The sequence below is a fragment of the Nitratireductor lacus genome (assembly GCF_056431025.1).
Genome location: NZ_JBWKMB010000024.1, coordinates 1 through 55252 on the forward strand (window position 1 = coordinate 1; position 55252 = coordinate 55252).

At 60.9% G+C, this 55252-nt stretch carries 57 protein-coding genes and 1 pseudogene (1 of these 58 cut by a window edge); 28 read left to right on the forward strand and 30 right to left on the reverse strand.

What is annotated here, in order from left to right; genetic code table 11:
- Nucleotides 1-340: 340 nt before the first annotated feature.
- The 4 genes from rpsP to ffh are packed head-to-tail and all read right to left on the reverse strand — an operon-like array spanning nt 341 to nt 3193.
- The gene (rpsP, locus tag AC07E3_RS17870) at nt 341-751 is read right to left on the reverse strand and encodes a 30S ribosomal protein S16 (protein WP_478363773.1); all 411 of its coding nucleotides are present in this window, start codon (nt 749-751) and stop codon (nt 341-343) included.
- Nucleotides 752-776: 25 nt separating this feature from the next.
- Nucleotides 777-1280, reverse strand: a complete 504-nt coding sequence (locus tag AC07E3_RS17875; protein WP_478363775.1) for a GNAT family N-acetyltransferase — start codon at nt 1278-1280, stop codon at nt 777-779.
- A gap of 2 nt (nt 1281-1282) precedes the next feature.
- Nucleotides 1283-1615: a chorismate mutase gene (locus AC07E3_RS17880; RefSeq protein ID WP_478363777.1), complete on the reverse strand. Its 333-nt coding sequence runs from the start codon at nt 1613-1615 to the stop codon at nt 1283-1285.
- A 9-nt stretch (nt 1616-1624) separates the two neighbouring features.
- A complete protein-coding gene (gene ffh, locus AC07E3_RS17885; protein WP_478363779.1) occupies nt 1625-3193 on the reverse strand; it encodes a signal recognition particle protein in 1569 nt (522 codons plus the stop codon).
- Nucleotides 3194-3238: 45 nt separating this feature from the next.
- On the opposite strand from ffh, the gene AC07E3_RS17890 reads away from it, so the two are divergent.
- Nucleotides 3239-3400 carry a hypothetical protein gene (locus tag AC07E3_RS17890; protein ID WP_478363781.1) on the forward strand — a complete coding sequence of 54 codons (162 nt, stop codon included), beginning with the start codon at nt 3239-3241 and terminating at the stop codon, nt 3398-3400.
- Between the two features lie 111 nt (nt 3401-3511).
- Here the strand turns inward: AC07E3_RS17890 and AC07E3_RS17895 are convergent, their stop codons facing one another.
- Both AC07E3_RS17895 and AC07E3_RS17900 read right to left on the reverse strand, forming a co-directional pair.
- Entirely contained in the window at nt 3512-3679 is a 168-nt protein-coding gene (locus AC07E3_RS17895) for a hypothetical protein (protein WP_478363783.1), read from the reverse strand.
- A 613-nt stretch (nt 3680-4292) separates the two neighbouring features.
- Entirely contained in the window at nt 4293-4916 is a 624-nt protein-coding gene (locus AC07E3_RS17900; RefSeq protein WP_336070933.1) for a DUF1236 domain-containing protein, read from the reverse strand.
- Nucleotides 4917-5129: 213 nt separating this feature from the next.
- On the opposite strand from AC07E3_RS17900, the gene AC07E3_RS17905 reads away from it, so the two are divergent.
- On the forward strand, nt 5130-5945 hold the full coding sequence (locus tag AC07E3_RS17905; protein ID WP_336070931.1) for a lytic murein transglycosylase: 816 nt from the start codon (nt 5130-5132) through the stop codon (nt 5943-5945).
- 168 nt (nt 5946-6113) lie between these two features.
- Here the strand turns inward: AC07E3_RS17905 and AC07E3_RS17910 are convergent, their stop codons facing one another.
- From AC07E3_RS17910 to AC07E3_RS17930, 5 genes are all read right to left on the reverse strand, one after another.
- Complete coding sequence (locus AC07E3_RS17910) at nt 6114-7337, reverse strand: argininosuccinate synthase (protein ID WP_336070929.1); 1224 nt, start codon at nt 7335-7337, stop codon at nt 6114-6116.
- A gap of 200 nt (nt 7338-7537) precedes the next feature.
- Nucleotides 7538-9067 (reverse strand): indolepyruvate oxidoreductase subunit beta family protein, encoded by a 1530-nt coding sequence (locus AC07E3_RS17915; RefSeq protein WP_478363786.1) that lies wholly within the window; start codon nt 9065-9067, stop codon nt 7538-7540.
- 22 nt (nt 9068-9089) lie between these two features.
- The gene (locus AC07E3_RS17920; protein ID WP_478363788.1) at nt 9090-11243 is read right to left on the reverse strand and encodes a thiamine pyrophosphate-dependent enzyme; all 2154 of its coding nucleotides are present in this window, start codon (nt 11241-11243) and stop codon (nt 9090-9092) included.
- 51 nt (nt 11244-11294) lie between these two features.
- Nucleotides 11295-11777 carry a MarR family winged helix-turn-helix transcriptional regulator gene (locus AC07E3_RS17925; RefSeq protein ID WP_065816769.1) on the reverse strand — a complete coding sequence of 161 codons (483 nt, stop codon included), beginning with the start codon at nt 11775-11777 and terminating at the stop codon, nt 11295-11297.
- Nucleotides 11778-11938: 161 nt separating this feature from the next.
- The gene (locus AC07E3_RS17930) at nt 11939-12727 is read right to left on the reverse strand and encodes a cyclase family protein (RefSeq protein WP_336070921.1); all 789 of its coding nucleotides are present in this window, start codon (nt 12725-12727) and stop codon (nt 11939-11941) included.
- A 414-nt stretch (nt 12728-13141) separates the two neighbouring features.
- Between AC07E3_RS17930 and holA the strand changes: the two genes are divergently transcribed.
- Entirely contained in the window at nt 13142-14182 is a 1041-nt protein-coding gene (gene holA, locus AC07E3_RS17935) for a DNA polymerase III subunit delta (protein ID WP_065817091.1), read from the forward strand.
- Nucleotides 14183-14315: 133 nt separating this feature from the next.
- Here the strand turns inward: holA and AC07E3_RS17940 are convergent, their stop codons facing one another.
- From AC07E3_RS17940 to mnmE, 5 genes are all read right to left on the reverse strand, one after another.
- The gene (locus AC07E3_RS17940) at nt 14316-15185 is read right to left on the reverse strand and encodes a ParB/RepB/Spo0J family partition protein (protein WP_478363791.1); all 870 of its coding nucleotides are present in this window, start codon (nt 15183-15185) and stop codon (nt 14316-14318) included.
- A gap of 57 nt (nt 15186-15242) precedes the next feature.
- Nucleotides 15243-16031 (reverse strand): ParA family protein, encoded by a 789-nt coding sequence (locus AC07E3_RS17945; RefSeq protein ID WP_336070918.1) that lies wholly within the window; start codon nt 16029-16031, stop codon nt 15243-15245.
- Between the two features lie 51 nt (nt 16032-16082).
- Nucleotides 16083-16715 (reverse strand): 16S rRNA (guanine(527)-N(7))-methyltransferase RsmG, encoded by a 633-nt coding sequence (gene rsmG, locus AC07E3_RS17950; RefSeq protein ID WP_223005646.1) that lies wholly within the window; start codon nt 16713-16715, stop codon nt 16083-16085.
- The gene (gene mnmG / locus AC07E3_RS17955) at nt 16715-18586 is read right to left on the reverse strand and encodes a tRNA uridine-5-carboxymethylaminomethyl(34) synthesis enzyme MnmG (RefSeq protein WP_478363794.1); all 1872 of its coding nucleotides are present in this window, start codon (nt 18584-18586) and stop codon (nt 16715-16717) included. The genes rsmG and mnmG overlap by 1 nt, the downstream gene beginning before the upstream one ends.
- A 262-nt stretch (nt 18587-18848) precedes the next feature.
- Nucleotides 18849-20162: a tRNA uridine-5-carboxymethylaminomethyl(34) synthesis GTPase MnmE gene (mnmE, locus tag AC07E3_RS17960; RefSeq protein WP_478363796.1), complete on the reverse strand. Its 1314-nt coding sequence runs from the start codon at nt 20160-20162 to the stop codon at nt 18849-18851.
- Nucleotides 20163-20253: 91 nt separating this feature from the next.
- Here mnmE and AC07E3_RS17965 point away from each other — a divergent pair, with 91 nt between their 5' ends.
- Entirely contained in the window at nt 20254-22278 is a 2025-nt protein-coding gene (locus AC07E3_RS17965) for a thioredoxin domain-containing protein (protein WP_478363798.1), read from the forward strand.
- Between the two features lie 63 nt (nt 22279-22341).
- Here AC07E3_RS17965 and rho read toward each other — a convergent pair whose 3' ends face one another.
- The 3 genes from rho to hemE all read right to left on the reverse strand — a co-directional run bounded on the left by rho (nt 22342) and on the right by hemE (nt 25350).
- The gene (rho, locus tag AC07E3_RS17970) at nt 22342-23607 is read right to left on the reverse strand and encodes a transcription termination factor Rho (RefSeq protein ID WP_113153616.1); all 1266 of its coding nucleotides are present in this window, start codon (nt 23605-23607) and stop codon (nt 22342-22344) included.
- A gap of 187 nt (nt 23608-23794) precedes the next feature.
- Complete coding sequence (gene hemJ, locus AC07E3_RS17975) at nt 23795-24325, reverse strand: protoporphyrinogen oxidase HemJ (protein ID WP_336070905.1); 531 nt, start codon at nt 24323-24325, stop codon at nt 23795-23797.
- Nucleotides 24325-25350 (reverse strand): uroporphyrinogen decarboxylase, encoded by a 1026-nt coding sequence (gene hemE, locus AC07E3_RS17980; protein ID WP_478363801.1) that lies wholly within the window; start codon nt 25348-25350, stop codon nt 24325-24327. The genes hemJ and hemE overlap by 1 nt, the downstream gene beginning before the upstream one ends.
- A 399-nt stretch (nt 25351-25749) precedes the next feature.
- On the opposite strand from hemE, the gene AC07E3_RS17985 reads away from it, so the two are divergent.
- The 5 genes from AC07E3_RS17985 (at nt 25750) to dnaQ (ending at nt 29386) form a co-directional block, all read left to right on the forward strand.
- Entirely contained in the window at nt 25750-26583 is an 834-nt protein-coding gene (locus AC07E3_RS17985; RefSeq protein WP_478363803.1) for a pyruvate, water dikinase regulatory protein, read from the forward strand.
- A 4-nt stretch (nt 26584-26587) separates the two neighbouring features.
- Entirely contained in the window at nt 26588-27193 is a 606-nt protein-coding gene (locus AC07E3_RS17990) for a Maf-like protein (RefSeq protein ID WP_478363805.1), read from the forward strand.
- On the forward strand, nt 27186-28019 hold the full coding sequence (locus AC07E3_RS17995; protein ID WP_478363807.1) for a shikimate dehydrogenase: 834 nt from the start codon (nt 27186-27188) through the stop codon (nt 28017-28019). Before AC07E3_RS17990 ends, AC07E3_RS17995 begins: the two co-directional genes overlap by 8 nt.
- Nucleotides 28016-28618: a dephospho-CoA kinase gene (coaE, locus tag AC07E3_RS18000; RefSeq protein ID WP_478363809.1), complete on the forward strand. Its 603-nt coding sequence runs from the start codon at nt 28016-28018 to the stop codon at nt 28616-28618. Before AC07E3_RS17995 ends, coaE begins: the two co-directional genes overlap by 4 nt.
- A 66-nt stretch (nt 28619-28684) precedes the next feature.
- Entirely contained in the window at nt 28685-29386 is a 702-nt protein-coding gene (gene dnaQ / locus AC07E3_RS18005) for a DNA polymerase III subunit epsilon (RefSeq protein ID WP_478363811.1), read from the forward strand.
- Nucleotides 29387-29479: 93 nt separating this feature from the next.
- On the opposite strand, the gene secB is transcribed toward dnaQ, so the two are convergent.
- A complete protein-coding gene (secB, locus tag AC07E3_RS18010) occupies nt 29480-29977 on the reverse strand; it encodes a protein-export chaperone SecB (RefSeq protein ID WP_007009127.1) in 498 nt (165 codons plus the stop codon).
- Between the two features lie 105 nt (nt 29978-30082).
- Entirely contained in the window at nt 30083-30583 is a 501-nt protein-coding gene (locus AC07E3_RS18015; protein WP_478363813.1) for an FxsA family protein, read from the reverse strand.
- Between the two features lie 207 nt (nt 30584-30790).
- Here AC07E3_RS18015 and AC07E3_RS18020 point away from each other — a divergent pair, with 207 nt between their 5' ends.
- The 4 genes from AC07E3_RS18020 to AC07E3_RS18035 are packed head-to-tail and all read left to right on the forward strand — an operon-like array spanning nt 30791 to nt 33582.
- Nucleotides 30791-31498 carry a Tim44/TimA family putative adaptor protein gene (locus AC07E3_RS18020; RefSeq protein ID WP_322340167.1) on the forward strand — a complete coding sequence of 236 codons (708 nt, stop codon included), beginning with the start codon at nt 30791-30793 and terminating at the stop codon, nt 31496-31498.
- Between the two features lie 3 nt (nt 31499-31501).
- On the forward strand, nt 31502-32635 hold the full coding sequence (mltA, locus tag AC07E3_RS18025; protein WP_478363815.1) for a murein transglycosylase A: 1134 nt from the start codon (nt 31502-31504) through the stop codon (nt 32633-32635).
- A gap of 3 nt (nt 32636-32638) precedes the next feature.
- Entirely contained in the window at nt 32639-33205 is a 567-nt protein-coding gene (locus AC07E3_RS18030) for a Smr/MutS family protein (protein WP_478363817.1), read from the forward strand.
- Nucleotides 33202-33582: a helix-turn-helix domain-containing protein gene (locus AC07E3_RS18035; RefSeq protein ID WP_336070887.1), complete on the forward strand. Its 381-nt coding sequence runs from the start codon at nt 33202-33204 to the stop codon at nt 33580-33582. Before AC07E3_RS18030 ends, AC07E3_RS18035 begins: the two co-directional genes overlap by 4 nt.
- A gap of 20 nt (nt 33583-33602) precedes the next feature.
- Here AC07E3_RS18035 and AC07E3_RS18040 read toward each other — a convergent pair whose 3' ends face one another.
- From AC07E3_RS18040 to hslV, 4 genes and pseudogenes are all read right to left on the reverse strand, one after another.
- The gene (locus tag AC07E3_RS18040; RefSeq protein WP_065816752.1) at nt 33603-34580 is read right to left on the reverse strand and encodes a DUF1402 family protein; all 978 of its coding nucleotides are present in this window, start codon (nt 34578-34580) and stop codon (nt 33603-33605) included.
- 211 nt (nt 34581-34791) lie between these two features.
- On the reverse strand, nt 34792-36102 hold the full coding sequence (gene hslU, locus AC07E3_RS18045; RefSeq protein ID WP_336070884.1) for an ATP-dependent protease ATPase subunit HslU: 1311 nt from the start codon (nt 36100-36102) through the stop codon (nt 34792-34794).
- 121 nt (nt 36103-36223) lie between these two features.
- A pseudogene (locus tag AC07E3_RS18050) lies at nt 36224-36664 on the reverse strand (GNAT family N-acetyltransferase); the annotation flags it as partial.
- Nucleotides 36627-37175 carry an ATP-dependent protease subunit HslV gene (gene hslV / locus AC07E3_RS18055; protein WP_065816749.1) on the reverse strand — a complete coding sequence of 183 codons (549 nt, stop codon included), beginning with the start codon at nt 37173-37175 and terminating at the stop codon, nt 36627-36629. The gene hslV and the pseudogene AC07E3_RS18050, both read right to left, overlap by 38 nt.
- 168 nt (nt 37176-37343) lie before the next feature.
- On the opposite strand from hslV, the gene hisB reads away from it, so the two are divergent.
- Genes hisB through hisA form a run of 5 tightly spaced genes read left to right on the forward strand, consistent with a single transcriptional unit; the run spans nt 37344 to nt 40129 of the window.
- Nucleotides 37344-37952 (forward strand): imidazoleglycerol-phosphate dehydratase HisB, encoded by a 609-nt coding sequence (hisB, locus tag AC07E3_RS18060; protein WP_322340163.1) that lies wholly within the window; start codon nt 37344-37346, stop codon nt 37950-37952.
- Nucleotides 37953-37956: 4 nt separating this feature from the next.
- Nucleotides 37957-38442 carry a DUF2628 domain-containing protein gene (locus tag AC07E3_RS18065; protein ID WP_478363821.1) on the forward strand — a complete coding sequence of 162 codons (486 nt, stop codon included), beginning with the start codon at nt 37957-37959 and terminating at the stop codon, nt 38440-38442.
- 2 nt (nt 38443-38444) lie between these two features.
- Nucleotides 38445-39095, forward strand: a complete 651-nt coding sequence (gene hisH / locus AC07E3_RS18070) for an imidazole glycerol phosphate synthase subunit HisH (RefSeq protein ID WP_478363823.1) — start codon at nt 38445-38447, stop codon at nt 39093-39095.
- Nucleotides 39095-39394, forward strand: a complete 300-nt coding sequence (locus tag AC07E3_RS18075) for a DUF1330 domain-containing protein (protein WP_336070875.1) — start codon at nt 39095-39097, stop codon at nt 39392-39394. The genes hisH and AC07E3_RS18075 overlap by 1 nt, the downstream gene beginning before the upstream one ends.
- 3 nt (nt 39395-39397) lie before the next feature.
- Nucleotides 39398-40129 carry a 1-(5-phosphoribosyl)-5-[(5-phosphoribosylamino)methylideneamino]imidazole-4-carboxamide isomerase gene (gene hisA / locus AC07E3_RS18080; protein WP_478363826.1) on the forward strand — a complete coding sequence of 244 codons (732 nt, stop codon included), beginning with the start codon at nt 39398-39400 and terminating at the stop codon, nt 40127-40129.
- Between the two features lie 164 nt (nt 40130-40293).
- On the opposite strand, the gene AC07E3_RS18085 is transcribed toward hisA, so the two are convergent.
- A complete protein-coding gene (locus AC07E3_RS18085; protein WP_478363846.1) occupies nt 40294-41010 on the reverse strand; it encodes a DUF3800 domain-containing protein in 717 nt (238 codons plus the stop codon).
- Between the two features lie 74 nt (nt 41011-41084).
- Between AC07E3_RS18085 and hisF the strand changes: the two genes are divergently transcribed.
- From hisF to coaA, 3 genes are all read left to right on the forward strand, one after another.
- A complete protein-coding gene (hisF, locus tag AC07E3_RS18090; protein ID WP_478363828.1) occupies nt 41085-41885 on the forward strand; it encodes an imidazole glycerol phosphate synthase subunit HisF in 801 nt (266 codons plus the stop codon).
- Nucleotides 41882-42202 carry a phosphoribosyl-ATP diphosphatase gene (locus AC07E3_RS18095; RefSeq protein WP_336070867.1) on the forward strand — a complete coding sequence of 107 codons (321 nt, stop codon included), beginning with the start codon at nt 41882-41884 and terminating at the stop codon, nt 42200-42202. Before hisF ends, AC07E3_RS18095 begins: the two co-directional genes overlap by 4 nt.
- Nucleotides 42203-42288: 86 nt before the next feature.
- Nucleotides 42289-43248: a type I pantothenate kinase gene (gene coaA, locus AC07E3_RS18100; protein WP_336071148.1), complete on the forward strand. Its 960-nt coding sequence runs from the start codon at nt 42289-42291 to the stop codon at nt 43246-43248.
- Here coaA and AC07E3_RS18105 read toward each other — a convergent pair.
- The 4 genes from AC07E3_RS18105 to AC07E3_RS18120 form a co-directional block, all read right to left on the reverse strand.
- Nucleotides 43235-43849, reverse strand: coding sequence for an alpha-ketoglutarate-dependent dioxygenase AlkB family protein (locus AC07E3_RS18105; RefSeq protein ID WP_336071147.1), 615 nt, complete (start codon nt 43847-43849; stop codon nt 43235-43237). The two genes, coaA and AC07E3_RS18105, sit on opposite strands and share 14 nt — an antisense overlap.
- 265 nt (nt 43850-44114) lie before the next feature.
- The gene (lysM, locus tag AC07E3_RS18110) at nt 44115-44570 is read right to left on the reverse strand and encodes a peptidoglycan-binding protein LysM (RefSeq protein ID WP_007009105.1); all 456 of its coding nucleotides are present in this window, start codon (nt 44568-44570) and stop codon (nt 44115-44117) included.
- A 118-nt stretch (nt 44571-44688) separates the two neighbouring features.
- The gene (arfB, locus tag AC07E3_RS18115) at nt 44689-45123 is read right to left on the reverse strand and encodes an alternative ribosome rescue aminoacyl-tRNA hydrolase ArfB (RefSeq protein WP_478363830.1); all 435 of its coding nucleotides are present in this window, start codon (nt 45121-45123) and stop codon (nt 44689-44691) included.
- Nucleotides 45124-45207: 84 nt separating this feature from the next.
- Nucleotides 45208-46818 carry a phosphoenolpyruvate carboxykinase gene (locus AC07E3_RS18120; RefSeq protein WP_478363848.1) on the reverse strand — a complete coding sequence of 537 codons (1611 nt, stop codon included), beginning with the start codon at nt 46816-46818 and terminating at the stop codon, nt 45208-45210.
- Nucleotides 46819-47118: 300 nt separating this feature from the next.
- Between AC07E3_RS18120 and AC07E3_RS18125 the strand changes: the two genes are divergently transcribed.
- From AC07E3_RS18125 to AC07E3_RS18155, 7 genes are all read left to right on the forward strand, one after another.
- A complete protein-coding gene (locus AC07E3_RS18125; RefSeq protein WP_088941548.1) occupies nt 47119-47820 on the forward strand; it encodes a response regulator transcription factor in 702 nt (233 codons plus the stop codon).
- Between the two features lie 162 nt (nt 47821-47982).
- Nucleotides 47983-49755, forward strand: a complete 1773-nt coding sequence (locus tag AC07E3_RS18130; protein WP_478363832.1) for a stimulus-sensing domain-containing protein — start codon at nt 47983-47985, stop codon at nt 49753-49755.
- Nucleotides 49756-49760: 5 nt separating this feature from the next.
- The gene (locus tag AC07E3_RS18135) at nt 49761-50219 is read left to right on the forward strand and encodes an HPr kinase/phosphorylase (protein ID WP_336070860.1); all 459 of its coding nucleotides are present in this window, start codon (nt 49761-49763) and stop codon (nt 50217-50219) included.
- A 247-nt stretch (nt 50220-50466) separates the two neighbouring features.
- Entirely contained in the window at nt 50467-50868 is a 402-nt protein-coding gene (locus tag AC07E3_RS18140) for a PTS sugar transporter subunit IIA (protein WP_007009100.1), read from the forward strand.
- On the forward strand, nt 50865-51185 hold the full coding sequence (locus AC07E3_RS18145; RefSeq protein ID WP_478363835.1) for an HPr family phosphocarrier protein: 321 nt from the start codon (nt 50865-50867) through the stop codon (nt 51183-51185). The genes AC07E3_RS18140 and AC07E3_RS18145 overlap by 4 nt, the downstream gene beginning before the upstream one ends.
- 146 nt (nt 51186-51331) lie before the next feature.
- Nucleotides 51332-52732 carry an adenosylhomocysteinase gene (gene ahcY, locus AC07E3_RS18150; RefSeq protein ID WP_478363837.1) on the forward strand — a complete coding sequence of 467 codons (1401 nt, stop codon included), beginning with the start codon at nt 51332-51334 and terminating at the stop codon, nt 52730-52732.
- Nucleotides 52733-52935: 203 nt separating this feature from the next.
- A protein-coding gene (locus tag AC07E3_RS18155) for a sensor histidine kinase (RefSeq protein WP_478363850.1) crosses the window boundary here: on the forward strand, nt 52936-55252 show its 5' portion. It continues 206 nt past the right edge of the window; the window shows 2317 of its 2523 coding nt (coding positions 1-2317); the start codon lies at nt 52936-52938; the stop codon falls past the right edge of the window.

A 55252-nucleotide genomic window follows, 5' to 3' on the forward strand; every position in this document is an offset into this window, starting at 1 on the left:
GATGACGCCTGTTCCTGACAGGCAAAAACCAGAAACCGCACACACTTGAACAAAACCCCGCCGAAAATCGACGGGGTTTGTCAGTGGTCTGAGCGGGCCTTCGGGTCCGCTTTTTCTTTTGCGCCGTGTTTTGTGTGTCGAAGTTTGCGCTCGCCCCTCATCCCCCCTTCTCCCCGCGCGCGGGGAGAAGGGGGCATAAACGTCGCCGCTTCGTTCTTCTCCCCGTAAACGGGGAGAAGGTGCCGGCAGGCGGATGAGGGGCAGTACCAACCTCAAAAACCCCCAAATAAAAATGGCGGGCCTTTCGACCCGCCATTCTCAATAGACATGCCTGCAAAGCTTACTCGCTTGCAGCGGTCTCTTCAGCCGGTGCCTCGGCGGCAGCGGCTTCCGCTTCGGCTGCGGCAGCCTTTGCCTCTTCCTCGGCCTGCTTGGCAGCGTCGATGCGCTCCTGCGCCTTCTTGCCGGGCTTCGCCTTGTTCGGGTTGCTCCGCGCGTCGCGCTTGGCAATGCCGGCCTCATCGAGGAAACGCAGGACGCGGTCGGTCGGCAGCGCGCCATTGGCGAGCCAATGCTTGATGCGCTCTTCGTTCAGAACGACGCGCTCGCCATCCTTGGGGAGCATGGGGTTCCAGGAGCCGACCTTCTCGATGAAGCGGCCGTCACGCGGGCTGCGCACATCGGCGATCACCACATGGTAGTAAGGACGCTTCTTGGAGCCCGCACGGGCCAGACGGATTTTCAGTGCCATGGTTTCTTCCTTTCGATAATGGCTTTCAAGCCGGCAACACGTGCCGGAATCTCAGGCGCGGCTCGCCGCGCAGTTCTGTGGGAGGCATGGGCTCGGCACCCAGCCTCTTTGCGACGGCCTGTGAGGCCAGATTGTCCGGATGGACGAAGCTCATAAGCGGCGGCAGTTTCAGGTCTTCGGCTGCCCAGACCTGCACGCGGCGTGCTGCCTCCACCGCATATCCCTTGCCCTCGAAGCCCTCATAGAGGCTCCAGGCAAGCTCCGGCTCGTCGATCGCCGGCGGATGCCAGAGGCCAACGAAACCGGCAACTGCATCGGCGTCTTTCGGCTGCACGGCGAACATGCCGTAGCCATTGAGCGCCCATGCGCCAACCATGGACGAGAAAGCGGTCCATGCCTGGAAGGCGTCCTTCGGTCCGCCGGTATGAAGCGTGCGTTTCGCATCCGCGCAAAAGGCTGCATAGGCGGGAAAGTCTTCCCGCTGCCAGCCGCGCAGAATGAGGCGCTCGCTTTCGAGGACCGGTGTCATGCTCAGGCCTTCTCACCGGTCTTGGAGCCATTGCCGTGCTCCTCGGCAATCGCCTCGTGATGACGGATCACTTCGCGGATAATGAAATTGAGAAACGTCTCGGCGAAATCCGGGTCGAGATTTGCATCGTCGGCGAGACGGCGCAGCCGCGCAATCTGGCGCTCCTCGCGCGCAGGATCGGCCGGCGGCAGATCGTGCACGGCCTTGAGATGACCAACCGCCTTCGTGCAGCGGAAACGCTCGGCCAGCATGTGCACGAGTGCCGCATCGATATTGTCGATGGAGGCGCGCAGCTCGAGTAGCTTTGCCGTGACCTGATCCGTGTTGTCGCTCATCGGATTCCCTTACTTCTTCTTCGGCAGTCCGGGCAGACCGCCAGGCAACCCCGGCAAGCCACCACCCGGCATTCCCGGAAGGCCCTTCGGCAAACCGCCCTTGGGCAGACCGCCGCCGAGGCCAGCGGCTTCGGCCTGCTTCTGCAAGGCTTCAAGCTGCTTGGGGTCCATCTTCGACAGGTCGGGCATGCCACCCCCAAGGCCCCCCGGCATACCTCCGAGGCCCATCTTCTGCGCCATGCCGCCCATGAGGCCGCGCATCATGCCGCCCTTGCGGCCCTTGCCGCCCATGGCCTTCATCATGTCGGCCATCTGGCGGTGCATCTTCAGTAGCTTGTTGATCTGCGCCGAATCCGTGCCGGAGCCGGCCGCGATGCGCTTCTTGCGGCTGTGCTTGAGCAGCTCAGGATTGGCGCGCTCCTTTGGCGTCATCGACTGGATGATGGCGATCTGGCGGCCGAACATCTTGTCGTCGAGACCGGCAGCAGCCATCTGGTCCTTCATTTTCCCCATGCCCGGCATCATGCCCATGATGCCGCCCATGCCACCCATGTTCTGCATCTGGCGCAGTTGCTCGGCGAGATCGTTCAGGTCGAATTTGCCGGCCTGCATCTTCTTGGCCATCGCCGCGGCCTTTTCCGCATCGATGGTCTCGGAGGCCTTCTCAACCAGCGAAACGATATCGCCCATGCCCAGAATGCGGTCGGCGATGCGCTTGGGATAGAACTCCTCCAGCGCGTCCATCTTTTCGCCAACACCGATCAGCTTGATCGGCTTGCCGGTGACAGCGCGCATGGAGAGCGCCGCGCCGCCGCGCCCGTCACCGTCCATACGGGTCAGGACGAGGCCGGTGATGCCGACACGGTCGTTAAAGTTGTTGGCGAGATTGACGGCATCCTGACCGGTCAGCGAGTCGGCAACGAGAAGGATCTCGTGCGGGTTCGACGCGCTTTTAATGTCGGCCATCTCGACCATCAGCGGCTCGTCGATATGCGTACGGCCGGCCGTATCGAGGATCACCACGTCATGGCCGCCGAGACGAGCCGCCTGCGTGGCGCGCCTGGCGATCTCGACCGGTGTCTGGCCGGCAATGATCGGCAGCGTAGCGACACCGGTCTGCTCGCCGATTTGCTTGAGCTGTTCCTGAGCGGCGGGGCGGCGCGTGTCGAGCGACGCCATCAGCACCTTCTTGCCCTGCTTCTCGGTCAGGCGCTTGGCGATCTTGCCGGTGGTGGTGGTTTTACCGGACCCCTGAAGACCGACCATCATGATGACAACCGGTGCCGGTGCGTTGAGATCGATGGTCTCGCCTTCCGTGCCGAGCATCTCGATGAGCTCGTCATGGACGATCTTGACGACCATCTGGCCGGGCTTGATCGACTTGAGGACTTCGGCGCCAACGGCCTTTTCGCGCACGCGATCAGTGAAGGAACGCACCACGTCGAGCGCCACATCCGCCTCGATCAGCGCACGGCGCACCTCGCGCAGGGCCGCAGAGACATCCGCCTCCGACAGCGCACCGCGGCCCGTCAGGCCATTCAGGATGGAACCAAGGCGTTCCTGAAGCGATTCAAACATCCGCGTTCCTCATGTCTCGCATTATTCGTGTTCATGCGAGAGGTAATGCATCCGCGCCTGAGCTTCAAACATCGCGCAAAGCCGAAAAGCACCCGGGGGCGCATCGCGCTGCCGGGTGTTGACCTCCAGGATCGTCACTTTCCGCTGAAAGGCGCCCTGGTCGGCTGCTCGGAGTTGTCACTCGTCGCGGAAATTCTGGGCCTGTAGACAGGAAATCGTCTCTGGAGTCAAGGAGAGCATGGCTTCGGCTGCGCAAAGCGCGTCAGATCGTGAGATTGAGGCCAGTCAAAAGAACGCGCCTGCGCAGCACAAAGTGGCTCAGTTTTCGTCTGTCGGCTGCCGGCGTCTTTCCAGTTCCGCCTTTCGCTTTTCTTCGCCGCACATCTCCAGAAGATGCGTTGGCAGGTCTTCGCAGAAGCCGGGATAGTAGCGTGCCGCCAGCCAGATTATCACCCAACTGGATGCGACCTGCTGTCCGGCCGCCACGCCAGGTTCAGACTGTCGGCCAGGTTCAGACTGTCGGTAAGCGTGATGGCGCGGCACAATGTCTTCCGGCGGAAGCGGCATCCGGGCCGACGGCGATCGTTGCATCGCAGCCGATACAGGGCCGACAGGCTGATCATTCAAATGCCGCGCGTCCGCGGAATAGGGAAATGATGAAATGACGAAGGCAGTCGCAACCGCCGCGAATGGATGAGCGCGCGCTCGTCCGGACTGTGGTGTTATCACGGTAGATTCCTGTTTTTGCGATATTACGCATTGGCCTGCACGCACTCTCGGCGCAGGCGAATATCTCTGTCTGAAAATTTTCGGTAGTTCGTCTTCAACAATATATTTAGTCAGCTAATAATATGACAAAAACTGTCTTCTTTATTCGCCCTCGTCAAGCCGTTGCGGAGAGATCGTCTGAAAAATTGACGCTGCGGCGAGACCATCGCCGCAGCGCCCGGTCATCGGTGCTGAACATCGCACCGACAGCTCGATCCCGGTCTAGAGCACTTCCACTTTTCGTTGAATCGCGAAAGCGCTCCAACTTATTGTTTTTCGCAATTCCGGACGGAAAACCGGTTCCCACTTTTCCTGGAATTGCTCTAACCTGTCATCGCAGAACATAAACGATGCGCCGCGTCTCGGGTTCGATCAGAACCGGCTGCTGGTTCACATAGACATAGCGGTAGTCGTAGTCGGGGATCTCGCGGACCTCCACGGTTTCAGGAACCACGGCGCCAACGACGGCTTCACCCTCGAGATAAACGGGTTCCAGCCGGTTTGTCTGGATATAGGTTGTGACCTCCGCGGGCGGAGGAGCAATGGGTTCAACCGTGCCGAGAGCGGTCTTGCGGCCGATCAGCTCGCCACGAACCGGCTCGATTTCGATACTCGACGTGGCTTCATAGGAAACCGGAGGCAGCGCCTCCGCCGGGCGGTCGGTCACCACCACATACTCCCCGGCGCCATCGAAAGGTGCCGTCAGATAGTCCGAATAAGCCCAGCCATTCACGCCCGCATGACTGACAGCGCACCATTTGCTGCCTTCCCGGCAACCTTCTATGGCGGCCTCTTCATCGACCCTGATCACCCCGACGACCGGATACTGCGGACCCGGGCCCGAGCGAATGTTCAGATCTGCGGTCGCCCTTGCAAGCATTTCCGCACCTGCCACACCAGCGAAAGCCAGCAACGCCACACCGGCGGCAGCGCCCTTGAGAAACACCTTGTTCATGACTCATCTCCAGTCGGTTTCAACTGGGGCATCAAACGGGGAGGGCCGCGATCGGTTCCGCAACAAATAACCGGAAATTGAGCAATTCGGCCCGCGAAACGGTTCGGTAATGACCGCTATGCTAGGAAACTCAACGCTTGCGGCCGCCGGTATGTTGTGTAATCGCTGCCAGCATCACATTATCTAGCCATCATTTATCTTAAGGAGAGCAACATGGCTTTCGGGGGAAGAGCGGTGGTCCTGGCCGCTTCGGTGTGCGCCTCACTTCTCATGGCGGGGCAGGCCTCCGCCGCGCAGTGTGGAAACAATGCCGGGGGATTTGAAGCCTGGAAGGCACAGTTCAGCCAGGAAGCGGCATCGCGCGGCATTGGCAAGCGCGGGCTGAACGCCCTGGCCAGAACCAGCTATGCCAGCAAGACGATTGCCGCCGACCGTGGCCAGAAGAGCTTCAAGCTCTCGCTGAACTCGTTCATGCAGAAGCGGGGCTCGAACGCGATCATTTCGCGCGGCAAGGGAATGAAGAAGAAGTATGCAAGTCTCTTCGCAAACATCGAGAAGCGCTACGGTGTGCCTGCCGGCCCATTGATCGCCATCTGGGGCATGGAGACAGGCTTTGGCGGCTTCCTCGGCAATCAGAACATCGTCTCCGCTGTTGCCACGCTCGCCTATGACTGCCGTCGCTCGGAGTTCTTCACCGGCCACCTCTACGGCGCGCTGACAATGGTGGATCGCGGCATGCTTGATCCCAATGCCAGGGGCGCAGCCCATGGCGAGATCGGCCAGACCCAGTTCCTGCCTGGCAACGCTCTGAAATATGGCGTCGATGGCGACGGCAACGGCCGGGTCGACATGATCCGTTCGCAGGCCGATGCGCTTGCCTCGACCGCAAACTTCCTGCGTGCCCATGGCTGGCAGCGCGGTGCCGGCTATCAGCCGGGGCAGCCGAACTTCCGCGCCATTCAGGGCTGGAACGCGGCAAGCGTCTATCAGCAGGCCATCGCCATCATGGCCAGGGAAATCGATGGGTGAGGAGCGTCCCGCAAAGCGGGCAAAAAGCCAAAGATTTGGCTTTTTGAGCGACGAACGCCCGGAGCCATAGCGAAGGGCTGGCAGACGCCAAACCCTGCTTCCTGCTGCTCAACGCACAAAAAAGCCGGCATCACGGCCGGCTTTTTCATTATCCAAATGCTGGAACGATCAACGGCCACGCTTCCTTGCGGCCAGCGTACGCAGGCGCAAGGCATTCAGCTTGATGAAGCCGGCTGCGTCCTTCTGGTCGTAAGCCCCCTGATCGTCCTCGAAGGTGACCAGAGCGTCCGAGTAGAGCGACTTGTCGGACTTGCGGCCGGTCACGATCACATTGCCCTTGTAGAGTTTCAGGCGCACCTCGCCTTCCACATCTTCCTGACTCTTGTCGATGGCGGCCTGCAACATTTCGCGCTCTGGCGAGAACCAGAAGCCATTGTAGATCAGCTCCGCATAACGCGGCATCAGCTCGTCCTTGAGATGCGCTGCACCGCGGTCGAGCGTGACGGACTCCATCGCGCGGTGCGCCGCCAGCAGAATGGTGCCGCCGGGCGTCTCATAGACACCGCGCGACTTCATGCCCACGAAGCGGTTTTCCACGAGATCGATGCGGCCGATGCCATTGTCGCGGCCAAGATCGTTCAGCGCTTTGAGCAGCGTCGCCGGCGAAAGCGCCTCGCCATTGATGGCCACGGCGTCACCCGCCCTGAACGAGATGGTAATCTCGGTCGGCTCGTCGGGCGCATCCATTGGCGAAACGCTGCGCTGATGGACATATTCCGGCGGCTCGACCCACGGATCCTCCAGCACCTTGCCTTCGGAAGAGGAGTGCAACAGGTTCGCATCGACGGAGAAAGGCGCCTCGCCCTGCTTGTCCTTGGGCACCGGGATCTGGTGTGCCTCGGCAAAATTGATCAGGTCGGTGCGGGACTTGAACTCCCAGTCACGCCAGGGTGCGATCACCTTGATGTCGGGATTGAGCGCGTAGGCCGAAAGCTCGAAACGCACCTGGTCGTTGCCCTTGCCGGTCGCGCCGTGGGCTATGGCGTCAGCCCCGGTTTCGGCAGCGATTTCTACCAGACGCTTGGAGATCAGCGGGCGTGCAATCGACGTGCCCAGCAGATAGACGCCCTCATAAACGGCATTGGCACGGAACATCGGGAAGACGAAATCGCGCACGAATTCCTCGCGCACATCCTCAATGTAGATTTCCTTGATGCCGAGCATCTCGGCCTTCTTGCGCGCCGGCTCCAGCTCATCGCCCTGGCCGAGATCGGCGGTGAAGGTCACCACCTCGGCATTGAGCTCCGTCTGCAGCCATTTGAGGATGATCGAGGTATCGAGACCGCCCGAATAGGCAAGCACGACCTTTTTCACGTCTTTGAGTTTCGTCATGGTCTTTCCCGGTATGAGAGGTACGGCATGGCCGGCCGGCTCCGCACGCCGGAGCCTTGGAAGTCGAGGCGACTAATATCAGGAATGGCGGCGCGGGCAAGACCAGTCCCCGCAAATGCCAGTGCCTGCAAATTCCGGTACCTGCAAACGAAAGAGGCCACGCCGTTTCCGGCATGGCCCCGCCCCCACGCAAAATGTGCTCAGGCCGCTTCCAGCGTCGCCACTGTCTTGAGCGCCCCATCGAGCATTTCGCCCTTCTCGTCCTTGAGCGCGGCGTCACGCAGCCGTCGAAGCCAGTCTGCCGCATCCTCACGACCCTCCAGCAGGTTCAGGCCGGAGAGCACCCGGTCGAACTTGGAGTGCGCGCGCACATGCGTGTCGCTGTAGCCCTTGATGAGCCGTCGGCAATTGAGAATTTCCACCGCCAGCGCATAGTCGCGCTGCGCCGTGTCGAGCGCCAGCGCATACCAGCGCTCCAGATGCGCCTCTTCCACCTGATGCCGCAACAGCGACCGGCGCCATGGTCGCAGCGTGCCGATCAGCCACAGCGCGCCAAAGCCGAACAGGCTGTCGGTGCGGATGCGCCGGCCGCGATTGATGCGACGGTCGACCCAGTGGGCAAGGCCCGGCCGGTTTTCGATGAAGCGGCCAAGCCTCGCCGGCAGCGTGCCACAGAATTCTTCCACGCGCGGGTGAAAGAACTCCGTCACCTGCAGGACATGGGCCTCGCCGACCTTCATCTCCTTGCGGATGCGCTCAGCGCGTGCAGTTCGCGTTTTCAGATCGGCAACGCGCAGAATGTCGTCATAGCACATGGCGTTGGCCACATGCTTGGCCGCTGCTTCTCCCAGGGCATGGCCCTTTTCTGCGCTGTCCAGCGCCAGCGCCCTCTCGAGCCGGTCGAGATATTCCACGCCATAGGCAAGGTCCTGATAGTCGACCACCTTGCGCAACCCGGCGAGCGCCATGGCTCTCACAGGTTCGGGATAGGCCCTCGCGCGGGCGGCCAATGCGTTCCACCGCGCCACCAGCCGCTCCGGCCCCTCGACCGCGATCTGCCTTGAAGCCGGCGCAGCATTGGGCCCCTCCTCTTCCACACGCTCACCGGAAACCGTGAGCTCGAACGCCCTGCCGAATGCCGCAAGGCTCGCCTTCACCCCGCGCCCGGAAGCCTCGATGGTTTCCTCGTAGCTTGCGCGCGGGAACGGCAAAGCGCCGGAGCCCGCCAGTGCCCCAAACAGGCTCGATGAGATCACTGAGCCGGCTTCGACAGCCACCTTTTCCATGTCGAAGCAGATGTAGCGGCTCGCCGCTTCGCGCGCATTCCGGTGAACGGTGGGTGAGTCCGCGCGCCCGTCGCCCGGCTCGATTTTTTCGGAAACGGCAGCGATGCGGTGAGCGGAGGCAATCAGCGTCGTACGGTCGGGCGTCACGAAGCCGCGCATCACCGCACGCCCCGCCTCCATCAGCTCGGCAGCAATCAGAATGTCGATGTCGCCCTGCGCCGGCGCCAGCGAGAAAACCGGCCGGCGACCGGTGTCCTGACACATCTCCACATAATAGATCGTCGCGCCGGTGCGCTGAGCCACGCCCGCAACGGATGTTGCCTGCGCAAGGTAGCCGTTGCGCTCGGCCACATCGGTGATCCAGTTGGTGAGAACACCGCCGCCCTGCCCGCCCACGGCGAGGATGGCAAGCTTGATGATCTTGTGCTCTTCTTTTGCTTTCATACGCCTGGCCATAATCGTTCCCTCAAGCGTCTGCGAATGTCAGGCGCCGCTTTTCGCGGCGGGTTTGCAGGAAGCCGGTCACCGTGCTGCGCACCCTGTTGGCAAGGCGGTCCCACCAGCCCGGATTGTGCACCACATCCGCGCGGTAGAAGGACGGGCACAGAACCGCCGCATCGGCCACCTCGCCGCAATTCCCACAGCCCACGCAGGTGTGATCGATCGAGGCCACCGGGTCGTCCCGCAGCGGATCATCCAGCTTCTTGACCGAAAGCGACGGACAGCCCGAAAGCCGCATACAGGCGTGATCGCCGGTGCAGACATCCTCGTCCACACCGAAACGCGGCTTCACCACCCGCTCGCCACCCGAGATCGCTTTTGCCACAAGGGGCTTTTCGCGGCGCTGGCGGTTGAGCATGCATTCGGAGGAGGCGACGATCACCTTCGGCCCCTTCTCCTTTGTCGTCAACGCCTCGCGCAGTGCGGCGCGTACCTTGGTCACGTCATAGGTGCGATCGATATGCCGAACCCATTTCACGCCCATTCCCTTCACCGCATCGGTGATCGGATGTTTCGTCGACTTGGTGGGATTGTCGGCACGCGAGGAGAGAATGTCCTGCCCGCCAGTCGCCGCCGAATAGAAATTGTCGACCACGACAATGACACCGTCATTCTCGTTGAACACCGCATTGCCGATCGAGGAGGTCAGGCCGTTGTGCCAGAAACCGCCATCGCCGACGAAGGAGATCGAGCGCCGCTTCGCGTCCGGTGAATTGAAGGCCGAGGCCGAAGCCGGTCCGAGACCGTAACCCATCGTTGTCGCGCCAAGCTCGAAGGGCGGCATGATCGAGAACAGATGACAGCCGATGTCCGACGAGATGTGGTGCGGTCCCATTTCCTGTTCGATCAGCTTGGTGGCAGCGAAGATCGGTCGCTCGGGACAGCCCGTGCAAAACCCCGGCGGCCGGCCCGGAACCACCTTCGCGAGATCCGCTGCCAGCGTGTTTTCGCCCGGCGCATTGGGGGCCAGAACCTGCGCCGCCAGAAGCTCCGGCGCATTGGCGCGCAGATAGGCGCTGATGCCGTCGAGCATGATCTGGCCGGTATATTCACCCGCCATCGGCAAAACGTCCTTGCCGAGAATGCGTGTGTCGACACCCTTCTTGTGCATCATCGAGGCGATGGCCTGTTCAAGATAGTTGGGCTGCCCCTCCTCCACGATCAGGACGGAGTCCTTGTCCTCGCAGAAGTCGATCACCTCGTCATCGATGAGTGGATAGACGGCGTTGAGCACATAGAGCGGCACATCCGTATCGCCATAGACATCGGCAAGGCCGATGCGCTGCAGCGCCCGGATGACGCTGTTGTACATGCCGCCCTGCAGGATGATGCCGGCCTTGCCCCGCTCTGGCCCGAAAAATTCGTTGATCCTGCGCGAGCGAATAAAATCGACCGCAGCCGGCATGCGCTTCTCCACCTTCTCCTTCTCATGCAGGAAGGAAGCGGGCGGCAAAACGATACGGTTGGTGTCCCGACGCGGATTTTCCAGCGCGTCTGCAACGGTCATTTCCGGGCGCTTGTTGTCTTTCGTCTCGAAGCTGCCGGTCACGTGGCAGCTGCGAATGCGCACCATCAGCATGACCGGGGTGTTGGAGACTTCCGAAAGCTCGAATCCATCTTCCACGGCCTTGACGATGGAAGGCAGGTTGGGTCGCGGATCGAGCAGCCATACCTGGCTCTTCATGGCAAACGGATGGCTGCGCTCCTGCATGATGGAGGAGCCTTCACCGTAATCCTCGCCAACGATGATGAGCGCACCACCGGTCACACCGCCAGAGGCAAGATTGGCCAGCGCATCCGAAGCGACATTGAGACCCACCGCCGATTTGAACGTACAGGCGCCACGAATGGGATAGTGTACGGAAGCTGCCAGCATGGCGGTTGCCGTCGCCTCCGAGGCGCTGGCCTCGAAATGCACGCCGAGCTCGCCCAGAATGTCCTGTGCGTCAGCCAGAACGTCCATAAGATGGCTGATGGGAGCACCCTGATAACCGCCCACATACCCCACGCCGCATTGCAGAAGCGCCTTGGTGATGGCGAGAATCCCTTCGCCGTGGAAGGTCTCGCCGGCCCCGAGCCGCAGCTTCTGGACCTCCTTCACAAACGAACGTTCAGCCATGATGCAGTCTCCCGTCGCTGGCACCGCAGTTCCACACTGCGGGCGGGCTCGCTAAAAATCGTGCTTTCTGATGTTGCCGAGGATTTTCTGAAGCGTGGCGACGAAGGCCGAGTATTCCGCCTCGTCAATACCCCTGAACATTTCGGCAAAGGCTTCGTGCATGGCTGGCCATGCACGGTTGAACTCTTCCCGCCCCTTGTCGGTCAGGAAGATGTTTCGGGTACGGCTGTCATCCTGACAGGCTTCGCGCCGGACCAGGCCCTGGGTCTCCAATGCGTCAAGCGTGCGGCTCATGGTCGATTGCTCGATCACCGTGTAGACGGATAATTCGTTGATCGACATGCCATCCCCGACCGCCAGGACGGCAAGCGCGCGCACCTGCGGTACCGTCAGCCCCTGCCGGCGCAGATCCTGCCGCAGGGTCGCATTGTACCGCCCCATGATGCGGTTCATCAGATAGGGCGCGAATTGCTGAAGCCCCATCTGGCCCAGCGTTTCAATTCTCGAATTCCTGCTATCCAAGCGTTCGTCCATCAAAGCCTCTCACCAGCAGATTGTCTGAACCGCTACCCTACCTTCCATGACACACGAAATGTCAGGCAATTGCGGATGAAAACCCTCTTCTCAGCGGCGGGCAGCGCGTTGAAGCCGCTGCCCGTGATGCTTCTGTCAGGGTTCGGCATGGCGCTGCCGGCTTAATCCCGAGCCACAAGCGCCAGAACGCGGCAGGGGCTGCCCGTGCCATGCTCGATTTTCAGCGGTGCCGCGATCAGGATCGCTCCCTTCGGCGGCAGTTTGTCGAGGTTGGCGAGACTGGCGAGACCGTAGCGATTGGCCTTGTGCAGGAGGTTGTGCGCAGGGAATGGCGGCTCCATTCCACCGGCCTGACCGGCATCGGTGCCGATCGTCTCGCTGCCCCAGCCGACGATCCCCTTGTCGAGCAGATAGGTGATCGCTTCGGCCGTTGGCCCCGGCGAATGCGGACCGGTTTCGTCGGCGTTCAGAAAGCGCTCTTCCGAACCGTTTCGCTTGTACCAGTCGCTGCGCAGAACGACCCATTCGCCTTTCTTTATCTCACCGTGCTCGGCCTCCCAGGCCTTGATGTGGTCGACCGTCAGCAGAAAATCGGGATTCTCTGCCGTTTCCTTCGAACAGTCGATCACATTGACTGGAGCGACAAAATTCCCGGGGTCGATTGTGTCGGTAGAACCATCGGGATGGTCCCGTCCGGTGATCCAGTGGATCGGCGCATCGAAATGGGTGCCGGAATGTTCGCCAAGCTTGAGCCAGTTCCAGGCCCACCACGGCCCATTGTCGTCATAAGCGGAGATCTTGTGAATCTCGATCTTCGGCGTGTCCACGGCAAGCTCCGGCGGTAGCTTGAGAAGCGGGGTGCCGGGACCCAGCACCGCAGACAGGTCGACGACCTCGACCTTACCTGACAGCAACTGGTCCGCAAATTCACGGATAATGGACTGGCTCATAAGTCTCCTCCCAGAAACGTTTGAGGCCGCAGCGAAACACCACAGGCAGCTTGAAACGGTCTAACTGAAAAAGGATGCATATGCAAATATCTTCGCAGGCGGGTAACCCGGCACTCTCGGTCTTTGATGACACTTCCGTTTCGTTCTCTGTCCCTATTGTCCGGCTAAGACTGCCGGCTCAATACAATTGGAACCCTAGGCTGTTTTAGGTCGCAAAAGGTTTCATATGCATATGAATTGAAATCCGCCAGGTTTGCCCGCACAGCCCTTTCTCAGCCGGATACTCCGCGCACACTCTTGCGTCCCTACATGAAAGAGCCCCGGGCAGATCCCGGGGCGAGCGGCCGGCGATCCGAACGCAGCCCGGCCTTTTTCACACGTGCCCTTGGCGATTCGCTGTGGTATCCAGCCGACATGGCACAGAAGAAAGCGCACGAAGTCGACCGTTGGCTTGCAAAGCCGGAGCAGGCATATCGGGTCATCCTGATATATGGGCCTGATCGCGGGCTTGTCAGTGAGCGCGCCAGGCGCTTTGCTGCGGGCACAGGCCTGCCGCTGGATGACCCCTTCACCGTTGTGCGCATCGAGGCCAATGAAGTAGAACAGCAGCCGGGGCGTCTTGCCGACGAGGCGCAGACCGTGCCGATGTTTTCGGATCAGCGCCTCATCTGGGTGAAAGGCGCAGGCAACCAGAAGGCGCTGGTCAGCGATGTCACCGCGCTCATCGCAGAGCCCCCCGCGGACTGCGCAATTCTCATCGAAGGCGGCGACCTTCGCAAAGGCTCTTCCCTGCGTTCGGCGGTCGAGCGTGGCGCAGGCGCCATGGCCCTGCCCTGCTACGCGGATGACGGGCGCGGCATCGATGCGGTTATCGACGAAACCCTTGGCGGCGCGGGCCTGAAAATCTCATTGGAAGCACGCCAGCTTCTCAAAGCCAACCTTGGCGGCGACCGGCTGGCGACACGCGGCGAGCTGGAGAAACTGACCCTCTACTGCGCCGGTGCCAGCGAGGTAACACCGGAGGACATCCGCCTGCTCATTGGAGACGTCGCGGGTCTGAGCAGCGATGAGGCGGTGGACGCGATTATTTCCGGCCGTTTTCAGGCATTCGACAGCGCGTTTCAGCGCTTTCTTGCTGCTGGAAACCCGCCTTTTCTCGTGCTCTCCGCAACGCTCCGTCAGATCCATGCCCTGCAGGTCATGAGGACCGCGATGGAAAGCAAGGGCGTGTCAGCCAGCGCAGCCGTTGCCGGCGCCAGGCCGCCGGTCTTCTTCTCGCGCCGCAAAACCGTTGAAAACGCACTGGGCCGCTGGAGCAGCACGGCACTGCAGAACGCCGCGGAGCGCCTGCAGGCGACGATCCTGCGCACACGCCAGAAGCCGGCGCTGGCCGGCTCGATCGCCCGCCAGGCACTGCTTGCCCTGACGGTCGAGGGTGCCCGCGGGCGCCGTTAAGCTGTCGGAAACCACATAAGACGTTGAATTGCCTACGCATCAGGCCTGCGAGGCTTACCTGCCGCTCAACGAATGCCGGGAACGGGATCGAGGATGATCGGCCCGGCGAAAGAGACCAGGCCGATCCCAGGCACTATTGCTGCAGAAGCCGGCACAGTTCGTCGAGCTGCTCCAGAGAGCGATAGGCGATCTTCATTTCCCCGCCACGCTCCTTGTGATTGATCACGACGTTGAGGCCGGTGCGGTCGCTGAGAAGCTTCTGCAGCGCCAGCGTGTCAGCGTCTTTCTCCTTCTTCGGCTGCCGCGGCGTTTTTTCCTCACTGCGCGGCGCAGCGGCCAGAGCTTCTGCCTGGCGCACCGAAAGTCCATCCTCGACGATACGCTGCGCGAGACCAACGGGATCTTCCGCCGTCACCAGTGTGCGCGCATGACCCGCCGACAGGGAACCGTCAATAATCAGATCGCCAATCGCGTCCGGCAGTTTCAGAAGCCGCAATGTATTGGCCACATGGCTTCGGCTCTTGCCGATAACCTGCCCCAGATCGGCCTGTGTGTAATTGTGCTCATCGATAAGCTGCTGATAGCCGCGCGCTTCTTCGAGCGGGTTGAGATCGGCACGCTGGACGTTCTCGATGATGGCGAGTTCCAGCGCGGCCTTGTCATCCACTTCCCGCAGGATCACCGGCACTTCCGTCAACCCGGCCCGCTGTGCCGCACGCCACCGCCGTTCACCGGCGATGATCTCGAAGCGGCCCGGCGCGTCGCCCGAGCGCACGACCACAGGCTGCACGATTCCATGCTCGCGAATGGACTGCGCCAGATCGCTCAGGTCGCTCTCGACGAACTGCCGACGCGGATTGCGCGGATTGGGAGAAACAAACTCGATTGGAACAGAACGGTCGGCACGCACCGCCTCTTTCTGCTCGGTTTCCGGCTTGTCCATCTCACCGATCAACGCGGCGAGACCGCGCCCCAGGCGCTTGCGTGAGGGATCTTCGTTCATGTCACAACACCATCAACCACAAAACTCAGTCTTCCTGCGAATATCTTCGCATCCATCTCATGCCGCCCGCAGTCGGCGCTCGCGGCGAATCACCTCCGACGCAAGCTGCAGATAGGCCTGGCTGCCGGAGCACTTCAGATCGTAGAGAATCGCCGGTTTTCCGTAGGATGGCGCTTCCGAAACGCGCACATTGCGCGGGATAATCGTTTCATAGACCGTGTCGCCCATATGTGCGCGGACATCCTCGACCACCTGATTGGCCAGATTGTTGCGCCGGTCGAACATGGTCAGCACGATGCCCTGAATGCCCAGATGCGGATTGATCGAACCGCGCACCTGCTCCACCGTTTCCAGAAGCTGACTGAGACCTTCAAGGGCAAAGAATTCGCATTGCAGCGGCACGAGGATCGAATCCGCCGCAGCCATTGCGTTCAAGGTCAGAAGGTTCAGTGAAGGCGGGCAGTCAACCAGCACGTACGAATACGGAATACCGTCTTCATTCAAGGCGTTACGCAATTTTAGAACGCGATCCGGTGCACTCGAAATCTCCATTTCGATGCCGAGAAGATCGAGCGTGGATGCCACGATGGAAAGGCCGGGAACCGCCGTTGCCATGGCCGCCTCCAGAACACCCGCATTGCCCGTTAGAACATCATAGGATGATATAAGCCGCTGCTGACGGTCGATGCCAAGCCCGGTGCTGGCATTGCCCTGCGGATCCAGATCAACCACGAGAACATTCTCGCCAATGGCAGCGAGCGCCGTGGCGAGATTGATGGCCGTTGTCGTTTTGCCGACCCCGCCCTTCTGGTTTGCGACTGTGATGATTCGCGTGCCGCTGTTCATCGCTGCTGCTACCCCGATCTGACCCTACTGGAAGGCTCTGCGGCAAGCCGGCTATCGCCGGAGCGGATTGCTCACTTCAAGAATGATGGCTGCCGCATCAACCTTATCTTCATGTTCTACCAGATCGAATCGCCACGTGTTACCGCTTTCTTCCACTTCCCGGCGGTAATCCCGTCCTTTGTGAAAGAGCGCCCGCGCGCCCTGCGTCAGCCAGGGCTCCGTAAGTTCGATAAGAAGCGGCAGAGGCGCGAGCGCCCGCGCTGTGACGATATCTGGCGCACCAATCGCATCATATGTGTCTTCAATCCGCCTTGCATGAACCCGTGGCGCAACGCCCACTTCATTCAGAGCGGACACCAGGAACGCCGCCTTTTTCCGATTGCTCTCAACGAGATGCACCTCGGCGCCCGGCTTTTCAGCCAGAAGAATCGCCATGACGGCACCGGGAAATCCACCACCAGATCCCACGTCGAGCCACTTCAGCGCATCGGGTGCGAGACGCAGCAATTGGGCGCTGTCAAGAATATGACGCTCCCAGAGATCGTTCAGCGTTGACGGGGCGGCCAGGTTGATTCGCCGTGACCAGCGCCGAAAAATCCCCTCAAATGCAACCAGACGATCAAATGTTTCACGTGAAACTGGCCCTGAAATCTCCAAAAGCCGCGAAAACCGCGCTGAATCCATCAGGCAGCGCCTTTCTGTGTTTCGAACTGGCGCAGACTTGCGATAATCAAAGCCAAAGCGGCAGGCGTCATTCCATCAATCCTTTGAGCATCGGCGATGCTTCGTGGTCTCCGGTCCTTCAGCTTCTGCTTCAATTCGTTTGAAAGTCCGGCGATCCCGTCAAATGTCAATTCAGCGGGAATGAGGCGCGCTTCCTCGCGCCGCAACATGGCTGCGTCATTGCCCTGACGTTCCAGATAAACGGCGTACCGCGCTTCCGTTTCAATCTTTTCCACCAGGCTTGATGGAATCTCGACCAGCTCCGGCCAAATCTTAATAAGCCGGCTTATATCCATATCCGGATAGGATAAGAGCTCGTAAGCAGAACGACGAACCCCATCCCTGTTGAGATTGATGTCATGCCGGGCTGCTTCATTCGGGCTCAAGGACCTGTCCTTTAGAAGCGAACGCGCAGCATCCATCGAACGCTCCATCTCCGTGAACCGCTTCTCCCGCTCCGCCGATGCAATGCCAAGCCGAAGGGCAAGCGGTGTCAGCCTCGTATCAGCGTTATCGGCACGCAGCGAAAGCCGATATTCCGCCCGCGATGTGAACATGCGATACGGCTCGCTCACACCCCGCGTTACCAGATCGTCAATCAAAACGCCGATATAGGCATCGGCACGGCCCAGCGTCACCATCTTGCTACCCGAAGCCGCGCGGGCTGCGTTGATCCCGGCCAACATGCCTTGCGCCGCCGCTTCTTCATATCCGGTCGTTCCGTTGATCTGCCCCGCAAGAAAGAGACCACGAACCTTTCGCGTCTCCAGCGTCGGCTCAAGATCGCGCGGATCGACATGGTCATACTCGATCGCGTAGCCTGGCTGCAGCATTACTGCCCGCTCAAGGCCGGGAATGGTCTTCAGAAGCGCGAGTTGCGCATCTTCGGGAAGCGATGTGGAGATACCGTTCGGATAGACCGTATGATCGTCGAGCCCTTCCGGCTCGAGAAAAATCTGATGGCCCTCGCGATCTCCGAACTTGACGATTTTGTCTTCAATCGAAGGACAATAGCGTGGCCCGATTCCATCTATCGCGCCGGAATACATGGCGGAGCGATGCAGATGCTGGCGGATCACCGCATGCGTTTCGCCGGTGGTGCGTGTGATGCCGCATTCGATCTGGCGGTTGGTGATCCGATCCGTCAACAGGGAAAAGGGTGTCGGGTCGTCGTCCGCCGGCTGCATGTCCAGCGAAGCCCAGTCAATCGTACGGCCGTCGAGACGTGGTGGCGTCCCCGTCTTCAGTCGCCCCAGGCGAAAACCCGCCGCTTCCATTGAAATCGAAAGCCGCTCGGCCGCCTGTTCGTTCATACGGCCCGCCGGGATCGTCTTCTCCCCAATGTGAATGAGGCCGCGCAGAAATGTCCCGGTTGTCAGCACAACGGAGCCGCAGGTCAGATAGCGCTCTCCGGAGACCACAACTCCGGCGATGCGGTCATCGCTGATTCGCAGTTCCAGCGCCTCCCCTTCAATCACTTCGAGGTCGGGCACTGCCCTGATCGCGCTTTGCACCGCATTGCGATAGAGCTTGCGGTCGGCCTGTGTGCGCGGTCCCCGCACAGCTGGACCCTTGCGCCGATTGAGGAGCCGAAACTGAATACCCGCCGCATCGGCAGCGCGGCCCATAATGCCGTCCAGGGCATCCACTTCCCGAACAAGATGTCCCTTGCCCAGCCCTCCGATTGCCGGATTGCAGGACATCGCACCAACGGTATCGAAGCGAAGCGTAACCAGCGCTGTTCTGGCACCAGAACGCGCGGCGGCGGAAGCCGCCTCTGCACCAGCGTGGCCACCGCCGATAACAATTACATCATAGCTGCTGTTCGTCATAATCCGATTCCATCGATGCCTGCACAGCGTGGAGAAATGCTATGGAAGCCCGATACTTCGCGGCGATTGGAGAGCGTCAGACATGTCTTTTTCTGGAGGAGCAGTCAAGGGATTTGCGAAGCTCTTTCGGTTTCACGTGAAACATTGTTGCGTAAGCGTCCGGACCTGACGCGTTTGTTTCACGTGAGTCACGCATCGATCAGGCAGACAGTGTTTCACGTGAGTCACCGATTTAAACTGGCTTTGCGGTGTTTCACGTGAGTCATTTCCCAATACAAAACTGCGAAAAGATGGTGTCCAGAAGATCTTCGACGTCGATTGTGCCGCTTATTCGTCCAAGCGCATCGCCTGCAAGCCGCAGCTCCTCCGCCCGAACTTCAAGCGGGAGGTTTGTTTGTCTCGCTGCCGTATCCACGTGTCCCGCCGCATCCAGGATAAGCTGCACATGCCGCTCCCGGAAAGGGAGTGCTTCACCGGCATTTGATGTCGCTTGCACAGCGAGCTCACGCATCTCGCTTAAAAGGCTATCAATACCCTCACCTGTATGGGCTGAGATGAGAAAGTCATATTGTCCCTGATGGTGTGTCTTGTCTGCCAGGTCCAGCTTGTTGCCTATCCGTCGATGCGGAATACCTTCCGGAAGCCGAACCCTGACCGGCGCATTGCAGTCTTCAAGAAGAAGGATGAGATCAGCCTCCCGGGCGCGATCGATCGCACGGTCAATCCCCAGGGCCTCGACCCTCCCGGGGTTCTCACGAATGCCGGCTGTGTCTGTCACGATCACCTTGACCCCACCTACATCCAGCACAGCCTCGAGAACATCGCGTGTCGTCCCGGGCTCTTCCGTCACGATGGCGATGTCTCGGCGGGCCAGCGTGTTCAAAAGGCTCGACTTGCCGGCGTTGGGCGCCCCAAGGATAACCACGCGAAACCCATCGCGGATGATCTCGGCAGTTCGGTACCCGGCGGCGTGACGTTCGAGCGAGCTCCGTAGCTCGGCGATCTCCTTCCATACACGTTCGGCGACCGAGCCCGGAACGTCTTCTTCATCCGAGAAGTCGAGTTCCGCCTCGATCATTGCCCGCGCATGGATGAGTGTCTTTCGCCATCCGTCATAAAGAGCCCTGTGCCGGCTTTCCGCGTTTGCCAGAGCAAAACGGCGCTGCGCCTCGGTTTCCGCGGAAATGAGGTCGGAGAGCGCTTCGGCCTCCGTGAGATCGAACTTTCCATTCAGAAAGGCGCGCCGTGTGAACTCGCCCGCCTCGGCAAGGCGAAAATCGGGATAGCCCGAAAGCGTCTCCAGAACGGCCTGCACAACAGCCCGCCCGCCATGGAGATGGAGTTCGCCACAGTCTTCCCCCGTAAAGCTCTCTGGGCCTGGAAAGAAGAGGACAAGAGATCGATCGAGAACGGCGCCCTGGCTGTCCCGCAATGTTCGCAGCGTCGCATGGCGCGGTTCCGGGAGTTTTCCTGCCAGAGCTTCGAGCGCTGAGCAGGTGCCGGAGCCCGACAATCGCACAACAGCGACGCCCGACGGCAACGCGCCGCTGGAAAGTGCGAATATGGTTTCTCTCATCTCATTTGCTCTCACGTCCAAAGCGCCCTACCGTGGCGCCAGTGTCAGGGCTAGATATTTTCCATAACGGTTCGATACGCAAGGAGCCCCAATGCCGCTGCCTGCAAAAAATCTTCTGGCTACCGAAGCCAGCCCCTATCTGCTTCAGCACCGGAATAACCCGGTTCACTGGAGGCCGTGGTCGGCAGCGGCCCTAAGCGAGGCGAGAGAAAGCGACAGGCCCATTCTCCTCTCGGTCGGCTACGCAGCCTGCCACTGGTGTCATGTGATGGCTCACGAGTCTTTCGAGAACCCGGAAATCGCCGCAGCGATGAACCGCTATTTCGTCAACATCAAGGTCGACCGGGAAGAGCGGCCGGAAATCGATCAGATCTACATGGCCGCGCTCTCCGCCATGGGCGAACAGGGCGGCTGGCCTCTAACCATGTTTCTCGACTTCGACGGAAAGCCCTTCTGGGGCGGGACCTATTTCCCGCCTGAACAGCGATACGGACGACCAGGATTTCTTCAGGTGCTTGAAGCCGTAAATGCTGCCTGGCAGGGCAAGCGCGCCGAACTTGTGAAAAGCGCGGGCGCGCTTGGCGCCCATGTGCAAGCCCGTCTCGCTCCAGCACCAGGGACGGCAGGATCACCGCAGGAAATCCTGCAAACTCTCGCCGGCAACATCCACGCAATGATCGATCACGAATTTGGCGGTCTGCGCGGGGCGCCCAAGTTTCCCAATATCCCCTTCATGCGCGTCCTCTGGTTGAGCGATGACCCCGCTCACAGGACCGCCGTGGTGGAAAGTCTGACGTCGATGCTCGCAGGCGGCATCTACGATCATGTGGGTGGCGGCCTTGCACGTTACTCCACCGACGACAAATGGCTCGTCCCGCATTTTGAAAAAATGCTGTATGACAACGCCCAGCTTCTGCGCATGTTGTGTTGGGTCTACAGCGATACGCGCAATGCGTTGTTTCGGATACGAATCGAAGAGACGGTGGGTTGGCTTCTCCGCGAAATGAGGGTTGAAGGTGGTGCCTTTGCATCCAGCCTCGATGCCGACACCGCCGGGGTTGAAGGACAGACCTATCTCTGGACGGAAGCACAAATACGCAGCGCGCTCGATAGCAGAGCCGATGGTTTTCTCGAAATCTTCTCACTGGCACAGCCCGAGAACTGGGAAGGAAACCCGATACTTCACCGTCGCGGCCACGCGCGCTATCTCGGCGACCAGAAGGAAGCAGAGCTGCGCGCCATGCTGGACACGCTTCTCTCTATAAGAAACGGGCGGGATCAACCCGGACGGGACGACAAGGTTCTAACAGACTGGAACGGGCTCGCGATTGCGGCGCTCGCCGATGCAGCGCGATTGCTCGATCGGGCCGAGTGGCTGGAGGCAGCGCGCGGGGCTTTTCGTTTCGTATGCGAATCGATGGAGGACGGCCGCCTTTCACACAGTTCCCGTGGCGGCAGAGCGGTGTTCCCTGGTCTTTCGAGCGACTATGCCTGCATGATCTCTGCCGCCGGAGCACTTTATCAGGCGACCGCTGAGCCCGCACTCATGGGTCAGGCACGCGCCTGGGCACGCGAGCTGCAAACCTGGTACTCGGACGATAGCGGAGAAGGATATTATCTGACCGCGAGCGACGCGACTGATGTCCCCATGCGCATACGCGGCGACGTAGACGAGGCCATACCGTCCGCCACGAGCCAGGTCATCGAAGCTCTGCTGGCGCTATCCATTCTTTCCGGCGACGAACCGGACAATCGGGTCGCGAAGGTGGCGCAGGCAGCGCTCGGTCGCGCAACCACGCAGACTTATGGTCAGGCCGGCATTGTCTATGCGGCAACATTGGCTCAGAACGCGGCCAAACTCATAATGGTTGAGCCGAAGAGAGACCCTGTTTTTGTTCCGGTAGCGAATCGAAACCTGGATCCCAGGCGGTTTGATGTTGTGGTGGCTGATGGCAGCGCGCAGAAAATGCCGGGCGATATAGCCATCGATTCTCAGCGGCCGGCTGCGTATCTCTGCATTGGGCAGACATGCCTGCCACCATTCCGCGAGCCAGACAAACTCGAAACCGCCCTGCGCGACGATCACCATCCGGAAATCATGGTAAACAAAAGATAAAGGCGGCACCGGGATGCCGCCTTTCAATTTCAGATATCGACTGACCGGCCGTCAGAACCGCAATCAGGTGTTCATCGAATCGAAGAACTCCGAATTGGTTTTGGTCTGCTTCAGCTTGTCGTTCAGGAACTCGATGGCGTCCGTGGTGCCCATCGGCGCCAGAATGCGGCGCAGAACGAAAATCTTCTGCAGATCCTGGCGCGCGATGAGGAGGTCTTCCTTACGGGTGCCGGACTTGAGAATGTCGATGGCCGGGAAGATGCGCTTGTCGGCGACCTTGCGGTCGAGCACGATTTCCGAATTGCCCGTTCCCTTGAACTCCTCGAAGATCACTTCGTCCATGCGGCTGCCCGTATCGATGAGCGCGGTCGCGATGATCGTCAGAGAACCGCCCTCCTCGATGTTGCGTGCCGCGCCGAAGAAGCGCTTCGGACGCTGCAGCGCGTTGGCATCGACACCGCCGGTCAGAACCTTGCCGGAAGACGGCACCACCGTGTTGTAGGCGCGGCCCAGACGCGTGATCGAATCGAGCAGGATGACCACGTCGCGGCCATGCTCGACCAGACGCTTCGCCTTCTCGATCACCATCTCGGCGACCTGCACGTGGCGAGAAGCCGGCTCGTCGAAGGTGGAGGAAATCACCTCGCCATTCACCGAGCGCTGCATGTCGGTCACTTCTTCCGGACGCTCGTCGATCAGAAGAACGATCAGGAAACATTCCGGGTGATTCGACGTGATCGAATGGGCGATGTTCTGCAGAAGAACCGTCTTACCCGTACGCGGCGGCGCAACGATCAGGCCACGCTGGCCCTTGCCGAGCGGCGCCACGAGGTCGATCACGCGCGCCGACAGGTCTTTCTTCGTCGGATCTTCGATTTCCATGTTCAGCCGCTCATCGGGATAGAGCGGGGTCAGGTTGTCGAAATGGATCTTGTGGCGGATCTTCTCCGGATCCTCGAAATTGATCGTGTTGACCTTGAGAAGGGCGAAGTAGCGCTCGCCTTCCTTGGGGCTGCGGATCGGACCCTCGACCGTATCGCCGGTTTTCAGCGAGAAGCGGCGAATCTGCGAGGGGGAGATGTAGATATCGTCGGGACCCGGCAGATAATTGGCTGTTGCCGAGCGGAGAAAGCCGAAGCCATCCTGCAGCACTTCGACGACACCCTCACCGATGATCTCGATATCCTGGGTGGAGAGCTTCTTTAAGATCGCGAACATCAGCTCCTGCTTGCGCATGATGCTGGCGTTCTCAACCTCAAGCGATTCTGCGAACGCAATGAGATCGGTTGGCGATTTGCTTTTCAGCTCTTGGAGTTTCATTTCCTGCATGTGCGGACTCTGGAAAGGCAACGGAAAAGGTGGAGGTAGGCGTATTTGAAGCCGGCCGGTTTCACTCGAAACGGAAGATATTCGTGGAACCGGACTAAAAGGAAGGAACCATCTCTTACCGCCGTCTCTGCCAAAGGGCAAGACGACTTTCCCGGTTCCATGTCATGGGCGGTCTTCGAAACCCGTATCAGAAGGGTTTGACGATAACAAGGATGACGATGACGATCATCAGAAGCGTCGGCACTTCGTTCATTATACGCCAATGACGCGCCGGCTTCGTGTTCTGGTCGGCGGCAAACCGGCGCACGGCGGCGGAGAAATAGCCGTGCACGCCCGACATCGCCACCACCAGCGCAATCTTGGCATGCAGCCATCCGCCGGAGAAGCCGAAGCCGCTCCACGCAAGCCACAGGCCGAGCACCCATGTGACCATCATCGCCGGGTTGATGATCAGCCGTAAGAGGCGCCCTTCCATGATCTTGAAGGTCTCGGACGTCTCCGATCCCGGCGCGGCATCCGCGTGATAGACGAAGAGACGCGGCAGGTAGAGCATGCCCGCCATCCAGGCGATCACCGCGATCACATGAATGGCCTTGGCCCAGAGATAAAAACCGGACGGATTGTAGAAAAACAGAAGCGCTGTCAGGGCGATAAAGATCGCCAGCGCCGCGAAAGCCCTGCCTGCAGCCTTTTTGCCGCCCGTGTCGCCCGCAGCCATCACTCGGCCTCCCGAATTCGTTTCAGCATCGCTTCCACATGCTCAACCGGCGTCTTTGGCGTGATGCCGTGGCCAAGGTTGAAGATGAACGGCCCATGCCGCAGCGCCTCCACAATGGCGTCCACGCCCTCGTGGAGCGCCTCTCCGCCGGCAATCAGCCTCAGCGGGTCCAGATTGCCCTGCACCGCCCCCTCGGCCTGCAGGCGGCGCGCTGTGCCCAGAGGAACCGTCCAGTCGAGCCCGAGTGCCGTCACGCCCGTCTCCCGGCGATAGCCCGCGTAAAGCGCGCCTGCTCCCTTCGGAAAGCCGATGATCGGTGTGTCGGGGTGCTTTTCCCGCACCTTCGCCACCATCCGCGCCACCGGCTTCACGCACCACCGCTCGAAAGAGAGCTCGTCGAGAACGCCCGCCCAGGAATCGAATATCTGCACGGCATCGGCGCCGGCATCGATCTGGCGGATGAGATAATCGGCGGAACAGTCCGCAAGGCGGTTGATCAGTGCGGAAAAGGCCTCCGGCTGCTCAAGAGCGAACATGCGGGCCGGTGCCTGGTCCGGCGTGCCATGCCCGGCAATCATGTAGGTCGCCACCGTCCAGGGCGCTCCGCAGAACCCGAGCAGTGTCGTTTCATCGGGAAGCTCCCTGCGAAGCCGCCGCACCGTCTCGTAGACCGGAGCCAGATGATCGTGAAAACCCGATGTCTCAAGCTTTGCGATACCGCTCGCATCGATGGGCGTCAGAAGCGGACCCCTGCCCTCCTCGAAGCGCAGATCGCGACCCAGCGCGTGCGGCACGACGAGAATATCGGAAAAGAGGATCGATGCATCAAAGCCGAAACGTCGGATCGGCTGCAATGTCACTTCCACTGCCAGATCGGGGTTGTAGCAGAGATCGAGAAAGCTCCCTGCCTGTTTCCGGATTTCCCGGTATTCCGGCAGATATCGTCCTGCCTGGCGCATCATCCAGACGGGAGGCGGAAACACCGTCTCGCCTCTAAGCACATCAAGGATTTTCCGCTGCCCCATCAGGCTGCTCCACAGTCAGGATTCAAAAGATAATTACAGATCTGAAGATTCTTCTGATTCTTAGACTCTGTTTGTAATGTGGATTCAAATCTGTCCACGGTTTTGCGCATCGCAAGCCCGGTCTTATTGCCGCGCCTCGTGGAAATGCACATCTTCAGAAGAGCGGGGATAATGCGGATTCAGCACGCAGATTCAATAGGCTGTAGCGATTTCGGTTGACCTCGCCCAGTGGACGGTGAAGGAAGGTTCAGGGATTGTCGATTGTTCTCCACATGGGACGATCGCAATTCACACGGGGCCTGTCTGTGGAAGAACGGGTGGAGTTATCAAAGGGTGCGGCCTCGCCATTTTTTCGGGCCCGCGTTATCAACAGGCATCCACATGGCGGGGCAAAAATCCGTGCAACAACCGCAACGCTTCTTCCATCTTCACATGATTTCTGATGCGACCGGTGAGACTCTGCTGGCCGCAGGACGCGCCGCAGCCGCGCAATACAAGGACGCGCGGGCGATCGAGCACATCTACCCGCTGATTCGAAACGAGAAGCAGCTCGCCCGTGTGCTTGACGAGGTGGAGCGCGAGCCCGGCATCGTGCTTTATACGGTGGTGGACCAGAAGCTTGCCCGTCAGGTGGATGAAAGCTGCGCTGCGCTCGGCCTGCCCTGCGTGTCGGTTCTCGAACCCGTTCTGATGGTCTTCCAGTCTTATCTGGGAACCCCCGCCGGCCGTCGGGTCGGCGCGCAGCATGTTCTGGATGCGCAGTATTTTCACCGCATCGAGGCGCTCAATTTCACCATGGAGCATGACGACGGTCAGCTTCCGCTCGATGTCGAGGAAGCGGATGTCATCCTCGTCGGCATATCCCGCACGTCCAAGACGCCGACCAGCATCTATCTGGCCAATCGTGGTGTGAAGACCGCAAACGTGCCCATCGTGCTCGACATAAAACTGCCGGAAGCGCTCGCAGCAGCGAAAAGGCCCCTGATCGTCGGACTGGTCGCCTCTGCCGAACGCATTTCGCAGATCCGCCAGAACCGGATTCTGGGATCGGTGGATGAAAACGCCTTCAACCCCTATACCGACCGCGTGACGATCTCCCGCGAGATCGCCTATGCGCGCCAGCTCTGCACACGCCATGGCTGGCCGGTAATCGATGTAACCCGCCGCTCCATCGAGGAAACCGCAGCGGCCATTCTCGCATTGTATGCGAAGGCACGAGAAAACAGAGGGTGACGACATGACCAACAGGCCCGCCATCGTCCTGGCCTCCGGCAGCGCCTTTCGCCAGAAAATGCTGCGCGATGCCGGTGTTGTCTTCCGCGTTGAACGCTCCGAGATTGACGAGCGCGCCGTGGAAAAAACACTGGAGGGCAGCGGCGCCGATCCTGAAACACTTGCCCAGATTTTGGCGGAGGCCAAGGCCGTTGACGTTTCTGAACGAGAGCCCGGTGCGGTTGTCATTGGTGCGGATCAGACGCTCTCGCTGGGTGATGAGGTGTTCCACAAGCCGGCGGACATGGAGGGTGCGCGCCGCCACCTCCTGAAACTTTCCGGTCGCACGCATCAGCTCAACAGCGCCGTGGTCATCGCCCGTGATGGCGGGGTGATCTGGCGGCATGTGGGCGTTGCCCGCCTCACCATGCGCGATCTCGATCCCGCCTTCGTCGGGCGGCACCTCTCCAATGTGGGCGAAAAGGCACTTGCGAGCGTCGGCGCCTACCAGATCGAGGGCGAAGGCATTCAGCTCTTTGAGAAGATCGAAGGCGATACATTCACCATTGTCGGCCTGCCTCTTCTGCCGCTCCTTGCTGAACTTCGTAGCTTGGGGGCCATCGATGGCTGAGATTCGCGCTTTCGTCTGTGGGCACCCGATCGCCCATTCCCGTTCGCCGCTCATTCACGGGTTTTGGCTTGCCGAGCATGGCATCGACGGCAGCTATGAAAAGCTGGACGTCGCCCCGCTGGATTTCGATGCCTTTCTTGGTGATTTGCCAGCGACTGGGTATGCCGGCGGCAATGTCACTCTGCCCCACAAGGAAGCGGCCTTTGCCGCGGTTCACCGGTGTGACGAAGCGGCGGAGATGATCGGCGCGGTCAACACGCTGTGGTTTGAATCCGGCAAACTGATTGGCGGAAACACGGATGCCTACGGTTTTGCGGCACATCTGAGCGCCGGCGCTCCCAACTGGACGAATGGCGAAACGGCGGTTGTCCTCGGCGCCGGTGGTGCGGCGCGCGCCATCATCCATGCCATTCAAAAAGCCGGCTATAAAAATATATGCGTGGTCAACCGCACGCTTGCGCGCGCGCAGGAACTGGCGGTGCGTTTCGGCACTGGCGTCAGCGCTCATGGCTGGGAAGATCTGCCCGCGCTCCTCGGCAATGCCGATCTTCTGGTCAACACGAGCGCGCTCGGCATGACCGGTCAGCCGCCGCTGGAAATTTCGCTCGATCCCCTGCCTGAACAAGCAATTGTAAGCGACATCGTCTATGCCCCGCTCAAGACAGATCTTCTCGCCGCCGCCGAGGGCCGGGGCCTCGCGTGGGTCGATGGCCTCGGCATGTTGCTGCATCAGGCTGTGCCTGGCTTCGAGCGCTGGTTCGGTGTCCGGCCGGTGGTAACGGGCGCACTGCGGGATCATGTGCTCGCGGGCGGGGATGCATCATGACCACTGTTCTTGGCCTGACCGGCTCTATCGGCATGGGAAAGTCCACCACCGGCAAAATGTTCATGGATGAAGGCGTGCCGGTTCACGATTCCGATGCTGCGGTCCATCGCCTCTATTCGGGTGCCGCCGCTCCATTGATTGCGGCGCGCTTTCCCGGAACGGTGACAGACGGCACGGTGGACAGGGCGCGCCTCGCCGAGGCGGTGCTGGGGAAACCCGAAGCTTTCAGGGCGCTGGAGGAAATTGTCCATCCGCTGGTGCGGCAGGATGCCGACACGTTCGTCGCCGAACACCGGAGAAAAGGCTCCCCCATTGTCGTGCTCGACATCCCGCTTCTTTTTGAGATCGGCGGGGAAGATCGCGTCGATCGCATTGTCGTCGTGACCGCACCGGCGGAAGAGCAGCGCAAACGGGTCCTGTCGCGTCCCGGCATGACGGAGGAGAAGTTCGCCGGGATTCTCGCGCGTCAGGTGCCCGACGCCGAAAAACGCCGGCGCGCGGACTTCATCATCGACACCGGCAAAGGCATGGAGGCTGCGCGAAAGGCGGTGAAAGCCGTGATCGACGAACTTTCCCCAGCCGAAACGGACACGCCCTGACGGTATCCTTGCGTCGCCGATCCCGGGCGCGCATGTTGGATTTGACCCGACCTCCGGAGCGGAAGAATGCGCGAAATCGTTTTTGATACGGAAACCACAGGCCTCGATTCCAACGAAGACCGGGTGATCGAGCTCGGCTGTGTCGAACTGGACAACCGCTTTCCCACCGGCCGCACGCTGCACCATTTCATCAATGCGCAGGGGCGCTCCGTTCACCCCGAAGCCCAGGCGGTTCACGGCATTTCCGATGCCGATCTGGCAGACAAACCGGTGTTTGGAGCAATTCTCGAAGAATTCCTCGAATTCATCGATGGCGCAAAGCTCGTCGCGCACAATGCCAATTTCGACATCGGCTTCATCAACGCCGAATTCGACCGGCTCGGCGTGCCGCCGGTGGACCCGGGTCTGGTCGTCGACACGCTGGCGATTGCCCGACGCAAACACCCGATGGGCCCGAATTCGCTCGATGCACTCTGTCGTCGCTATGGGATCGACAACAGCCACCGCACCAAGCACGGTGCCCTGCTCGATGCAGAACTTCTCGCCGAAGTCTATATCGAACTGATCGGTGGAAAGCAGGCCGCCCTCGGTCTTGAGATTTCCACGAGCGGTGACGATGCGGGAGGCAATACGGACCGGGCCTCGGTGACCGTTTCAGCAAGGCCGGCCCCCCTGCCTCCCCGGATCAGCGAAGCCGAGCGCGCAGCGCATGAAGCGCTGGTGGAGAAGCTTGGCGAAAAGTCACTCTGGCACACTTTTCGCGCCTGAAAACATGGGCGCGGCAGGAAGAACCCGGCTCAAATGAAACAGGGCGGCGCCCGAAAGCACCGCCCCGCCCAAAAATCCTGAAAAATCGCTGGTTCAGGAAACCTGAACCTGACCTTTTGCCTGTTCCTCGGCAACGCGCTGCTGGAACATGCGGGCAAAATCGATCGGATCGATCATCAGCGGAGGGAAGCCGCCGGCACGCGTCGTATCGGCAATGACCTGGCGGGCAAACGGGAAGAGCAGACGCGGGCACTCGATGAAGAGAACCGGCAGCATGTGCTCCTGCGGGAAACCGGCAACGCGGAAAACGCCGCCATAGACCAGCTCGACGTTGAAAAGAACCTTGCCCTCGGCCTCGGCCTTGGCATTGAGCGTCAAAACAACGTCGTAGTCCGTATCGCCGAGCGGGTTGGCGTTGACGTTGACATTGATGTTGATCGCGGGGGCTTCGGAACGGCCGCGCAGCGACTGCGGTGCACCCGGGCTTTCAAAGGAAAGATCCTTCACATACTGGGTCAGCACGTTCAGAGAGGGCTGGGCGCCGTTGCCGGCCTTTGCAGCTTCGGTCTTTTCTTCTGGTTTCTTGGCCATGCGTTTTTCCTCGAGCGTGGTTTGGCAGCCGCGCGGCTCCCCTTTAAGATTTGCCTGCTCGCTAGCATGGGCTTCGGCGCATGACAAGGCGCGGCGGGGTAGCCGCTATTCGCGGTCCGGTTTGCGCCAGGGCGAATTCTCGTCGCCGGATTCGCTGTAATCGTCCGCAGAAAGATCGATGGTCTGCGGCCCGGTATCGCGCCCATGAGGGTTTGCGTGCCGGCTTCCGGCTGATGCCGGGCCGCCCAGGATGACGATCCGGCTGCGAAGAAATTTCCAGCCTGCATCGCGGATGGCCGGCACGAAAAGGAGAAAACCGAGCGTATCGGTGATGAAACCGGGCGTGAGAAGCAGCACGCCGGCCACCATGATCATCATGCCATGCACCAGGTCACGGCCGGGCACGCCGCCCTCATTCATGGTTTCCTGAATGCGGCGTACAACCCCGAACCCCTGGATTCGCAGGAGAATGGAGCCGGCGACGGCGGTCACCAGCACGAGGCCCAGTGTGGGAAACACGCCGATCTGGCTGCCGACCATGACGAACATGGCGATCTCGGCAAGTGGAATTGCGAGAAGCAGGAAGGGAACAATCGAAAAGCGCACGAACCTGTTAGCCTTGTTGCGTGTTTGAGCGGATTCTGGCCGTTCCATGCTGGCCAGTTGGGAAAACATAGGTATTCTGACCGATAATTTGAATGATGGCTCCCTCCGTTCTATATGATTTCCAGTAAGGACGGGGTGCCGTCGCCTCTGCACATGCCCTGAGCCGGCAGGTGTTGCGGAACACAGTGGCTCGTTTGGCTGGACGTTATGGAATTTTTCGATTTCGGCACAATTTTCTTTCTGATTGCCGCTGTGGTGATCTTTTTCCAGTTGCGCAACGTGCTGGGCCGGCGCACGGGCAATGAGCGTCCGCCGTTCGACCCCTATACGGCGGGGCGCAATGCGTCCCGTAAGGAACAGTCCTCCAATGGCGAAAACGTGGTGTCCCTCCCGCGCCGCAAGGGTGCAGCGGAGCCAGACCAGACCTATGTCGATATCGACAAGGCGGCCAAGCCCGGCACCGATCTGAACAAGGGTATGCGCGCCATCCGGGATGCCGACGCATCCTTCGCTCCCAAGAGTTTCGTCGAGGGCGCGAAGATGGCCTACGAGATGATCGTAATGGCCTATGCCGATGGCGACCGCCGCACGCTGAAGAACCTGCTCTCCCGCGAGGTCTATGAGGGTTTCGTCGCTGCCATCGACGAGCGTGAGAAACGCAGCGAAAAGATTGAATCCTCCTTTGTCGGCATTGACGACATGACGATTATTGCCGCCGAGATGAAGGGCTCCGAGGCACATGTCACACTGCGCATCGTCAGTGAGCTGATTTCCGCCACGCGCGACAGCGCCGGCGAGGTGATCGACGGCGATCCGGAAACCGTCGCTGAAGTCAAGGATGTCTGGACTTTCGCGCGCGATACGCGCTCCCGCGATCCCAACTGGAAGCTCGTCGCCACGGAAGCCGAGGATTGATCCTTGTCTGGCGGAGCGTCGTGCACGGCCGCACCGCCTGCGGCGCTTTCGCCAACCCTCGAGCGGGTTTCGTTCGATAAGATTCCGGGCTGGCGGCAGGATTCGGTCCTGTCCGCCTTTCGTGCCTTTGCACGCTCGGCCGAACGAGTCGAGATAAAGCCCTATCGCTCGGGCGCTCTCGGTATCGCCCTTTCCGCATTTACCCCGGCGCACAGGGCAGCCCGCGCCATGCCGGATGCCGATGAGCGGGCGGCCCGCGCCTTCTTCGAAAATCATTTCATCCCCTGCCGCATACGGGCGGAGGATGGCGGGCCCGGCTTCGTAACCGGGTATTATGAACCGGAAGTGGAAGCCTCACGCGTCGAAACGGAGCGATTCTGCGTCCCGCTTTATAAGCGCCCGGACGATCTGGTCGATGTCGACGAGAGCAATCGGCCTCCCGGTCTCGACCCTTATTTCGCCTTCGCCAGAAAGACGGACACCGGCCTTTTGGCGTATCACGACCGCGGCGCTATCGCTCGCGGAGCCCTGGCGGGTCAAGGGCTGGAACTTGTCTGGCTCGACAACAGGGTGGATGCCTATTTCATCCACGTCCAGGGCGCAGCACGGCTGCGGCTTGAAGACGGTTCGACCATGCGTGTGACCTATGCCGCCAAATCGGGTCACCCTTTCACCGGCGCCGGCAGGGTTCTGATCGACCGTGGCGAGCTTTCGCCTGAAACGGTCACAATGCAGAGCATTCGCGCCTGGTTTTCGGAAAATCCGGACCGGATTGACGAGATTCTGTGGCAAAATCGCTCGTTTATCTTTTTTCGGGAGAGCGATGCCGGGGCCCCCGAACTCGGACCCGTGGCCGCCGCCAAGGTGCAGCTTGCACCGGGACGCTCCATAGCGGTCGACCGGCTTTTGCACACATTCGGGACTCCGTTCTTCATCGACGCGCCCGAACTCGATGCGGTCGATGGTCAGCCCTTCCGGCGTCTGATGATCGCACAGGATACGGGCTCGGCGATCACCGGGCCTGCGCGGGCCGATCTCTTCATCGGCAGTGGCGCAGCGGCAGGCGAGATCGCCGGCGTGATCCGCCACAAAGCGGATTTCTATGCTCTGGTTCCACGCGGGCTTCTGGGAGGCTGATCGATGACCAGCCACACACCGAAACGCCTGAGCATGGAAGACCGCATCCTGTGGAACCGGGTGGCGCGCACGACCGAGCCGCTGAAGGGCAAGGTGCTCGAAGACCCGCCGGAACCGACCGATGACACCATGGCCGAGTTGACCCGCCTCGTTGCGCAGGACACCGGCAGCAAGGCTCCGGCAGGCGCTTCGCAGCAGAACAACGCGCCCCCGGCGAAAGCGCATCCGACGCGGCGGATAGACAAACCCACGCACACCAAGCTCGCGCGCGGCCGGCTCGCTCTGGAGGGGCGCGTGGACCTGCACGGGCTGACCCAGTCCGAGGCGCACAGTCTCCTCCTCTCATTCCTGAGCCGCGCCCATGTCGATGGCGTGCGTCATGTGCTCGTGATCACCGGCAAGGGGGCTTCCTTCGGTAGCGATGGCGTGTTGCGGCGCGCCGTTCCGCAATGGCTTGCGACGCCGCCGTTTTCTTCGCTTGTCAGCGGGATCGACCAGGCCAGCCGCCGGCATGGCGGTGGCGGTGCATTCTATATTCGTTTGAAGCGCAGGCACGGGAGCGGGATGTGACACCGCTCGGTGAGAAAATCCGTCAGCTTCGCAGGGAGCGCGGTGTCAGCCAGAAGGAGATGGCGGCGTCCATCGGTGTAAGTGCCGCCTATCTTTCTTCGCTGGAACATGGTCGTGCGAGCCCGCCCAACTGGGCGATGATCCAGAAGATCATCGGTTACTTCAACGTGATCTGGGACGAGGCGGATGAGATGCAGCGCATTGCCGAGCTTTCCCATCCGCGCGTTGTCGTGGACACGGCCAGGCTCGCACCCGAGGCGACCGAACTCGCCAATCTTCTGGCGGCGCATATCGCTTCTATGAAGAACGCCGAGGTGACCCTGCTTCTAAAGCAGCTCCGCACCATAACCGGCGACCGTGCGACCGGGAAAAAGTAGAAAATCCTGCCGGTGTGAGCTCAGGAGTCCTGGAACAGCGCCTTCAGCTCATCCAGTTTGTCGTTCACCAGCCAGCCGTAATAGTTCTCTTCGGGAAGCTTTATCCGCTGGCCCTTTGCCCGAAGAATGCGGTTTTCGGCTGCCAGCCGCGCAGCGCGCGCTTCGGGATTACCGAGATTGTAGAGCGTTGCGGTGATGCCGGGGTTCCCGGAAATGTCAAAATCCGCAATTCGCTTGTAGGCGCTGATCGATTTTTTCACCGTCGCCGCGACATAGGCGAGCGACTTATCCGGGTCCATGATCGTCTGGTAGACTTCCTGCGGATTGTCATGGCTGATCCTTCTGAAGCCGGACACTTTGTGCACCATGTCGGTCATCTTGAGCGCTGTCAGCGGGTTGAGCTGACCGATGCCGAAGGTCTGGCCGGCGTAAAAGGGCTGGAAGAACACGGCACCGAAGCGGTCGTTCGGCCATTTCGTCCCGTCCACACTCTTGCCGCGAAACGCCTTGTCCCAAACCGCTTCACGGCAGGACCACAGGTCGTAGCTGCCCTTCTCCTTCTCGCACTCGGCGAATTCCGGCCGTTCGATGAACTGACCGACGGTCTCACCGGCATGGGAGAAGGAGAAATCGCTCTTCAGGTAGGAGACCGCCTTCACATAATAGGTTTGCAGCCGGTCATAGGCGTCCACATTGTAAGTATGTTCGCCAACAATGGCTCCCACCATATGCACGGGATCGATCTGATAGCTGGCGGAAATGGAACGGATCTTGGAAACCAGCCCGCTGTCGTTCTTCAGAAGCTGATAGACCTTGCCATATTTGGCGTCATAGGTGGTCTGTGCGGATTTGGTGCGCTTGGCTGAAACACCGGGTATGGGCGGCTGCTCGGCGTTGCGATTGCCCTCGGGCACCAGCTTTGCCGCCGCCACGGGCAATGAACCCGCGCCGACCAAGCCGACACAAATGCCGATAACCAATCGAGCCCGTGATGCCATGTCGCGCTGCTTGCGCCCCCGAGTCGTTCTTTTTTTCTGGATTGCGGGCAAATTAGGCAAAGCCTGACACCAAGTCGAGAGACATTCGCGGCCGGAGCGCGATGACGCCGCGACCGCGGCAGAGATGTCACACTTGAAAAGCCGGCTTCATTGCCCTGCCGACGCGGAGATGGCAGGGCAATGAACTCAGTCAGCGGCCGGTACCGCGACCCTAAAGTATGAAACGCGACAGGTCTGTATTCCTGGCCAGGTCGCCGACATTCTTGTCGACATATTCTGCATCTATTTTGAGCGCGCTGCCGGAGCGGTCGGGCGCATCGAACGAGATGTCGTCAAGAACCCGCTCCATCACTGTCTGTAGTCTGCGTGCGCCAATATTCTCGACCGTCGCATTGAGATCGACGGCAATGGCTGCAAGCCGGTCGATGGCGTCATCGGTGAATTCGAGCGTCACGCCCTCCGTCTCCATCAAAGCCACATACTGCTTGATGAGGCTTGCCTCGGTTTCCGTCAGGATGCGGCGGAAATCGTCCTTCTCCAGCGCCCGCAATTCAACGCGGATCGGCAGGCGGCCCTGGAGCTCGGGCAAAAGGTCCGAGGGCTTGGAAACGTGGAACGCACCAGAAGCGATGAACAGAATGTGATCGGTTTTCACCGGCCCGTATTTCGTTGCAACGGTCGTGCCTTCAACCAGCGGAAGCAGGTCGCGCTGCACGCCTTCGCGCGAGACGCCGGCCCCCACGCCGCCCTCGCGGGTGGCGATCTTGTCGATCTCGTCGAGGAAGACGATGCCGTCATTCTGCGCCGATTCCAGTGCCCGGTGGGTCACTTCGTCCTGGTCGAGCAGCTTGTCGGATTCGTCGGCGATCAACAGCTCGTAGGATTCCTTGACCGTCGTCTTGCGCTTTTTGGTCTGCTGGCCGCCCATGGCCTTCTGCAGCATGTCGTTGATGTTCAGAACGCCGATATTGGCGCCGGGCATGCCGGGAAGCTCGAAACCGGGCATGCCGCCTCCTGAATCGGAGACCTCCACCTCGATTTCCTTGTCGTCCAGCTCCCCGTTGCGCAGCTTCTGACGGAAGCTGTCCTTGGTGGCTGGGCTGGCGGTTTTGCCCACCAGCGCTTCAAGCACACGCTCTTCGGCGTTCATGTGGGCGCGGGCTCTGACATCCTCGCGCATCTTCTCGCGGGTCAGGCCGATCGACACCTCGACCAGATCACGGATGATCTGTTCCACGTCGCGGCCCACATAGCCGACCTCGGTAAATTTCGTGGCCTCAACCTTTACGAAGGGCGCGCCGGCAAGCTTGGCCAGACGCCTGGAAATCTCGGTCTTGCCGACGCCGGTGGGGCCGATCATGAGGATGTTTTTGGGCATCACCTCTTCGCGCAACTCCGGCTCGAGCTGCTGGCGGCGCCAGCGGTTGCGCAGCGCAATGGCCACGGCGCGCTTGGCGTCTTTCTGGCCGATGATGTAGCGATCGAGTTCGGAGACGATCTCGCGCGGGGAAAATGTGGTCATGTGTTCGTCTCGTGTTCTTGTCGTATTGCATGATGAGCACGCTCCCGGTGCGGCCTTCAAGATGAGGGATCGGGCGAAAGCCCGCCTTCTCATAGGCGCGCACGGCGCGGCGGTTTTCACGATCCGGGTCGATGATGATGCTGGCGTGGCCTTCATCGAGCAGCCGTTGGACCATCAGCCTGACGGCACGGCTGCCAATGCCCCTGGAAAGAAGCGCCTCTTCGCCGATGGTCAGATCCACACCCACGGCATCCTCCGGCAGTTCGCCCACCCATGGGTCCTTTTCAAGGATATCCGGGCTCCTGTTGTCGGCAACGAACCAGTACTGGATGTAACCGATGGGCTTTCCGTCGAGGCGGATCACGAAAGGCCGTGTCGTGTCCCGCCCTTCCACCATGTCACGGATATGGGCCAGTTCCGTGTCCGGATCGCCCCACCATTCGCGCACATGCGGCTGGTGGAGCCAGTCGAGAAGGAGCGGATAGTGCTCGGCCGTGACCGGGATAATGTCTATCTGGCCCGGTTCACTCGACATCGAGCGTTTCCACCACGACATTGTCATTGGTGTAGATGCAGATGGACGCGGCGATCTCCATCGCTCTGCGGGCGATCTCTTCGGCGTCCTTGTCGGTGTCGGCGAGCGCACGCGCCGCGGCGAGTGCAAAATTGCCGCCGGAACCGATGGCCATGATGCCCCCTTCCGGCTCCAGCACGTCGCCATTGCCCGTCAGCGCCAGGGTGATGTTCTTGTCGGCGACCAGCATCATCGCCTCGAGCCGGCGCAGGTAGCGGTCGGTGCGCCAGTCCTTGGCCAGCTCGACACAGGCGCGCATCAGCTGCTCGGGATACTGTTCCAGCTTGGCCTCCAGCCGCTCCAGAAGGGTGAAGGCATCGGCCGTCGCCCCGGCAAAGCCGGCAATCACATTGCCCTTGCCGATGCGCCGCACCTTGCGTGCATTGCCCTTCATCACGGTATTGCCCAGGCTGACCTGCCCGTCTCCGGCAATCACCACCCTGCCGCCCTTGCGCACAGTGACGATTGTCGTGGCGTGCATGGATTTTTCGTCGCTCATCGCACACTCCTTTTCGCGCCGCCCGATAAGGCACGGCACCGTCAGAGCGAATATGTAAGTTGAACAACGTGGAATGCAAACGCGAGAGACGAGATTGGTGAGAGTGCTTGGCGCTGCCCGAACATGCTGCTAGAAGGCTGGCCTTCACGCAGCGCAAAGGGAAAGACCATGGCTTCCAGCAAGACGCGCACCGCCGAAATCAGCCGCAAGACCAACGAGACGGCCATTGCCGTCAAAGTGGATATCGACGGCGAAGGCCGCTTTGAGATGGCCACCGGCGTGGGCTTTTTCGACCATATGCTGGAACAGCTTTCCCGCCATTCGCTGATCGACATGACGGTAAAGGCCGATGGCGATCTGCACATCGACGATCACCACACGGTCGAGGACTGCGGTATTGCTCTGGGCAAGGCCATCTCGGAGGCGCTGGGCGAGCGGCGCGGCATCACGCGCTATGCCTCGCTCGACCTTGCCATGGATGAATGCCTGACACGCGCCGCAATTGATGTTTCCGGCCGCCCCTTTCTCGTCTGGGACGTGGACTTTCCAACCCAGAAGATCGGCACGTTCGACACCGAGCTGGTGCGCGAATTCTTTCAGGCGCTGGCGCAGAATGCCGGCATCACCCTGCACGTGACCAACCATTACGGTGCCAACAGCCACCACATCGCCGAGACCTGCTTCAAGGCGGTGGCGCGTGTGTTGCGCACGGCCTGCGAGGCCGACCCGCGCCAGGGCAACGCGGTGCCCTCCACCAAGGGCAGCTTGAAGGGATAGGCCGATGGCAAGCTATGTGGTGATGGAGCCGCCCGAGGGTGATGTGGAACAGGCAGTCCTCATACGCGACGGCTTTGCTTTTCTGGCTTTCATCATGCCGTTTCTGTGGTTTCTCTGGCATCGCATGTGGCTGGAGGCGCTGGCCGCCCTTGCCGCTGCGCTCGTCATCGGCGCGCTTGGGACACTGGAAGGCTGGTCCGTAACGGCAACGGTGGCATCGCTCTGTCTGTCGTTCTTCCTCGCGCTGGAGGCACGCAATCTGCGTGTTGCCATGCTTGAGAGGCGCGGCTGGCGCGAATGGGGTGTTGTCGATGCCGCAGGCCGCGACGAGGCCGAAACCCGGTTCATGGCCGGCCTCCTCTCCGACAAGGCGGAAGCCGGGAACGAAACCCCGCTCCCTGCCCTTAACGAAAGACCGGCACCGGCGAGAGGTCCGGGCCGTGCCAGCGAGCCGGCGCTTGGTCTCTTCACATATCCTGGAGCGCGCTGACCATGAAGGTTGCGATCATCGATTACGGTTCGGGCAATCTGCGCTCGGCCGCAAAGGCCTTCGAGCGTGCCGCACGTGAAAACGGCATCGCGGCCGAGATCGCCGTGACGGCGGACGCCGATGCCGTCCGCATCGCCGACCGCATCGTTCTGCCGGGTGTCGGTGCCTATGCCGACTGCCGGCGGGGGCTCGATGCGGTGCCGGGCATGGTCGAGGCGATCACGGATGTCGCCATCCATCAGGCGCGGCCCTTTCTCGGCATCTGCGTCGGTATGCAGCTCATGAGCGAACGCGGGCTGGAGAAGACGGTCACGGAAGGGCTCGGCTGGATTGCCGGAGATGTGGTCGAGATGACCCCGTCCGACCCGAAACTGAAGATCCCGCAGATCGGCTGGAACACGATTCACGTGAAACATTCGCACCCGATCTTCGCGGGGATCCCCACTGGAGCGGACGGTTTGCACGCCTATTTCGTGCATTCCTATCACTTCGCCGCGCGCAACGAGGCCGAGATTCTCGCCACCGCAGACTATGGCGGGCCGATCACCGCAACGGTCGCGCGGGACAATCTGGTGGGCACGCAGTTCCACCCGGAAAAGAGCCAGGCGCTTGGCCTGGCCCTGATCGCCAATTTCCTGCGCTGGAGGCCATGATGAGCGAAGCGGACAAAAAAGGTTACTGGGTCGCGCAGGTCGAGATCGCCGACCTCGAGGGCTACAGGAAATACATCGAAGCCAACGCTGCGGCCTTCGAGAAATACGGCGCAAAATTTCTGGTGCGGGGCGGGCAGTCGGTTGCGCCGGAGGAACCGACGGGCGACCGTCAGGTGGTCATCGAGTTCGCGTCCTATGAGCAGGCGCTCGCCTGCTACCACTCGCCGGAATACCAGCATGCGATCACATTCCGGCAACCCGTTTCGAAAGCCAGGCTCAGCATCATCGAAGGCGTCTGACACATGATCCTTTTTCCCGCCATCGACCTGAAAGACGGCCAGTGCGTTCGGCTCAAACTGGGCGACATGGACGAGGCGACGGTCTACAACACCGACCCCGCCGCGCAGGCCCGCAGCTTTGAAGAGCAGGGCTTCGAATGGCTGCATGTGGTTGACCTGAATGGCGCTTTCGCCGGCGCGAGCGTCAATGGCGATGCCGTCGAGGCGATCCTGAAAGCGACGAAAAACCCGGTACAGCTTGGCGGCGGCATCCGCACGCTCGCCCATATCGAGGCCTGGCTCGACAAGGGCCTGTCGCGCGTGATCCTCGGCACCGTGGCGGTGCGCGATCCCGATCTGGTGAAGGAAGCCTGCAGGGCGTTTCCGGGCAGGATCGCCGTCGGCATTGATGCGCGCGGCGGCAAGGTGGCCGTGGAAGGCTGGGCGGAAACCTCCGATCTTTCAGCCATCGAACTGGCCCGCCGGTTCGAAGGCGCGGGCGTCGCGGCCATCATCTACACTGATATCGACCGCGACGGTGTTCTGACCGGGATCAACTGGGAATCGACCATCGAGCTGGCTGATGCCGTTTCCATCCCCGTAATCGCCTCGGGCGGCCTCGCCTCCCTCGCCGACATTGTGCGCATGACCATGCCCGACGCGACCAAACTGGAAGGCGCAATCTCCGGCCGCGCGCTTTATGACGGGCGGATTGATCCCGCAGAGGCGTTGAGAATTCTGCAGAAGAACGGATAGAAGTCATTTTCTCAGCAAAAAGAATCACTTGCTTTAATTTCCATAAGCGATTGGAATCGCTCCTGTTTTCTTGACATTTTTGGGCGATGCCCTATATTGAGGTTAAATGGATTGGGGTTTCCCGGTCGGCGTCGGGCCTTGGAGTAATCCGAGGCCTTTCGCTTTTATGGCACGATGATGCCCTGGCTCGGTCGACTGTAACGTCGACCTCGATGGAGTTTGCCGCGGATCAATTCAAACGCCCGGTTTTTCTGATTTTTCCGGAAAATGCTTAATCCAATCGGGCGCGCGGTCAGATCGGCGATCTGCATTCCCGTCGAATTGGCCTTCTTGTCGCAGAAGACAATCTCAAATCGGTCCAGTGGAAGGGAAAGATCGTTTTGGCCAGACACGATCCGGCGAAACTCGAGCTCCAGTTCTCCGTCTTCCTTGGCGCCGCGCTTTTCGAAAATGAAGTAGGCTCGCTTGCCAAATTGTCCATTTCGTTTCAGAAAACCGCACACATGCTGGAGACTGATGCGAAGGGAGATGGCGTAGGGATTCTCGGGAAAGAGATCCAGCTTCAGGTCCGGCTTGTAAATCACGGTGCTGAAGATTTTGAACGGCGCATTGGTGAGGCAGTCGGAAAGGTCGTCAAGAAAACTTTCCCTGACAACACGGTCGGTCAATATCCGGAAAGCGCCATTCTGTTTGCGGATGTCGTGCTCGTGAAGAATGATTGCATCGTGTCCGAAATATCGGAATTTCAGGGCCTGAAAACGGGGAACGATGCGGCTGCAATAGGTGGTTTTCTTGAAACCACAAAGAGATAAAGAAAATACGGGATAGGCTGGATCGATGGATCTCAGGGAGTGATCGCCACTCTCATCGGCATAGAATATGTATTCGCTGTCAGCAGATCAAGAATCCATCTGACAAGGCTAATGGAACTTAAAGTTGTGTGTAAAGTGAACAAATGACCCTCAAAGCCCGCGTTATTCCCTGTCTCGATGTGAAGGACGGCCGCGTCGTCAAAGGCGTCAATTTCGTCGATCTGATCGATGCCGGCGATCCGGTGGAAGCGGCGAAGGCCTATGACGCCGCCGGGGCGGACGAGCTCTGCTTCCTCGACATCACCGCCTCCAGCGACAATCGCGACACGATCTTCGACGTCGTGGCGCGCACCGCCGAGCAGTGCTTCATGCCACTCACCGTGGGTGGCGGCGTGCGCGAGGTTTCCGACATCCGCAAACTCCTGCTCGCCGGGGCCGACAAGGTGTCGATCAACACGGCGGCCGTGAAGGACCCGGAACTGGTGGCGCGCGCGGCCGACAAGTTCGGCGATCAGTGCATCGTCGTGGCGATAGACGCCAAGCAGGTGTCGGGCGAAGGCGAACCGCTGCGCTGGGAAATCTTCACCCACGGCGGGCGCACGCCGACCGGCATCGATGCTGTCGAGTTCGCCCGAAAGGTAGTGGATCTCGGTGCCGGCGAAATCCTGCTCACCTCGATGGATCGCGATGGCACGAAGGCGGGCTACAACATCCCGCTGACCCGCGCCGTGGCCGACGCGGTGCGTGCGCCGGTGATCGCTTCCGGCGGCGTCGGTACGCTCGATCACCTCGTCGAAGGCGTGCGCGAGGGCCATGCCAGTGCCGTTCTGGCCGCGTCGATCTTTCATTTCGGCACCTACACGATCGGCGAGGCCAAGGCATATATGGCATCGGCGGGCATTCCCATGCGGCTCGACCCCGCACAGACCCCGGAGCAGGCATGAGCCAGTTCGACCTCACCCGTCTCGAAGCCATCATCGCCGAGCGTGCGCGCTCGGGCGATGAAAACTCCTGGACCGCAAGGCTGTTTGCAAAGGGCACGCCCAAGGCAGCGCAGAAGCTCGGCGAAGAAGCCGTTGAAACGGTGATCGCCGCCGTCTCGCGTGACAGGCAGGAACTGATTTCCGAAAGTGCCGATCTTCTTTATCATTGGCTCGTGGTCCTGGCGCTCGAAGGCATTTCGCTCGACGAGGTGATGGAAGAGCTTGAGCGCCGCACCGCACGTTCGGGCGTTGAGGAGAAGGCATCCCGAAAGGGATAGATCGTTTTTGCGCAGGATGGCATCATCGACGCATGACCGAGATTACAAAGACAACCATGGCGGCAAGGAAGGGGGCCGCGAACTTCATGGACCAGCTTGTCTCAGGGGAGAAGTACTCCCCCTATCGCATTTTCAGCGCCGAGAAATGGGCGAAGTTTCGCGCCGATACGCCGCTCACGCTGACCGAGGACGAGGTTCGGCGGCTGCGTTCGCTGAACGACCCGGTCGATCTGGAGGAGGTGCGCCGGATCTATCTTTCCATGTCGCGCCTGCTCTCGGCCCACGTGGAAGCCACGCAACTCCTGTTCCGGCAGAGGCAGGTGTTTTTCGATTCGGAAGACGTGGTCAAATCCCCCTTCATCATTGGCATCGCCGGTTCGGTGGCCGTCGGCAAATCGACCACGGCGCGCGTTTTGCAGGAACTCCTCACCCGCTGGCCATCCAGCCCCAAGGTCGATCTGGTGACGACCGATGGTTTCCTCTATCCGAACGAGATCCTGCGGCGCGAAAATCTGATGGAACGGAAGGGCTTTCCCGAAAGCTACGATGTCGGGGCCGTCCTGCGGTTTCTTTCGGCCATCAAGGCCGCCGTGCCAAATGTCCAGGCGCCGCTTTATTCTCATTTGACCTACGATGTTCTGCCGGGTGAGTTCCGCACAATCGACCGGCCGGATATTCTGATCTTCGAGGGCATCAACGTCCTGCAGACGCGCGATCTTCCGCAGGATGGGGCAGCCGTCCCCGTGGTGTCGGATTTCTTTGATTTCTCCATCTATATCGACGCGCCGGAAGATCTGATCCATCAATGGTATGTGGACCGTTTCATGCGGCTTCGCGAAACGGCGTTCCAGAATCCGGAATCCTTTTTCCACCGCTATGCCGCACTGAAGCCCAACGCCGCGCTCGCCATTGCCGAGCAGCTCTGGGAGAACATCAATCTGAAGAATCTGCGCGAAAACATTCTGCCGACCAGGCCGCGCGCCGATCTGATCCTGCGCAAGGGTGCCAACCATCTGACAGAAGAGGTCGCGCTCAGGAAGCTGTAACCCGGCGCAGCGTGAGATTGATGCGTCCGGGCGCTGAAAGCAGTGTCGAGGTGCCCGGATAGATGCGGTCGACGCCGTGAAAGGCCAGCCGCCCTGCCCCGCCGAGCACCACCACATCGCCGGACTGAAGTTTGACGGAAACGGTTCTGTCGCCGCGTTTTGTGCCGCCGACGCGAAAGAGGCACGTGTCTCCAAGCGATACGGAAACCACCGGTGCTAAGAAGGCTTCTTCGTCGCGGTCCTGATGAAGGCCCATTTTGGCCGCTTCGGTGTAGTGATTGACAAGGCAGGCTTCGGGCGGAGCGGGAAAATCCGCCACCTCGTCCCAAAGCGCGAGCAGCCGTGCCGGAATGGGCGGCCAGGGTTTTCCGGTCACGGGATGCATCGCCTGATAGCGGTAGCCGCGCTCCTTGTCCGTAACCCAGCCGAGCGCGCCGCAATTGGTCATGCGCACGCTCATCTCCCTGCCGGTGCGGGGCATTGCAGGTACAAACAGCGGTGCCTCGCGCACCACGGCGCGAATGTCCGCCACCAGCGCTTCCTGGGCTGCGCGATCGAGATAACCCGGTAGATGGCGCACGCCTTCGGTCAGGTTCGGCAACAGGGTCTCCTTGCGTCGAACACGGCGCATGATGCGCCGTTGCATTGATGGAGTGCGTGGTTCGACAAGCTCACCATGAGGGGCGGGATTGGCTGCAAACCCCTCCATCATGTTCATGAACAGGCTTGCCCGATACCGCCTTCCTCATGGTGAGCTTGTCGAACCACGCACCACGCAGACAGCCTCGCGCAGAAAGCTTACACCCGCAAAAAAGAGAACGGCGACCCGAAAGCCGCCGTCTCCTGTCAGATCATGACAGTTGCGATCACGCCTCGGCGAGATCGGGAATGCGCAGCACCTGGCCGGGGTAAATCTTGTCCGGATCGTCGAGCATCGGCTTGTTGGCTTCGAAGATCACGGTGTATTTCGCACCCTTGCCCTTGCCGTAATTGGCCTCGGCGATCTTCCAGAGATTGTCGCCCTTTTTCACGGTATAGAAAACCGGCGCCTTCGCTGCCGCCGCCGCGACCTTCAGCTCGCCGGCCTCCACCTTGGAAATGCCGAGCGTGTTGCCGACGGCAACAACGGCCTTTTCGAAAGCCGACTGGTCAGCGACTTCGCCCTTGAGAACGACCTTGTCACCTTCCACGACCACATCAACCTTGTCGGTTCCGAGCTTGTGGGAATCGAGTTCCTTCTTCAGTTCGTCCGCTGCCGGGGGTTCCTCGTCCACCACGCCGAGCTTCTTGCCGACGGATTTGACGAAATCGAAAATGCCCATGGGTAAGGTCTCCAGTTAGAATTGGGATATTTGACGTGTAACGCCTCGGGATTTCAACCGCAAAACAGTTGCTGGGCATAAGTTACCGTAGCGGCGCGTCGCCCTTTCAATGCCCGTCTCAGTCGAAGCTGACCTTGCCGCGCATCTTCTTGACGGATGAGCGGCCGGCCTTTGCCTTCAGCCGCCGCTCAATGGCGGAGCGGGACGGCTTTGTCTTCCTGCGTGGCTTGGGTGGCGGTTCGGCGGCGCGCGAAAGCAGTTCGGCAAGCCGGTCTCGGGCGTCGGCGCGGTTCATCTCCTGAGTGCGGAAACGCCCGGCCTCGATCACGATATCGCCGTCCTTGGTGGCGCGGCTGCCTGCCAGGGCAAGCGCTCTTTCGCGCACACGTTCGGGCAGGCCGCGTGCCGCCCGCGCATTGAACCGCAGTTGCACGGCGGTCGCCACCTTGTTGACGTTCTGCCCGCCGGGACCGGAGGAACGGATGAACTGTTCCTGCAACTCGTCCTCGAAGACGGTAACGCCACTCCTGATGTTGAGGTCGCCCTCGGCCATTGCTCCTGTCCGTTCACATGAAAAGGCCCGGTCGTGAACCGGGCCTGAAAATGCGCATTCAGCGGCAGGGATGCAAGCCTGATGTCATTCGGCCGCTTCCGCCATATGCGGCGCTGCTGCGCGGACGCTGGCATCCACATGCGTTTCGAATTTTTCGAAATTGTCGACGAACATGCCGACGAGGCGGCGGGCCTGAGCGTCATAGGCGGCCTTGTCGGCCCAGGTGGAACGCGGATCAAGCACGCCTGCATCAATGCCCGGCACCGCAACGGGAACGGCAAAGCCGAAATGCGGATCCGTGCGGAACTCCACATCGTTGAGCCCGCCGCTCAGCGCCGCGTTCAGAAGGCCGCGCGTCACCTTGATGGGCATGCGGCTGCCGACACCATAGGCCCCGCCGGTCCAGCCGGTGTTGACCAGCCAGCAGTCGACACCGTGACGGGCGATCAGGTCGCGCAGCAGGTTTCCGTATTCCGAGGGATGGCGCGGCATGAAGGGGGCGCCGAAACAGGTGGAGAAGGTCGCTTCCGGTTCGGTCACGCCCTTTTCCGTGCCGGCCACCTTGGCGGTGTAGCCCGACAGGAAGTGATACATGGCCTGCGCCGGTGTGAGCCTGGCGATGGGCGGCAGAACGCCGAACGCGTCGGCCGTCAGCATGATGATGTTGCTCGGATGGCCGCTACGGCCGGTCTCGCTTGCATTCGGGATGAAGTGCAGGGGATAGGCGCAGCGCGTGTTCTCCGTCAGGCTGCCATCGTCGAAATCCGGCCGGCTCTGGTCATCGAGTACGACGTTCTCGAGAACCGTGCCGAAACGGCGGGTGGTGGCGAAGATTTCCGGCTCGGCCTCTTCGGACAGCCTGATCGTCTTTGCGTAGCAGCCGCCCTCGAAGTTGAAGAGACCGGTCTCGCCCCAGCCATGCTCGTCGTCGCCGATCAGCGTGCGCGACGGATCGGCAGAAAGCGTGGTCTTGCCGGTGCCCGACAGACCGAAGAAGACGGCGGCATCGCCATCCGGTCCGACATTGGCCGAGCAGTGCATCGGCATGACGCCCTTTGCCGGCAGAATGTAGTTGAGCGCGGTGAAGACCGACTTTTTCATCTCGCCCGCATAGGAAGTGCCCCCGATCAGCACGATCCTGCGGGTCAGGTCCACGGCGATGACGGTTTCGGTGCGGCAGCCGTGGCGCTCGGGATCGGCGCGGAAGGACGGCAGGTCGATGATCGTCATCTCCGGCACGAAGGAGGCGAGCGCTTCCACCTCGGGCCGCAGGAGCAGGTTGCGGATGAACAGAGAATGCCATGCATATTCCGTGATGACGCGCACGGACAGGCTGTTTTCGGGATCCGCCCCGCCCACAAGGTCCTGCACGAAAAGATCGCGGTCAGCGGCCTGCCTGACGAAATCTGCGTGAAGCGCGTCGAAATGCTCTGCCGACATGGGCTTGTTGTTGTCCCACCACACGGCATCCTCGGTGTCGGTGGTGCGCACGACGAACTTGTCCCTGGCGGAGCGGCCCGTGTGCTGGCCGGTCTCGGCCACCAGCGCGCCGTCGGCGGTGAGTTTTGCCTCTCCGCGGCGGATCGCCTCCTCATAGAGCGCAGCCGGCTGAAAATTATAAAAGACGGCGCCCGTCGTTTTCAGACCATTGCTGTCGATCCCGCAAGCCGGGTTGCGCATGCCGGTTTCGTTCATCGTAACCACCAGATTTCCCTTGAGATGCCTGTCTCCGCAGGCGATCTCAGCTGAAAACACAAATAAGCGTGGGATTTCAAACCATTAATCGATTTAAATTTTTTAAAATCGTTTAAATCGTTTAAATCGGGTTGGATTCGGCCAATATTTGCACAGCTTCGCAGCGTCGGGAGGTGTCATGAGAAGCACCCGTGTGACACAGGCTGCTTTATATGCCACATTTTGTACCCAATTTGTCCTGCAACTGCGCAACCGATCGATGCAGATAGGGACGATATGCCCATGAGGGAGCCGCTGGATATGGCAACAATCGCGCTTGTCGATGACGACCGCAACATTCTCACCTCCGTTTCCATCGCACTGGAGTCGGAAGGCTATCGGGTCGAGACCTACACCGACGGCGTTTCGGCGCTCGAAGGGCTGGGCGCGCGGCCGCCGAACCTGGCGATCCTGGACATCAAGATGCCGCGCATGGATGGCATGGAACTGCTGCGCCGGCTGCGCCAGAAGAGCGATGTGCCGGTGATCTTCCTGACCTCCAAGGACGACGAGATCGACGAACTCTTCGGCCTCAAGATGGGTGCTGACGATTTTGTGCGCAAACCCTTCTCGCAGCGTCTTCTGGTCGAGCGTGTCCGGGCGGTTCTGCGCCGTGCGAGCAATCGCGAGATCGCTGCCAAGGCGCCGGGCAAGCAGTCGCAGTCGCTGGAGCGCGGGCAGCTTGTGATGGATCAGGAGCGCCACACCTGCACCTGGAAGGGGCAGCCGGTGACGCTCACCGTCACGGAATTCCTGATCCTGCATTCGCTGGCGCAGCGTCCGGGCGTGGTCAAAAGCCGCGATGCGCTGATGGATTCCGCCTATGACGAGCAGGTCTATGTGGACGACCGCACGATCGACAGCCATATCAAGCGCCTGCGCAAGAAGTTCAAGGCGGTTGACGGCGAGTTCGACATGATCGAAACGCTGTATGGCGTCGGCTATCGCTTCCGAGAGATCTAGCATTTTGCAGTCAGGTGGAGTCACCTGACGTCCGCATAAATGCGGAAAGACAGATAGAGCGGAGCGGCGTTTCCATGAAACGGTGAACCGCGCTTGGGTCAGGACCCTGGGGTCGTCCCGGAATTGCAGTAGCCCGGCGCGTGTGCCGGCAAGACAGTAGCGATGAGTGCAGAAACGGAAAAGACGGAGCGGCGGTCCGCGAGGGCCGCGCGTTCAGTGGGCCAGCCCTTTCTGGGCCGGCTTGCCGTGCCCCTGCGCCGTCTTTTCGGCCATTATGTCTTTTCCAGCCTGACGCGGCGCATCCTGTTCCTGAACCTCGCCGGTCTCGGCGTTCTGGTTGTCGGTGTTCTTTATCTGAACGAGTTCCGCGAAGAGCTGATCAGCGCCCGCGTGGAAAGCCTGATGACGCAGGGCGAGATCATTGCCGGCGCCATTGCCAGCTCCGCCGAGGTGGAGACCGACTCCATCCTTGTGGATCCCGACAAGCTGCTCGAGCTGCAGGCGGGACAGAGCCTGCCGCCGCGGGGCGACCAGCTGGAAAGCCTGGACTTTCCGATCAACCCCGAGCGCGTGGCTCCTCTCCTGCGAAGGCTCATACCGCAGACCCGGACACGCGCCCGCATCTATGATCCAGACGCCAATCTTCTGCTTGATTCCCAGTATCTGGGGCAGGTGCTCCGCTATGAACTGCCCTCCATCGAGGATGAAGATGCGAGCCTTTTCGATCAGGTCTGGCAACGGCTGAGGGAAATTTTCCGCCGCCGGGACCTGCCTGTCTACAGGGAGCAGCCGGGAGGCAGCGGTGTGGCCTATCCGGAAGTGATGAAGGCGCTCACCGGCACGACCAACTATGTTGTGCGCATCAGCGAGCAGGGTGAGCAGATCGTTTCCGTCGCCGTGCCTGTCCAGCGCTTCCGCGCCGTGCTCGGCGTGCTTCTCCTGTCGACCCAGGGCGGCGACATCGACAAGATCGTTGCAGCCGAGCGCAAGGCGATTCTGCGCGTGTTTGCCGTCGCAGCGCTGGTGACGGCCATTCTCTCGCTGCTGCTTGCCTCGACAATCGCCAACCCGTTGCGGCGCCTCTCGGCGGCGGCGGTGCGCGTGCGCCGTGGCGCGCGTTCGCGTGAGGAGATCCCCGACTTCTCCCATCGTCAGGACGAGATCGGCAATCTGTCCGCGGCCCTGCGCGACATGACGAAGGCGCTTTATGCACGCATCGACGCCATCGAGAGCTTTGCCGCCGACGTGGCGCATGAGCTGAAGAACCCGCTGACCTCGCTCGGCAGCGCCGTGGAAACGCTGCCGCTCGCCAGGGATGAGCGCTCGCGCGAGCGGCTTCTGGAAATCATCCAGCACGATGTCAGGCGCCTGGACCGCCTGATCACCGACATTTCCGATGCATCGCGCCTCGATGCGGAGCTTTCGCGCGAGGACGCGGGCCGCGTGGAGCTGAAGCAGTTCGTTGGCGATCTGGTGGGTGCGATCCGCGAGGCCGGTTCGTCCAAGAAGCCGGTTGAGATCACGTTCACAGCCGGCGGAAAAGACGAAGCGGTCACGCCCTATTTCATTCAGGGTCATGACCTGCGGCTCGGGCAGGTGATCACCAATCTGATCGAGAACGCCCGCTCCTTCGTGCCGGAGAAGACCGGACGGATCGATGTGCGCCTCGCGCGCGCCGGCAAGCGCATCATCCTCACGGTTGAGGACAATGGGCCTGGAATCCGAGTGGAGAACATCGATCGCATCTTCGAACGGTTCTACACGGATCGTCCGGCAGGTGAGGCGTTCGGCCAGAATTCCGGCCTTGGCCTCTCCATCAGCCGCCAGATCATCGAGGCCCATGGCGGCACGTTGACAGCGGAGAACATCGCCGGGGCGAAGCCCGGTGACCTCAAGGGTGCCCGGTTCATTGTCTCGTTGCCGGCCGAGGCCTGACCGCCATGCACAACCGCCACGCCACTGCCATCGTTGTTGCGGGCACCGGCATTCTGATCGAGGGCGAGTCGGGCACCGGCAAGACGATGCTTGCGTTTGAGGCGCTCGCCTTCTTCCGGGCAGCAGGCGTCTTCGCCGCCTTCGTGTCAGACGATCAGGTATACCTCTCCGCACGCAGCGGGCGCCTGATCGTGCGCACACCCGATCCCATCGCGGGATTGGCCGAAGCGCGCGGTCTGGGGCCGGCGAAGCTCGAACACGTGCCTGCCGCCGTCATCGACCTCGCCATACGTCTGGTCGACGAAGAAGAGGCGCCGCGCTTCTCCGAAGGGGCGGAGATCGAACACGAGGGCATTGCGTTACCGTGCGTGGTATTGCCGCAACGGCAGGCACGAAGGGCGGTCCACGCCATCGCTGCAATCCTTCAATTGCCGCCTTTTGGGCCCGCTCGCACCCCCGTTTGAACTTTATTTAGGCGAATCGCCGCAGTTTTGGGCTTGTCAACGGCCTGTGCGTTGACAAGATAGCGCTCTTGCCGCGAGGCGGGACGGGACTGGGGCGTCTTGGGATCTGTCTCTGCAAGGGTGGACCGGAAAGGTCCGAACGCTAAGTGAAGAAAAACCGGATAAACGGGCAGACCCGTGAAGCCAGTGGATGGAGTGAAAGCGTGACAGGCTCGAGCGAAAAACCAAGCCTTCGGATGATGTGCCGATGATCGGGCTCGTCTTGGTGACGCATGGCCAGCTGGCCGAGGAGTTCCGCCACGCCGTGGAACATGTGGTAGGCCATCAGGAAAACCTGGAAACGGTTTCCATCGGCGCCGAGGACGACATGGAGCAGCGCCGCCGCGATATCGTCGATGCGGTGGCCCGGGCCGACACCGGCGCGGGCGTGATCATTCTCACCGACATGTTCGGTGGCACGCCGTCGAACCTTGCCATCTCGGTGATGGATGCGGGCCGTGTCGAGGTCATTGCGGGGGTCAACCTGCCCATGCTGATCAAGCTTTCTTCCGCACGCGCCAATGACGACATGGCGCAGGCGCTCGAGGAGGCACAGGCGGCCGGCCGCAAATACATCAATGTCGCAAGTCAGGTTCTGAGCGGAAAATGAGTGTGGCCCAGGCAAACGAAGTCTCAAACAGCACACCCGCTCCCGAGAGGCTGAAGCGCGAATTCAGCATCGTCAACCAGCGCGGCCTGCATGCACGCGCCTCTGCAAAGTTTGTGCAGACGGTGGAAAATCACGACGCCGATGTCGAGGTCGAGAAGGATGGCATTACCGTCGGCGGAACCTCCATCATGGGTCTGATGATGCTTGCCGCCAGCCCGGGCTGCAAGATCCGCGTGAGCGCCAGCGGGCGGGAAGCAGAAGCGCTTCTCGATGCGTTGCAGACCCTGATTGCCGATCGCTTCGGCGAAGAGTGCTGAGGCCACCCCGGCTGCTTCACATGCACGAATAAAGATTTCTTTATATCCATTGTGAGCTGCGCCATGATCTGGTAGTCAGATGCCAGCCTTCGCGCCCGGCCTGCTGCCTGTGGCGCCCGAATTCATGAAAATCGGAGAGTACGCCAATGAGCGCTGACAAGGATTTTGTGGTCGCCGACATTTCCCTGGCCGACTGGGGACGCAAGGAAATCGAGATCGCCGAAACGGAAATGCCGGGCCTGATGGCCTGCCGCGAGGAGTTTGGCAAGGAGCAGCCGCTCAAGGGCGCGCGCATCTCCGGCTCGCTGCACATGACGATCCAGACCGCCGTTCTGATCGAAACGCTGAAGGCACTCGGCGCGGATGTGCGCTGGGCCTCCTGCAACATCTTCTCCACGCAGGATCACGCTGCAGCGGCCATCGCCGAGAGCGGCACGCCGGTCTTCGCCGTCAAGGGCGAGACGCTCGAGGAGTACTGGACCTACACGGACCAGATCTTCCAGTGGACGGATGGCGAACCCTCCAACATGATCCTCGACGATGGCGGCGACGCCACCATGTATATCCTCATCGGTGCCCGCGCCGAGGCCGGCGAGGATGTCCTGTCCAACCCGGGCAGCGAGGAAGAGGAAGTCCTGTTTGCGCAGATCAAGAAGCGCATGGCGGCAACGCCGGGCTTCTTCGCGCGCCAGAAGGAAGCCATCAAGGGCGTGACGGAAGAGACAACCACGGGTGTGAACCGTCTTTACCAGCTTCAGAAGAAGGGCCTTCTCCCCTTCCCGGCAATCAACGTCAACGATTCCGTGACCAAGTCGAAGTTCGACAACAAGTATGGCTGCAAGGAATCGCTGGTCGATGGCATCCGCCGCGCCACCGACGTGATGATGGCCGGCAAGGTGGCGGTGGTCTGCGGCTATGGCGATGTGGGCAAGGGCTCGGCCCAGTCGCTCGCCGGTGCCGGTGCCCGCGTTAAGGTGACCGAAGTCGATCCGATCTGCGCCCTGCAGGCCGCCATGGACGGTTTCGAGGTCGTTACGCTGGATGATGCCGCCCCGGCTGCCGACATCGTGATCACCACGACCGGCAACAAGGACGTCATCACTCTCGATCACATGCGCAAGATGAAAGACATGGCGATCGTCGGCAATATCGGTCATTTCGACAATGAGATTCAGGTTGCAGCCCTGCGCAATCTCAAATGGACGAACATCAAGCCGCAGGTGGACATGATCACCTTCCCGGACAACAAGCGGATGATCCTCCTGTCCGAAGGCCGTCTTCTCAATCTCGGCAACGCCACGGGCCACCCGAGCTTCGTCATGTCTGCGTCCTTCACCAACCAGGTTCTGGCGCAGATCGAGCTTTTTGTGCGTGGCGAGCAGTACAAGAACGAGGTCTATGTCCTGCCGAAGCATCTCGACGAGAAGGTCGCGCGCCTGCATCTCGACAAGCTGGGCGCTCAACTGACCACCCTGTCGGAAGAACAGGCCTCCTATATCGGCGTTACGCCGCAGGGGCCGTTCAAGCCGGAACACTACCGCTATTAAGTAGAATTAACCAAGACACAAGATATTGATACCGGGCCATTGACTTTTGGCCCGGTATTATTTTTGTCACGCGTCCTTCTTCACGGCGATTCGCTCACGCGGTACAGTGCTGTGATTCGCGAGGCGGCTGACCTTCCGGGCTATGAGCCTGGCGAAAGGAAGGGGCGGTCTTGCCAGATCATGCGGCGGAGAAGGAACAGGACATGCCGGGGCTGGACCCGCTGAGCGGCGGATCTACGGGCCCTAGGGGCCGACAGCGCAAAGCGGGCATCATGCGGGGACTGGTGCGGTTTCTGACGCTGACGACAAGCGTGGCAGTGCCATCCGTGGCGGCCGCGCAGACCACTGCACAGCTTGCACCGGGCATTTCCGTCACGGCTGTCGATGTCATCCAGCTCGCGGTTTTCGCAGGTGTCATGGGCGCCGCCTTTCTTTCCGCCATCTGGCTGATCCGGCAGCGCGCCCGCATCGCTTCTGAAAATCTCGAACTGCGCGCGCGCATCGCCGAGCTGAGCGGCGCTCTTGGCCGCTCCGAGGCCCTTCTCAATCTCAAGGATCAGCGGGCAGTGGTCTGGGATGGCGGATCGGACAGGCCGGCGATTGTCGGCGATCTTCCGCCCGGCTGCGGCGCCCCGGACGAACGCTCGGCATTTCTCGCCTTTGGGCGCTGGATGATGCCGCGCTCGGCTTCAGCGCTTGACCGCGCACTCGCCACGTTGCGCGAAACCGGCGAGAATTTCGATCTGACCATTGAAACCCGCTCCGGCACAATGCTCGAGGCACAGGGGCGAAAATCCGCCCAGCATACGGTGCTGCGCTTCGTTTCGCTCACCGGCGTGCGTGAAGAGCATGCGCGGCTTCAGCTCGAGCAGGGTAATCTTTTGTCGGAACGCGCGACGCTGCTGGGGTTGATCGACGCGCTCGACATGCCGTTCTGGCTGCGCGACAAGGCCGGCCAGCTCGCATGGGTGAACCGTGCGTTCACGGGCGCGGTGGATGCGCCCACCGGCGATGCGGTTCTGCGCGAACAGCTCGAATTCCTGCCCATGTCGGCGCGCGAGGAAATCACGAACCGGCATCGGGAAGCTAATGAGGTCTTCCGGCAATCGCTTTCGGCGGTCGTTCGGGGCGAGCGGCGGGTTTTTGCGGTCACGGACTATGCGGGCATGCATGGGTCTGCGGGCATCGCGGCGGATGTCAGCGAAGTGGAATCGATCCGCCGGGAGTATCAGAGCACGGTCCAGAGCCACTCCGACACGCTCGACCAGCTTACCACGGCGGTGGCGATCTTCGACGAGAACCAGAAGCTGCGCTTCTTCAACCAGTCGTTCCAGAAGCTGTGGGATCTCGACACCCCTTTCCTCGAAAGCAGACCCGACAACGCCCTGTTGCTCGACCGGCTGCGCAGCGAAGGCACGCTGGCCGAACAGCCCGAGTGGCGGCGCTGGAAGGAAGGGCTCCTGTCCGCCTATCGCAGCATGAAGCCGCAGGAGCACTGGTGGCACCTGCCTGACGGGCGCACCATCCGCGTGATCGCCAATCCGCAGCCCAAGGGCGGTGTGACCTGGGTGTTCGAGAACCTGACGGAAAAATTTGATCTGGAAAGCCGCTACAATGCGGCAATGCGGGTGCAGGGCGAAACGCTCGACAATCTCACCGAAGGTGTTGCGGTGTTCGGCCCGGATGGACGTCTGCGCCTTTCCAACCCCGCCTTCCAGCGCATCTGGAACCTGCCGGACCAGCTCGTCACGCCCGAAGCGCACATCGCCGATATCCGCGCGGTGTGCGATCCGCTCGCCAAGGACAGTCCATGGCGCGGCTTCGTTGCCTCCGTTACGGGTTTCGATGACGAGCGGCGCAGCCAGCATGGCCAGGTGGAACTTTCAAATGGCTCGGTATTGAGCCACGCCACAATCCCGCTGCCCAACGGTCAGGTGATGATCACCTTTGTCGACATGACCGACAGCGTGAACGTGGAACGCGCGCTGAAAGAGAAGAACGACGCGCTGCAGAAGGCCGACAAGCTGAAGAACGATTTTGTTCAGCACGTTTCCTACGAGCTGCGTTCGCCGCTGACCAACATTATCGGCTTTACCGAACTCCTGAACCTTCCGGAGACGGGGCCGCTGAATCAGAAGCAGCGTGAATATGTGGATCACATCGGGTCGTCTTCTTCCGTGCTTCTCACCGTGGTGAACGACATTCTCGATCTGGCGACGGTCGATGCCGGCATCATGGAACTGGAGATCGGCGAGGTGCGGGTCGGCGACATGGTGGAGGCGGCGGCCGGGCTCATCTCGGAACGTCTGCGCGAACACCAGATTCGCCTCGATGTGCAGATGGATGATGCCACGCTCGTTTTCCATGCGGACGAAAACCGCGTGCGGCAGGTTCTGTTCAACCTGCTCTCCAACGCAGCCAATTACGCACCCGAGCATGGCACGATCCGCCTCTCCGCTCGGCAATATAACGATGCGGTCGAATTCCGCGTCCATGATGACGGACCCGGCATGGCGCCTG

Coding starts and splice junctions, on each gene's coding strand:
- hisB (WP_322340163.1), top strand. CDS start 37,344: ATGGCTTCCAGCAAGACGCGCACCGCCGAAATCAGCCGCAAGACCAAC.
- rho (WP_113153616.1), bottom strand. CDS start 23,607: ATGCAGGAAATGAAACTCCAAGAGCTGAAAAGCAAATCGCCAACCGAT.
- AC07E3_RS18075 (WP_336070875.1), top strand. CDS start 39,095: ATGAGCGAAGCGGACAAAAAAGGTTACTGGGTCGCGCAGGTCGAGATC.
- AC07E3_RS17900 (WP_336070933.1), bottom strand. CDS start 4,916: ATGAACAAGGTGTTTCTCAAGGGCGCTGCCGCCGGTGTGGCGTTGCTG.
- AC07E3_RS17880 (WP_478363777.1), bottom strand. CDS start 1,615: ATGAGCGACAACACGGATCAGGTCACGGCAAAGCTACTCGAGCTGCGC.
- AC07E3_RS17875 (WP_478363775.1), bottom strand. CDS start 1,280: ATGACACCGGTCCTCGAAAGCGAGCGCCTCATTCTGCGCGGCTGGCAG.
- AC07E3_RS18130 (WP_478363832.1), top strand. CDS start 47,983: ATGAGTGCAGAAACGGAAAAGACGGAGCGGCGGTCCGCGAGGGCCGCG.
- AC07E3_RS18125 (WP_088941548.1), top strand. CDS start 47,119: ATGGCAACAATCGCGCTTGTCGATGACGACCGCAACATTCTCACCTCC.
- AC07E3_RS18065 (WP_478363821.1), top strand. CDS start 37,957: ATGGCAAGCTATGTGGTGATGGAGCCGCCCGAGGGTGATGTGGAACAG.
- AC07E3_RS18095 (WP_336070867.1), top strand. CDS start 41,882: ATGAGCCAGTTCGACCTCACCCGTCTCGAAGCCATCATCGCCGAGCGT.
- hslV (WP_065816749.1), bottom strand. CDS start 37,175: ATGAGCGACGAAAAATCCATGCACGCCACGACAATCGTCACTGTGCGC.
- holA (WP_065817091.1), top strand. CDS start 13,142: ATGGCACAGAAGAAAGCGCACGAAGTCGACCGTTGGCTTGCAAAGCCG.
- rsmG (WP_223005646.1), bottom strand. CDS start 16,715: ATGGATTCAGCGCGGTTTTCGCGGCTTTTGGAGATTTCAGGGCCAGTT.
- AC07E3_RS18040 (WP_065816752.1), bottom strand. CDS start 34,580: ATGGCATCACGGGCTCGATTGGTTATCGGCATTTGTGTCGGCTTGGTC.
- hisH (WP_478363823.1), top strand. CDS start 38,445: ATGAAGGTTGCGATCATCGATTACGGTTCGGGCAATCTGCGCTCGGCC.
- AC07E3_RS17925 (WP_065816769.1), bottom strand. CDS start 11,777: ATGGACGAACGCTTGGATAGCAGGAATTCGAGAATTGAAACGCTGGGC.
- AC07E3_RS17940 (WP_478363791.1), bottom strand. CDS start 15,185: ATGAACGAAGATCCCTCACGCAAGCGCCTGGGGCGCGGTCTCGCCGCG.
- AC07E3_RS17930 (WP_336070921.1), bottom strand. CDS start 12,727: ATGAGCCAGTCCATTATCCGTGAATTTGCGGACCAGTTGCTGTCAGGT.
- AC07E3_RS18120 (WP_478363848.1), bottom strand. CDS start 46,818: ATGAACGAAACCGGCATGCGCAACCCGGCTTGCGGGATCGACAGCAAT.
- AC07E3_RS17990 (WP_478363805.1), top strand. CDS start 26,588: ATGACCAACAGGCCCGCCATCGTCCTGGCCTCCGGCAGCGCCTTTCGC.
- secB (WP_007009127.1), bottom strand. CDS start 29,977: ATGGCCAAGAAACCAGAAGAAAAGACCGAAGCTGCAAAGGCCGGCAAC.
- dnaQ (WP_478363811.1), top strand. CDS start 28,685: ATGCGCGAAATCGTTTTTGATACGGAAACCACAGGCCTCGATTCCAAC.
- hslU (WP_336070884.1), bottom strand. CDS start 36,102: ATGACCACATTTTCCCCGCGCGAGATCGTCTCCGAACTCGATCGCTAC.
- mnmE (WP_478363796.1), bottom strand. CDS start 20,162: ATGAGAGAAACCATATTCGCACTTTCCAGCGGCGCGTTGCCGTCGGGC.
- AC07E3_RS18030 (WP_478363817.1), top strand. CDS start 32,639: ATGACCAGCCACACACCGAAACGCCTGAGCATGGAAGACCGCATCCTG.
- AC07E3_RS17945 (WP_336070918.1), bottom strand. CDS start 16,031: ATGAACAGCGGCACGCGAATCATCACAGTCGCAAACCAGAAGGGCGGG.
- arfB (WP_478363830.1), bottom strand. CDS start 45,123: ATGGCCGAGGGCGACCTCAACATCAGGAGTGGCGTTACCGTCTTCGAG.
- ffh (WP_478363779.1), bottom strand. CDS start 3,193: ATGTTTGAATCGCTTCAGGAACGCCTTGGTTCCATCCTGAATGGCCTG.
- lysM (WP_007009105.1), bottom strand. CDS start 44,570: ATGGGCATTTTCGATTTCGTCAAATCCGTCGGCAAGAAGCTCGGCGTG.
- rpsP (WP_478363773.1), bottom strand. CDS start 751: ATGGCACTGAAAATCCGTCTGGCCCGTGCGGGCTCCAAGAAGCGTCCT.
- coaE (WP_478363809.1), top strand. CDS start 28,016: ATGACCACTGTTCTTGGCCTGACCGGCTCTATCGGCATGGGAAAGTCC.
- AC07E3_RS17890 (WP_478363781.1), top strand. CDS start 3,239: ATGCATCCGCGCCTGAGCTTCAAACATCGCGCAAAGCCGAAAAGCACC.
- AC07E3_RS17910 (WP_336070929.1), bottom strand. CDS start 7,337: ATGACGAAACTCAAAGACGTGAAAAAGGTCGTGCTTGCCTATTCGGGC.
- AC07E3_RS18020 (WP_322340167.1), top strand. CDS start 30,791: ATGGAATTTTTCGATTTCGGCACAATTTTCTTTCTGATTGCCGCTGTG.
- AC07E3_RS17915 (WP_478363786.1), bottom strand. CDS start 9,067: ATGAAAGCAAAAGAAGAGCACAAGATCATCAAGCTTGCCATCCTCGCC.
- hemE (WP_478363801.1), bottom strand. CDS start 25,350: ATGGGGCAGCGGAAAATCCTTGATGTGCTTAGAGGCGAGACGGTGTTT.
- mnmG (WP_478363794.1), bottom strand. CDS start 18,586: ATGACGAACAGCAGCTATGATGTAATTGTTATCGGCGGTGGCCACGCT.
- AC07E3_RS18145 (WP_478363835.1), top strand. CDS start 50,865: ATGAGTGTGGCCCAGGCAAACGAAGTCTCAAACAGCACACCCGCTCCC.
- hisF (WP_478363828.1), top strand. CDS start 41,085: ATGACCCTCAAAGCCCGCGTTATTCCCTGTCTCGATGTGAAGGACGGC.
- AC07E3_RS17965 (WP_478363798.1), top strand. CDS start 20,254: ATGCCGCTGCCTGCAAAAAATCTTCTGGCTACCGAAGCCAGCCCCTAT.
- hemJ (WP_336070905.1), bottom strand. CDS start 24,325: ATGGCTGCGGGCGACACGGGCGGCAAAAAGGCTGCAGGCAGGGCTTTC.
- hisA (WP_478363826.1), top strand. CDS start 39,398: ATGATCCTTTTTCCCGCCATCGACCTGAAAGACGGCCAGTGCGTTCGG.
- AC07E3_RS18140 (WP_007009100.1), top strand. CDS start 50,467: ATGATCGGGCTCGTCTTGGTGACGCATGGCCAGCTGGCCGAGGAGTTC.
- AC07E3_RS17995 (WP_478363807.1), top strand. CDS start 27,186: ATGGCTGAGATTCGCGCTTTCGTCTGTGGGCACCCGATCGCCCATTCC.
- ahcY (WP_478363837.1), top strand. CDS start 51,332: ATGAGCGCTGACAAGGATTTTGTGGTCGCCGACATTTCCCTGGCCGAC.
- AC07E3_RS17920 (WP_478363788.1), bottom strand. CDS start 11,243: ATGGCTGAACGTTCGTTTGTGAAGGAGGTCCAGAAGCTGCGGCTCGGG.
- AC07E3_RS17905 (WP_336070931.1), top strand. CDS start 5,130: ATGGCTTTCGGGGGAAGAGCGGTGGTCCTGGCCGCTTCGGTGTGCGCC.
- AC07E3_RS18135 (WP_336070860.1), top strand. CDS start 49,761: ATGCACAACCGCCACGCCACTGCCATCGTTGTTGCGGGCACCGGCATT.
- coaA (WP_336071148.1), top strand. CDS start 42,289: ATGGACCAGCTTGTCTCAGGGGAGAAGTACTCCCCCTATCGCATTTTC.